The organism is Alteromonas sp. ABE4_545, from assembly GCF_056161325.1.
In genome coordinates this window covers 57,672-115,342 of sequence record NZ_JBSWYY010000003.1, presented here as the reverse complement: position 1 = coordinate 115,342, position 57,671 = coordinate 57,672, and the positions used below count along the sequence as shown (strand labels likewise).

Annotated in this window: 60 protein-coding genes (2 of these 60 cut by a window edge); 48 read left to right on the top strand and 12 right to left on the bottom strand. The window is 47.0% G+C overall.

The genetic code is table 11. The features are described 5' to 3' along the window. Positions 1 to 1,249 carry the 5' portion of an amidase gene (locus ACXAH6_RS04450; protein WP_474875431.1) on the bottom strand. 425 nt of this gene lie to the left of the window's left edge, so only the first 1,249 of its 1,674 coding nucleotides appear in the window; the start codon lies at positions 1,247 to 1,249; its stop codon lies off the left edge, out of view. A gap of 161 nt (positions 1,250 to 1,410) precedes the next feature. Next, a complete protein-coding gene (locus ACXAH6_RS04445) occupies positions 1,411 to 2,184 on the bottom strand; it encodes a substrate-binding periplasmic protein (protein ID WP_474875430.1) in 774 nt (257 codons plus the stop codon). A gap of 170 nt (positions 2,185 to 2,354) precedes the next feature. On the opposite strand from ACXAH6_RS04445, the gene prmA reads away from it, so the two are divergent. The 25 genes from prmA to ACXAH6_RS04320 all read left to right on the top strand — a co-directional run bounded on the left by prmA (position 2,355) and on the right by ACXAH6_RS04320 (position 25,072). Continuing rightward, positions 2,355 to 3,233: a 50S ribosomal protein L11 methyltransferase gene (prmA, locus tag ACXAH6_RS04440; RefSeq protein ID WP_474875429.1), complete on the top strand. Its 879-nt coding sequence runs from the start codon at positions 2,355 to 2,357 to the stop codon at positions 3,231 to 3,233. Between the two features lie 259 nt (positions 3,234 to 3,492). Continuing rightward, complete coding sequence (gene dusB, locus ACXAH6_RS04435; RefSeq protein WP_474875428.1) at positions 3,493 to 4,491, top strand: tRNA dihydrouridine synthase DusB; 999 nt, start codon at positions 3,493 to 3,495, stop codon at positions 4,489 to 4,491. Between the two features lie 30 nt (positions 4,492 to 4,521). Beyond that, on the top strand, positions 4,522 to 4,815 hold the full coding sequence (gene fis, locus ACXAH6_RS04430) for a DNA-binding transcriptional regulator Fis (protein WP_073317897.1): 294 nt from the start codon (positions 4,522 to 4,524) through the stop codon (positions 4,813 to 4,815). Positions 4,816 to 4,910: 95 nt separating this feature from the next. Beyond that, positions 4,911 to 6,509, top strand: a complete 1,599-nt coding sequence (gene purH, locus ACXAH6_RS04425) for a bifunctional phosphoribosylaminoimidazolecarboxamide formyltransferase/IMP cyclohydrolase (protein WP_474875571.1) — start codon at positions 4,911 to 4,913, stop codon at positions 6,507 to 6,509. Between the two features lie 99 nt (positions 6,510 to 6,608). After that, positions 6,609 to 7,418: a class I SAM-dependent methyltransferase gene (locus ACXAH6_RS04420; RefSeq protein WP_474875427.1), complete on the top strand. Its 810-nt coding sequence runs from the start codon at positions 6,609 to 6,611 to the stop codon at positions 7,416 to 7,418. Between the two features lie 16 nt (positions 7,419 to 7,434). Continuing rightward, on the top strand, positions 7,435 to 8,721 hold the full coding sequence (purD, locus tag ACXAH6_RS04415) for a phosphoribosylamine--glycine ligase (protein WP_474875426.1): 1,287 nt from the start codon (positions 7,435 to 7,437) through the stop codon (positions 8,719 to 8,721). Positions 8,722 to 9,019: 298 nt separating this feature from the next. Then, complete coding sequence (locus ACXAH6_RS04410) at positions 9,020 to 9,742, top strand: beta-ketoacyl synthase chain length factor (RefSeq protein ID WP_474875425.1); 723 nt, start codon at positions 9,020 to 9,022, stop codon at positions 9,740 to 9,742. Then, positions 9,739 to 10,506, top strand: coding sequence for a lysophospholipid acyltransferase family protein (locus ACXAH6_RS04405; RefSeq protein ID WP_474875424.1), 768 nt, complete (start codon positions 9,739 to 9,741; stop codon positions 10,504 to 10,506). Before ACXAH6_RS04410 ends, ACXAH6_RS04405 begins: the two co-directional genes overlap by 4 nt. Next, positions 10,499 to 10,756 (top strand): phosphopantetheine-binding protein, encoded by a 258-nt coding sequence (locus ACXAH6_RS04400; protein ID WP_474875423.1) that lies wholly within the window; start codon positions 10,499 to 10,501, stop codon positions 10,754 to 10,756. The genes ACXAH6_RS04405 and ACXAH6_RS04400 overlap by 8 nt, the downstream gene beginning before the upstream one ends. A gap of 3 nt (positions 10,757 to 10,759) precedes the next feature. Further along, on the top strand, positions 10,760 to 11,008 hold the full coding sequence (locus tag ACXAH6_RS04395; RefSeq protein WP_474875422.1) for an acyl carrier protein: 249 nt from the start codon (positions 10,760 to 10,762) through the stop codon (positions 11,006 to 11,008). Next, on the top strand, positions 11,008 to 11,565 hold the full coding sequence (locus ACXAH6_RS04390) for a COG4648 family protein (RefSeq protein WP_474875421.1): 558 nt from the start codon (positions 11,008 to 11,010) through the stop codon (positions 11,563 to 11,565). The genes ACXAH6_RS04395 and ACXAH6_RS04390 overlap by 1 nt, the downstream gene beginning before the upstream one ends. 1 nt (position 11,566) lies before the next feature. After that, on the top strand, positions 11,567 to 12,913 hold the full coding sequence (locus tag ACXAH6_RS04385; RefSeq protein WP_474875420.1) for an AMP-binding protein: 1,347 nt from the start codon (positions 11,567 to 11,569) through the stop codon (positions 12,911 to 12,913). Beyond that, entirely contained in the window at positions 12,910 to 13,266 is a 357-nt protein-coding gene (locus ACXAH6_RS04380; RefSeq protein WP_474875419.1) for an ApeI family dehydratase, read from the top strand. The genes ACXAH6_RS04385 and ACXAH6_RS04380 overlap by 4 nt, the downstream gene beginning before the upstream one ends. Then, positions 13,259 to 14,002, top strand: a complete 744-nt coding sequence (locus tag ACXAH6_RS04375) for a glycosyltransferase family 2 protein (protein WP_474875418.1) — start codon at positions 13,259 to 13,261, stop codon at positions 14,000 to 14,002. Before ACXAH6_RS04380 ends, ACXAH6_RS04375 begins: the two co-directional genes overlap by 8 nt. Beyond that, positions 13,999 to 14,955 (top strand): acyltransferase, encoded by a 957-nt coding sequence (locus ACXAH6_RS04370; RefSeq protein WP_474875417.1) that lies wholly within the window; start codon positions 13,999 to 14,001, stop codon positions 14,953 to 14,955. The genes ACXAH6_RS04375 and ACXAH6_RS04370 overlap by 4 nt, the downstream gene beginning before the upstream one ends. Beyond that, the gene (locus ACXAH6_RS04365; RefSeq protein WP_474875416.1) at positions 14,955 to 16,499 is read left to right on the top strand and encodes an HAL/PAL/TAL family ammonia-lyase; all 1,545 of its coding nucleotides are present in this window, start codon (positions 14,955 to 14,957) and stop codon (positions 16,497 to 16,499) included. The genes ACXAH6_RS04370 and ACXAH6_RS04365 overlap by 1 nt, the downstream gene beginning before the upstream one ends. Then, the gene (locus ACXAH6_RS04360; RefSeq protein WP_474875415.1) at positions 16,492 to 16,917 is read left to right on the top strand and encodes an acyl-CoA thioesterase; all 426 of its coding nucleotides are present in this window, start codon (positions 16,492 to 16,494) and stop codon (positions 16,915 to 16,917) included. The genes ACXAH6_RS04365 and ACXAH6_RS04360 overlap by 8 nt, the downstream gene beginning before the upstream one ends. Beyond that, on the top strand, positions 16,917 to 17,453 hold the full coding sequence (locus ACXAH6_RS04355; protein WP_474875414.1) for an outer membrane lipoprotein carrier protein LolA: 537 nt from the start codon (positions 16,917 to 16,919) through the stop codon (positions 17,451 to 17,453). The genes ACXAH6_RS04360 and ACXAH6_RS04355 overlap by 1 nt, the downstream gene beginning before the upstream one ends. Before the next feature lie 10 nt (positions 17,454 to 17,463). Continuing rightward, positions 17,464 to 19,692 (top strand): MMPL family transporter, encoded by a 2,229-nt coding sequence (locus ACXAH6_RS04350; protein WP_474875413.1) that lies wholly within the window; start codon positions 17,464 to 17,466, stop codon positions 19,690 to 19,692. Next, a complete protein-coding gene (locus ACXAH6_RS04345; RefSeq protein ID WP_474875570.1) occupies positions 19,686 to 20,942 on the top strand; it encodes an NAD(P)/FAD-dependent oxidoreductase in 1,257 nt (418 codons plus the stop codon). The genes ACXAH6_RS04350 and ACXAH6_RS04345 overlap by 7 nt, the downstream gene beginning before the upstream one ends. Then, complete coding sequence (locus tag ACXAH6_RS04340) at positions 20,942 to 21,496, top strand: DUF3261 domain-containing protein (protein WP_474875412.1); 555 nt, start codon at positions 20,942 to 20,944, stop codon at positions 21,494 to 21,496. Before ACXAH6_RS04345 ends, ACXAH6_RS04340 begins: the two co-directional genes overlap by 1 nt. Before the next feature lie 10 nt (positions 21,497 to 21,506). After that, the gene (locus tag ACXAH6_RS04335; RefSeq protein WP_474875411.1) at positions 21,507 to 22,685 is read left to right on the top strand and encodes a beta-ketoacyl-ACP synthase; all 1,179 of its coding nucleotides are present in this window, start codon (positions 21,507 to 21,509) and stop codon (positions 22,683 to 22,685) included. Beyond that, the gene (locus ACXAH6_RS04330) at positions 22,685 to 23,134 is read left to right on the top strand and encodes a hotdog family protein (protein WP_474875410.1); all 450 of its coding nucleotides are present in this window, start codon (positions 22,685 to 22,687) and stop codon (positions 23,132 to 23,134) included. The genes ACXAH6_RS04335 and ACXAH6_RS04330 overlap by 1 nt, the downstream gene beginning before the upstream one ends. Further along, positions 23,127 to 23,849: a 3-oxoacyl-ACP reductase FabG gene (fabG, locus tag ACXAH6_RS04325; protein WP_474875409.1), complete on the top strand. Its 723-nt coding sequence runs from the start codon at positions 23,127 to 23,129 to the stop codon at positions 23,847 to 23,849. Before ACXAH6_RS04330 ends, fabG begins: the two co-directional genes overlap by 8 nt. After that, entirely contained in the window at positions 23,849 to 25,072 is a 1,224-nt protein-coding gene (locus ACXAH6_RS04320; protein ID WP_474875408.1) for a beta-ketoacyl-ACP synthase, read from the top strand. The genes fabG and ACXAH6_RS04320 overlap by 1 nt, the downstream gene beginning before the upstream one ends. Positions 25,073 to 25,119: 47 nt before the next feature. Here ACXAH6_RS04320 and ACXAH6_RS04315 read toward each other — a convergent pair whose 3' ends face one another. Next, positions 25,120 to 25,506 carry a hypothetical protein gene (locus ACXAH6_RS04315; protein WP_474875407.1) on the bottom strand — a complete coding sequence of 129 codons (387 nt, stop codon included), beginning with the start codon at positions 25,504 to 25,506 and terminating at the stop codon, positions 25,120 to 25,122. Between the two features lie 73 nt (positions 25,507 to 25,579). Here ACXAH6_RS04315 and ACXAH6_RS04310 point away from each other — a divergent pair, with 73 nt between their 5' ends. Both ACXAH6_RS04310 and ACXAH6_RS04305 read left to right on the top strand, forming a co-directional pair. Further along, the gene (locus ACXAH6_RS04310; protein WP_474875406.1) at positions 25,580 to 26,281 is read left to right on the top strand and encodes a 4'-phosphopantetheinyl transferase family protein; all 702 of its coding nucleotides are present in this window, start codon (positions 25,580 to 25,582) and stop codon (positions 26,279 to 26,281) included. A gap of 173 nt (positions 26,282 to 26,454) precedes the next feature. Continuing rightward, a complete protein-coding gene (locus ACXAH6_RS04305) occupies positions 26,455 to 27,906 on the top strand; it encodes a TrkH family potassium uptake protein (protein WP_474875405.1) in 1,452 nt (483 codons plus the stop codon). Here ACXAH6_RS04305 and ACXAH6_RS04300 read toward each other — a convergent pair. Further along, positions 27,903 to 28,505: a 3'-5' exonuclease gene (locus ACXAH6_RS04300; RefSeq protein WP_474875404.1), complete on the bottom strand. Its 603-nt coding sequence runs from the start codon at positions 28,503 to 28,505 to the stop codon at positions 27,903 to 27,905. The two genes, ACXAH6_RS04305 and ACXAH6_RS04300, sit on opposite strands and share 4 nt — an antisense overlap. Before the next feature lie 117 nt (positions 28,506 to 28,622). Here ACXAH6_RS04300 and ACXAH6_RS04295 point away from each other — a divergent pair, with 117 nt between their 5' ends. From ACXAH6_RS04295 to envZ, 5 genes are all read left to right on the top strand, one after another. Continuing rightward, the gene (locus ACXAH6_RS04295) at positions 28,623 to 29,639 is read left to right on the top strand and encodes an ion transporter (RefSeq protein ID WP_474875403.1); all 1,017 of its coding nucleotides are present in this window, start codon (positions 28,623 to 28,625) and stop codon (positions 29,637 to 29,639) included. 102 nt (positions 29,640 to 29,741) lie between these two features. Next, positions 29,742 to 30,644 (top strand): phosphoribulokinase, encoded by a 903-nt coding sequence (locus ACXAH6_RS04290; RefSeq protein WP_474875402.1) that lies wholly within the window; start codon positions 29,742 to 29,744, stop codon positions 30,642 to 30,644. A 153-nt stretch (positions 30,645 to 30,797) separates the two neighbouring features. Continuing rightward, entirely contained in the window at positions 30,798 to 32,051 is a 1,254-nt protein-coding gene (gene nhaD / locus ACXAH6_RS04285; RefSeq protein ID WP_474875401.1) for a sodium:proton antiporter NhaD, read from the top strand. A gap of 156 nt (positions 32,052 to 32,207) precedes the next feature. Then, positions 32,208 to 32,933 (top strand): osmolarity response regulator transcription factor OmpR, encoded by a 726-nt coding sequence (ompR, locus tag ACXAH6_RS04280; RefSeq protein ID WP_474875400.1) that lies wholly within the window; start codon positions 32,208 to 32,210, stop codon positions 32,931 to 32,933. Between the two features lie 28 nt (positions 32,934 to 32,961). Continuing rightward, positions 32,962 to 34,278 carry a two-component system sensor histidine kinase EnvZ gene (gene envZ, locus ACXAH6_RS04275; protein ID WP_474875399.1) on the top strand — a complete coding sequence of 439 codons (1,317 nt, stop codon included), beginning with the start codon at positions 32,962 to 32,964 and terminating at the stop codon, positions 34,276 to 34,278. Here envZ and ACXAH6_RS04270 read toward each other — a convergent pair. The 4 genes from ACXAH6_RS04270 to hslR form a co-directional block, all read right to left on the bottom strand. Then, entirely contained in the window at positions 34,270 to 35,454 is a 1,185-nt protein-coding gene (locus tag ACXAH6_RS04270) for an MFS transporter (protein ID WP_474875398.1), read from the bottom strand. The two genes, envZ and ACXAH6_RS04270, sit on opposite strands and share 9 nt — an antisense overlap. A gap of 175 nt (positions 35,455 to 35,629) precedes the next feature. Then, positions 35,630 to 37,195, bottom strand: coding sequence for a phosphoenolpyruvate carboxykinase (locus tag ACXAH6_RS04265; RefSeq protein WP_474875397.1), 1,566 nt, complete (start codon positions 37,193 to 37,195; stop codon positions 35,630 to 35,632). Positions 37,196 to 37,617: 422 nt separating this feature from the next. Further along, entirely contained in the window at positions 37,618 to 38,511 is an 894-nt protein-coding gene (gene hslO, locus ACXAH6_RS04260) for an Hsp33 family molecular chaperone HslO (protein ID WP_474875396.1), read from the bottom strand. Positions 38,512 to 38,537: 26 nt separating this feature from the next. Further along, complete coding sequence (hslR, locus tag ACXAH6_RS04255; protein WP_474875395.1) at positions 38,538 to 38,933, bottom strand: ribosome-associated heat shock protein Hsp15; 396 nt, start codon at positions 38,931 to 38,933, stop codon at positions 38,538 to 38,540. Positions 38,934 to 39,050: 117 nt separating this feature from the next. Between hslR and gspC the strand changes: the two genes are divergently transcribed. From gspC to ACXAH6_RS04195, 12 genes are read left to right on the top strand one after another with little or no spacing between them, the layout of a single operon-like run. Beyond that, the gene (gene gspC / locus ACXAH6_RS04250; protein ID WP_474875394.1) at positions 39,051 to 39,986 is read left to right on the top strand and encodes a type II secretion system protein GspC; all 936 of its coding nucleotides are present in this window, start codon (positions 39,051 to 39,053) and stop codon (positions 39,984 to 39,986) included. 43 nt (positions 39,987 to 40,029) lie between these two features. After that, positions 40,030 to 42,069 (top strand): type II secretion system secretin GspD, encoded by a 2,040-nt coding sequence (gene gspD, locus ACXAH6_RS04245; protein ID WP_474875569.1) that lies wholly within the window; start codon positions 40,030 to 40,032, stop codon positions 42,067 to 42,069. Next, a complete protein-coding gene (gspE, locus tag ACXAH6_RS04240) occupies positions 42,069 to 43,619 on the top strand; it encodes a type II secretion system ATPase GspE (protein WP_474875393.1) in 1,551 nt (516 codons plus the stop codon). Before gspD ends, gspE begins: the two co-directional genes overlap by 1 nt. Next, positions 43,619 to 44,839: a type II secretion system inner membrane protein GspF gene (gene gspF / locus ACXAH6_RS04235; RefSeq protein ID WP_474875392.1), complete on the top strand. Its 1,221-nt coding sequence runs from the start codon at positions 43,619 to 43,621 to the stop codon at positions 44,837 to 44,839. Before gspE ends, gspF begins: the two co-directional genes overlap by 1 nt. Continuing rightward, a complete protein-coding gene (gspG, locus tag ACXAH6_RS04230; protein ID WP_474875391.1) occupies positions 44,839 to 45,273 on the top strand; it encodes a type II secretion system major pseudopilin GspG in 435 nt (144 codons plus the stop codon). The genes gspF and gspG overlap by 1 nt, the downstream gene beginning before the upstream one ends. A gap of 13 nt (positions 45,274 to 45,286) precedes the next feature. After that, entirely contained in the window at positions 45,287 to 45,922 is a 636-nt protein-coding gene (gspH, locus tag ACXAH6_RS04225; protein ID WP_474875390.1) for a type II secretion system minor pseudopilin GspH, read from the top strand. Next, complete coding sequence (gene gspI / locus ACXAH6_RS04220) at positions 45,919 to 46,314, top strand: type II secretion system minor pseudopilin GspI (protein ID WP_474875389.1); 396 nt, start codon at positions 45,919 to 45,921, stop codon at positions 46,312 to 46,314. Before gspH ends, gspI begins: the two co-directional genes overlap by 4 nt. Continuing rightward, positions 46,314 to 46,934: a type II secretion system minor pseudopilin GspJ gene (gspJ, locus tag ACXAH6_RS04215; RefSeq protein ID WP_474875388.1), complete on the top strand. Its 621-nt coding sequence runs from the start codon at positions 46,314 to 46,316 to the stop codon at positions 46,932 to 46,934. The genes gspI and gspJ overlap by 1 nt, the downstream gene beginning before the upstream one ends. Continuing rightward, positions 46,931 to 47,917: a type II secretion system minor pseudopilin GspK gene (gene gspK / locus ACXAH6_RS04210; RefSeq protein ID WP_474875387.1), complete on the top strand. Its 987-nt coding sequence runs from the start codon at positions 46,931 to 46,933 to the stop codon at positions 47,915 to 47,917. The genes gspJ and gspK overlap by 4 nt, the downstream gene beginning before the upstream one ends. Next, a complete protein-coding gene (gene gspL, locus ACXAH6_RS04205; protein WP_474875386.1) occupies positions 47,917 to 49,116 on the top strand; it encodes a type II secretion system protein GspL in 1,200 nt (399 codons plus the stop codon). The genes gspK and gspL overlap by 1 nt, the downstream gene beginning before the upstream one ends. Then, complete coding sequence (gene gspM / locus ACXAH6_RS04200; RefSeq protein ID WP_474875385.1) at positions 49,113 to 49,592, top strand: type II secretion system protein GspM; 480 nt, start codon at positions 49,113 to 49,115, stop codon at positions 49,590 to 49,592. Before gspL ends, gspM begins: the two co-directional genes overlap by 4 nt. After that, positions 49,589 to 50,344, top strand: coding sequence for a type II secretion system protein N (locus tag ACXAH6_RS04195; RefSeq protein ID WP_474875384.1), 756 nt, complete (start codon positions 49,589 to 49,591; stop codon positions 50,342 to 50,344). Before gspM ends, ACXAH6_RS04195 begins: the two co-directional genes overlap by 4 nt. A gap of 16 nt (positions 50,345 to 50,360) precedes the next feature. On the opposite strand, the gene yjjX is transcribed toward ACXAH6_RS04195, so the two are convergent. Next, complete coding sequence (gene yjjX / locus ACXAH6_RS04190; RefSeq protein WP_474875383.1) at positions 50,361 to 50,897, bottom strand: inosine/xanthosine triphosphatase; 537 nt, start codon at positions 50,895 to 50,897, stop codon at positions 50,361 to 50,363. Beyond that, entirely contained in the window at positions 50,894 to 51,586 is a 693-nt protein-coding gene (gene yrfG, locus ACXAH6_RS04185) for a GMP/IMP nucleotidase (RefSeq protein WP_474875382.1), read from the bottom strand. Before yrfG ends, yjjX begins: the two co-directional genes overlap by 4 nt. 69 nt (positions 51,587 to 51,655) lie before the next feature. Here yrfG and nudE point away from each other — a divergent pair, with 69 nt between their 5' ends. The 4 genes from nudE (at position 51,656) to ACXAH6_RS04165 (ending at position 54,183) form a co-directional block, all read left to right on the top strand. Further along, complete coding sequence (gene nudE / locus ACXAH6_RS04180) at positions 51,656 to 52,219, top strand: ADP compounds hydrolase NudE (RefSeq protein WP_474875381.1); 564 nt, start codon at positions 51,656 to 51,658, stop codon at positions 52,217 to 52,219. A gap of 3 nt (positions 52,220 to 52,222) precedes the next feature. Next, positions 52,223 to 53,059, top strand: a complete 837-nt coding sequence (gene cysQ, locus ACXAH6_RS04175) for a 3'(2'),5'-bisphosphate nucleotidase CysQ (protein WP_474875380.1) — start codon at positions 52,223 to 52,225, stop codon at positions 53,057 to 53,059. Further along, on the top strand, positions 53,060 to 53,632 hold the full coding sequence (locus tag ACXAH6_RS04170) for a YceI family protein (RefSeq protein WP_474875379.1): 573 nt from the start codon (positions 53,060 to 53,062) through the stop codon (positions 53,630 to 53,632). It begins immediately after the preceding gene. Positions 53,633 to 53,835: 203 nt separating this feature from the next. Next, a complete protein-coding gene (locus ACXAH6_RS04165) occupies positions 53,836 to 54,183 on the top strand; it encodes a DUF805 domain-containing protein (protein WP_474875378.1) in 348 nt (115 codons plus the stop codon). 67 nt (positions 54,184 to 54,250) lie between these two features. On the opposite strand, the gene mdoH is transcribed toward ACXAH6_RS04165, so the two are convergent. Both mdoH and ACXAH6_RS04155 read right to left on the bottom strand, forming a co-directional pair. Then, positions 54,251 to 56,206: a glucans biosynthesis glucosyltransferase MdoH gene (gene mdoH, locus ACXAH6_RS04160; RefSeq protein ID WP_474875377.1), complete on the bottom strand. Its 1,956-nt coding sequence runs from the start codon at positions 56,204 to 56,206 to the stop codon at positions 54,251 to 54,253. Beyond that, positions 56,187 to 57,671 carry the 3' portion of an OpgD/OpgG family glucan biosynthesis protein gene (locus tag ACXAH6_RS04155; protein WP_474875376.1) on the bottom strand. It continues 165 nt past the right edge of the window, so the window shows 1,485 of its 1,650 coding nt (coding positions 166-1,650); its start codon lies beyond the right edge, outside the window — the gene reads right to left on this strand; its stop codon occupies positions 56,187 to 56,189. The genes mdoH and ACXAH6_RS04155 overlap by 20 nt, the downstream gene beginning before the upstream one ends.

Sequence of the window (57,671 nt, the reverse complement as noted above, 5' to 3'; positions counted from 1 at the left end):
CCTTTTCAAAAATTGACACATCAAACAGGCTTAGTTCACGTTCACTTTGCTTGTGAAGCGCGATTAAGCTCGCTAAATCTCGGGCAGGAATATCGGCTGGGCTACTGTGTAAGTAGTCGGCAATGGTGTCTTTAAACTCAGCAAGTAACACGTGATAGGAATGGCCCCAGAACTCGCTCTCCAACGAAAACGCCTCAATATCGACCAAGGTAGCGCCTTGTTGCTCAAGATAGGCCAAGCTTGCATTAAATGCCGCCACAATATCAGGGTTATCACCTTGGGCAAAACGCGCAACACCGATGGTCATCCCGTTTAAATCGGCAGAGGTCGGTATCAAAGACATCGTGGGCCGCGCATCAGACTGTGTAGCGACATCATTTGGGTCAACCGAAGCCATTACGTCTGCCATTAATGCTGCGTCTACTACGGTTTGCACCATAGGTCCGGCGGTATCTTGTGTACTTGAAATCGGCACAATGTGTGTGCGAGACAATAACCCTACCGTGGGTTTAAAACCCACAACGCCGTTCATAGCGCTTGGGCAAATAATAGAGCCATTGGTTTCTGAGCCAATGGCCAGTGAACTCAAGCGCGCCGCCATGGCAGCACCAGAGCCTGATGACGAACCACAAGCAGATCGATTCAGCATATGAGGGTTGCGAGTTAGCCCACCGACGGCACTCCAACCACTAATAGACGACTCAGAACGAAAATTTGCCCATTCAGAGAGGTTGGTCTTGCCTAGAATAATGGCGCCAGCAGCGCGCAATTGCGCGATAATGGGGGCGTCGCGGTGCGTGTTATTATTAAGTAACGCAATAGAGCCTGCGGTGGTGGGTAACTCTTTGGTTTCAATGTTGTCTTTCACCAAAACGGGGATGCCGTGGAGCGGCCCGAGAATGTCGCCCTTATCACGAAGCGCGTCTAACTTTTTCGCTTCATCGAGAGCATGAGGATTAAGACGCAAAATACTGTTTATCTTGCCATCCACCTGTTCAATACGAGTAAGATAACCCTGTACTAAATCTGCGGAGTTGAGTTGGCTGTTAGCGATGGCTTGAGCCTGTGCTTGTGCTGAGGCATCAAGCCAAGCGAGTGTAGCTTGGGATGTGGTTAGCGCTGCTTGTACCTGTTGTTCAGCGGAGTGAGTGGTGGGATCACCACAACCAGACAACGAGAGGAGTGAAGCTAAAGTCAACGCGATAGCAGTGCCAGGCTTTGCTCTCCCCAAAGCGGTGTGAGTTAACATGGTGCCGTCCTTATTATCATTACGTCACATCAAGTAACATAAGTTTATTATGTCAAAATTCACCATGACACAGCCCACTCACTTGTACAAGTTTCCAGCAGCGCTTTCTTTTTTTAAGTGTAAAACCACGGCGCATTAGGCCATAACGCAATTACAGCCGGTTATTGCGACGCCAACGGTTGTTGTGAGACTGGGTCTAGCTTATTGAACAAATTAGTCAGCGCGTACTTGTCGAGCAACGCTTGATAACGACCGTCTTTGATCATTTCCGTCAATACGCGGTTAAAACCCTCACGCAACGTCGGGTCGAGAATACCAGCCCGATACGCACTCACAGGAAACAAGGGATGTATATCGGTTTCACTTTGAAACGCTTTCGGCATTTGATGCTTTAAATAGCCGAAAATATGCCGGTCCATTATGGCCACATCGACACTTCCATGGAGTAATAAGCTCGCTTGACGCGCTTGCTGAGGCATTTCCAGATAGGCGCCATGCTGTTCAATCAAACGTCCAAATTCAGGCCCCAGAACAACGTGAGCGGTTTGAAAAGCCACAATACTGTATGGGCTTAGATCACCGATAGCGTCGAGCTGAATATGCCTACGGTGCAAGGTAATAGCAGCATTTTGATACACCACATAAACACGACTAAACACCGCTGGGTCAATATCATGCCTTTCGTTCATGGTGAGGCCAATGTCAGCGCTGTGGCTTTTCAGTAGCGCAGCAGTGCGGCCAAATGGTACGAAAATAGGCGTCATTTCGTGCCCAAGCTCTTTTAAAATTGCGTTGACCAAATCCAATTCAAAGCCACTTTGTGTGTCTGCGACAATGTAGGGAGGCTTAGTCCACCCCGCCAGTACCTCTACCTCTCTGGCCGAAGCATGGCCCACAATCATCAAAGAAAGTGTCAATATCGCGATTAATCGCATGATTCACCCAACACAGAAAGCCACCCATAGCATTTTGAAACACAAAGACTTTTTCAAACAAAAAAAGGAAGCCGTTGCATAATTTAGACACCGCAAAACCAGCATCTGATTTTGCCTATTCCTAATCCTTGCTACACTAGCGGCAAAGATCAACGTTTAGGTAGCAAGAAATGCCTTGGTTACAACTAAAGATTAATACGGAAGCAGAAAAAGCCGAACAAATTGGTGAAATGTTGTCCGCCAATGGGGCGCAGGCCGTGACGTTCGTCGACGCCAAAGACACGCCCATGTATGAACCAAAACCTGGCGAAGTCATGCTCTGGCCAGATACCCAAGTAGTGGGGTTATACGAAGCCACCGACGATATGGCAGCTATTGTAAAACGCCTTGAACAAGCCAAAATTCTGGGTAAAAACTTTAACCACAAAATTGACCCACTCGAAGATAAAGACTGGGAGCGCGAATGGATGGATAACTTTCATCCAATGCAATTTGGCGAACGTTTGTGGATCTGCCCAAGCTGGCGTGACATTCCCGATCCCGATGCGGTGAATGTGATGCTTGACCCGGGCCTAGCATTTGGTACTGGTACTCACCCAACAACCGCATTGTGTTTACGTTGGCTCGACAGCCAAGACCTTGAAGGTAAAACCGTTGTCGATTTCGGCTGTGGCTCTGGCATTTTGGCCCTTGCCGCACTGAAATTAGGAGCCAAACGCGTGATTGGTATCGATATCGACCCTCAAGCACTGCTGGCTTCCACCGAAAATGCCAAACGCAATGGTGTTGATGACCGACTCGAAGTGTATCTACCTGAACACCAACCAACGCTCGAAGCCGATATGGTGATGGCCAATATTTTGTCTGGCCCGTTACTAGACCTTCAACCAGTGATTACGGGTTATTGCCGCTCAGGCGGTAAAATTGTGTTGTCTGGCATACTCGCCGAACAGGTTCAACGCATCGAAACCGCCTATCAGACCGATTTAACCCTTGAAAAGAGTGCGATTGAGGGCGAATGGGCACGGGTTTCAGGGGTGAAAATCTAACCATTCGTCTCAAATTTATGCAGACTAGTCATTGAGCTATGTCTGCATAGTCTTTCATCAAACATCACCAAGCTCATTGATTTCACTACACTATTCCTGTCATAGAAGTGTAACTTGGTCAACGGAAGCCCATTTTGTCAAGCCCTCCGAGCGAAATTTTGTGTGATTTTTAGCCTTTTCAAGGCTTGCGAAAACACGTACACTTAGCGCCCCGTTTTAGCCATGCGGTTATTTTTCGCGCAATTATTGTTTGTTTATTATGCGGATTGGTAGTTACACGCTTGAAAACAATTTGATGCTTGCGCCTATGGCGGGCGTCACGGATCGTCCATTCAGACAGCTCTGCAAACGCATGGGCGCAGGGTTAGTTGTATCTGAAATGTTGTCGAGTAATCCACGTGTGTGGAACACTGCCAAATCGATGCAGCGAATGGACCACAGTGGCGAAGAAGGTATTCGCTCTGTGCAAATTGCGGGTGCGGACCCAGAGCTAATGGCAGAAGCCGCGCGCTTCAACGTCAGTAATGGTGCTCAGATTATTGATATTAATATGGGCTGTCCGGCGAAAAAGGTAAACAAAAAGCTCGCGGGCTCTGCCTTGTTGCAGTACCCCGAGTTGGTTGAGTCAATTGTGAAGGCCGTTGTTAACGCAGTTGATGTACCTGTGACCTTAAAAATACGCACTGGCTGGAACACAGAAAATCGCAATGGTGTCGATATTGCCACCATTGCTGAGCAAAACGGCATACAGTCGCTTGCGGTTCATGGGCGAACCCGAGCTTGTATGTACAAGGGTGAAGCTGAATACGACACCATTCGCGCAATCAAAGCGGCGGTTTCGATTCCTGTCATCGCGAATGGCGATATCACTTCACCGCAAAAAGCCAAGGAAGTGCTGACATACACTGGTGTAGACGGCGTTATGGTTGGGCGAGGCGCTCAAGGTAACCCTTGGATATTCCGAGAAATTCGCCATTACCTGGAAACTGGCGAATTACTCGCAAGTCCAACTCTGGATGAGCAACATCAGGTATTGCAAGAGCATATAACCAACGTGCAAGCGTTTTACGGTGGTGTGAACGGCGTTCGCATTGCTCGTAAACACGTAGGCTGGTATTTGTCGGAACACGATACGGATCGCAACTTCCGCAAACAATTCAATGCAATCGAGCAGGCAGATGCCCAGCTAATGGCTATTGACACTTATTTTAACGCGCTGCGTCGCGGTGAAACCCGACAGATTTCACCCGCAGCTTAGTACTGACTAACAAAAGAGCAAAATTGTATTATGTTCGATCAAAACGTGACATCTCCTTTTACGACTACTGTAACAACGCCTTCTCAAACTCAAGCGCAAAAGCCATTGCGCGACTCAGTTAAGCAAGCAGTTAACAAGTATCTTAAGCAGCTGGACAACACAAACATCGACAACCTGTACGAATTGGTACTGGCTGAAGTTGAAGCGCCGCTACTAGAAGAAGTCATGACCTTCACCCGCGGCAACCAAACACGCGCTGCCATCATGATGGGTATCAACCGTGGCACACTTCGCAAGAAGCTTAAGCAATACGGCATGAACTAAGAATTCCGGGCTTTGCCCACTCCAAGAGCACCAATAGGTGCTCTTTTTTGTTCTACTCTTTATTAACTCAAGTTAGCCTACAGCAAGAAACCACTATGCAAACGCCAAAACCCATTAAACGTGCTTTATTAAGTGTCTCTGATAAAACCGGTATTGTAGATCTTGCCCAAGCTCTGCATAACGCCGGCGTTGAACTGCTTTCTACAGGCGGTACGGCCAAGTTGCTCGCCGAGCAAGGTCTACCTGTCATTGAAGTGTCAGACCATACTGGTCACCCTGAAATTATGGACGGTCGTGTAAAAACCCTTCATCCAAAAATCCACGGCGGTATCTTAGGTCGTCGCGGTAAAGATGAAGGTGTGATGGAAGAGAACAACATTTCGGTCATCGACCTAGTTGTAGTTAACCTATATCCGTTCGCCGCAACCGTAGCAAAAGACGATTGCACACTTGAAGACGCAATTGAGAACATCGATATTGGCGGCCCTACCATGGTGCGCGCTGCTGCGAAAAACCACAAAGATGTCACGATTGTGGTAAATGCGAACGACTATACTCGTGTGCTTGCTGAAATGGGTGAGAACAACGGCTCATTAACGTACGCTACGCGTTTCGATTTGGCGATTAAAGCATTCGAGCACACGGCTGAATACGACGGCATGATTGCTAACTATTTCGGCGCGCGATTGGAAAGCACTGAGTGTGAAGAAGATTGCGATCACGAACACAGTGAATTCCCACGTACTTACAACGTACAAATGACCAAGAAGCAAGACTTACGCTACGGTGAAAACAGCCACCAGAGCGCAGCATTTTACGTTGAGAACCAGATTCAAGAAGCATCTGTGGCGACTGCTACTCAGCTTCAAGGTAAAGAGTTGTCGTTCAACAACATCGCTGACACTGACGCTGCACTTGAGTGTGTAAAAGAGTTTGAAGAACCGGCTTGTGTTATCGTAAAACACGCAAACCCTTGTGGTGTTGCGCTGGGTGATACGATCCTCGAAGCCTATGACCGCGCCTACAAAACCGACCCAACGTCTGCGTTTGGTGGCATCATTGCGTTCAACCGCGAATTAGATGCAGATACAGCCAAAGCAATTATCGACCGTCAGTTTGTAGAAGTGATCATTGCCCCCACTATTTCTGATGCAGCGGTTGAAGTAGTAGCCGCGAAGAAGAACGTGCGCCTACTTGCTTGCGGCAGCTGGGCAGGCCAATTGACCGACGGTTATGACTTCAAACGCGTTAACGGTGGTTTGCTGGTTCAAGAACGCGACTTCGGCATGGTTGAACAAGAAGACCTTCAAGTAGTGAGCAAACGCCAACCTACTGAAGCTGAACTCAAAGACCTATTGTTCTGCTGGAAAGTAGCGAAATACGTGAAATCAAACGCCATTGTGTACTGCAAAGACAGCATGACTATTGGTGTGGGCGCAGGCCAGATGAGCCGTGTTTATTCGGCCAAAATAGCCGGTATTAAAGCCGCTGACGAAAACCTAGAAGTTGCAGGCTCGGTAATGGCATCTGATGCCTTCTTCCCATTCCGTGATGGAATCGACGCGGCGGCTGCTGCAGGCATTAAAGCCGTTATCCAGCCAGGCGGTTCAATGCGTGATGAAGAAGTCATCGCAGCTGCTGACGAACACGATATTGCTATGGTGTTCACTGGCATGCGTCACTTCAGACACTAAGCTCATACCGTCACAACCATGACGTAAAAGTAACACAATCCTATTCGTTGGGATTGTGTTACGCTGGTTGCTGAATCAATCATCAATCGAGGATAAGTGATGTCTACATTTAGCCGTTGGATGTTAGCTACAGTATTAAGTACCAGTGCGTTGCAGGTGTCTGCTGATGCGATTACCGATGCGGTTGCATCTAGTGATCGCCCAGCACAAGCCAAGGTGCGCGATGAATATCGTCACCCACAACAAACCTTGCGCTTTTTTGGCATTGAGCCCAACATGACCGTGGTTGAGATTTGGCCCGGTGGTGGATGGTATACCGATATTCTAGCGCCGCTACTGGCTGAAAATGGTGAGTTAATCGCCGCTCACTTTTATGTTGAGAGTGACGAAGGCTACTATGCTCGCTCTTTAAAGAGCTTTAAAGAGAAGCTCGCTAACTACCCACCGTATAAAAACATCACGCTCAGTGCGTTCCACCCTCAAAAAGCCACAGACATTGCCCCCGCTGGCTCAGTTGATGCTGTGCTTACCTTCCGCAATGTTCACAACTGGTATATGGGTGAGAAAGAAAAAAGCATTGAAGCCGCGTTTGCATCTTTCTACAAAGCCTTAAAGCCAGGTGGTGTATTAGGTGTAGTGGATCACCGTTTGCCAGAATCGGCCGACGACAGCGCTCAAGAGCGCAGTGGTTACATGAAAGCATCAGTAGTCATTGCCGCTGCGGAAAAAGCGGGCTTTACCTTAGCAGCAAGTAGCGAAGTGAATGCTAACCCACTGGACACCACAGACCACCCTCGCGGCGTGTGGACATTACCACCAAGTTTGCGTTTAGGTGAAGAAAACCAAGCCCACTATTTGGCGATTGGTGAAAGCGACCGAATGACCCTTAAATTTGTAAAACCCGAATAGGTTACGGACAAAATTAATGAAAGTATTGGTAATTGGCGGCGGTGGCCGCGAACATGCGCTGGCTTGGAAAGCAGCACAATCTCAACAAGTAACAGAGGTGTTTGTTGCGCCGGGCAATGCGGGGACAGCAATTGAACCCAAACTGACCAATGTGGACATTTCAGCCACAGACGTTGCAGGTTTACTCGCGTTTGCAAAAGCGCAAGCCGTTGAACTGACCATTGTTGGTCCAGAAGCGCCACTGGTAATTGGTGTTGTTGACGCGTTCCAAGCTGAAGGGTTAACTATCTTTGGCCCAACCGAAGGTGCGGCACAACTAGAGGGCTCTAAAGCCTTTACCAAAGACTTTTTAGCACGCCACAATATCCCAACTGCAGACTATCAAAACTTTACTGAAATCGACCCAGCTATTGCTTATGTGCGAGAAAAGGGTGCGCCGATTGTAGTTAAAGCCGATGGCTTAGCGGCAGGTAAAGGCGTGATTGTGGCCATGACGCTGGAAGAAGCCGAAGAGGCCATTCGCGATATGTTGGCGGGGAATGCGTTTGGTGATGCCGGCAGCCGTGTCGTTATCGAAGAATTCCTTGATGGCGAAGAAGCCTCGTTCATCGTGATGGTCGATGGTAAAAATGTGGCGCCTTTTGCCACCAGCCAAGACCACAAACGCATGGGTGACGGCGACTCTGGCCCGAATACAGGCGGTATGGGTGCATACTCTCCTGCACCGGTTGTTACACCAGACATCCACCAGCGCATTATGGATGAAGTCATTAACCCAACCGTTGCGGGTATGGCCGAAGAGGGTTATCCCTACGTTGGCTTTTTGTATGCGGGCTTGATGATCATGGCCGATGGCACGCCAAAAGTGATTGAATACAACTGTCGTTTTGGTGATCCAGAAACACAGCCAATCATGTTGCGTTTGCAAAGCGACATTGTTGAGCTTTGCATAGACGCATGTAAAGGCGAACTAGCAGGCAAAACCATCAACTTTGACCCCCGTGCTGCGGTAGGTGTGGTGTTAGCGGCGGGTGGTTACCCGGCTGACTACAACAAAGGCGATGTAATTTCCGGCTTAGACGCCGCTGCAGAACTCGACGGTAAAGTCTTCCATGCTGGCACATCTTTGAAAGACGGCAAAGTCGTGACTAACGGCGGCCGTGTACTTTGTGCAACCGCACTAGGTAACACCGTGACCGAAGCTCAAGCTCAAGCGTATAAGCTCACCAAAGCCATTAGCTGGCAAGATGTGTACTATCGCAACGACATTGCGTACCGCGCTATTGCTCGTGAGAACGGCTAACCAAACCTGACTATATAGACAAGGCGGTGATAACACCGCCTTTTTTCTATTCCTCATGAATTACTCGTGAATGCGTAGCCACTCAGCACACTGAGTGAAAAACCATAAAAATGAGCCTTTATGTTGCGAAACAAAGGGTAAAATACTCTAACTCACCTAAAAAACCGTAAAACATGATACGTCGAGCTGTATAGACTCAATTCACCGCAAATGCTATTATCCCGAGCCTAAGAAAGCGCCAGAGATGTGCGCCACGTCGTGATATAGATAAAAGATCAGCGGGAAGATAATTGTCAAAATGGATGTGTGTTTTACTATTAGTGATATTGCCTCCTGGCAATTTGGTAAAAGCAGCGCTGAATCGCCCACATCTGCATTACCAGCATTAGATGCAAAAGGGTGGCCGAAGTTAGAATGGGTTCCTCCTATGCAACGCCGTCGCCTCTCGCCTTTTATGAAAATGGCACTTCATTGTGCTCATGAAGTCACAAATAATCTCGACACGCCATTACAGTCTGTTTTTGCTTCTCGTCATGGCGATCTAACGAAGACATCACGCTTACTCACTGATCTTGCTCGCAAAGAGGCGCTGTCGCCTACAGAGTTTAGTTTATCGGTACACAATGCCGTGTCAGGGCTGTTCTCAATACTAAGCAAAAACGAACAACCTAGTACAACCATAGCGGCTGGCGAGAATACCTTCATTATGGGGCTTATCGAGGCGAGTGTGCGGTCAGCAGCGCACAACGAGCCAGTTTTATTTGTTTTAGTAGACCAAGCCATGCCCGTACCTTTTGATACATTTGCCGGTGAGTCTCAAGAAAGCTACGCAATAGCGATGGTGATAAATACCCACCCAACAGACAACAGTACGTACCGTTTAACGCGCAAAACAGCAGGTGCAAAAACTTCGCCTCAAGCACCATTCGCTATACAATTTATGGCACAACACTCTGCCCATCATCAATGTATTACGCTTAGTAGCGAGACAACTGCCTGGCAATTGGAGGTGGTACAATGATGAAATCACTGAATTACCTCTGGCGAGTATTTGCTACTGGAGTGTGCTTTTCAACATTTGGTTTGGGCGGCCTGTTGTTGTCTATCACGGTTATTCCTATTTTAAACCTGACGATTAGAGAAAAAGAAAAACGCCAACGAATTTCACGTCATTTGGTTCAACGTACCTTTGGCTTTTTTCTCGCCATTATGGCCGCGTTAGGGGTAGCAAAATTTACCATCAAAGACCGTGAGTACTTGGCTTCATTGAAAGGCAAGTTGGTGATGGCAAATCACCCGTCTTTGATCGACGTAGTGGTGCTTATTTCGTTGATCCCCAATGCCGATTGTGTGATCAAATCAGCATTGTTACGAAACCCATTTATGCGCCAAATCATCAAGGCTACGGGCTATATAAGTAACGGCGATCCCGAAGCTGTTTTACTCGCCTGTGAGCAAACACTCAACAAAGGCAACAATCTCATTATTTTTCCTGAGGGCACACGAACCACCCCTGGGCATCCACCCAAATTACAACGCGGAGCGGCCAGCGTAGCCCTGCGATGTCAGGCCGACGTAGTCATCCTCAATATTCGCGTATTCCCAACCACACTCACAAAAGATAAACAGTGGTATCAGGTGCCAGAAAAACGATTTACCTTTAGTGTGGCAGTGAGTAACAATGCCCCTCGACCCCAAACAACAACAACAATAAGTAAAGACACGCGTCATTACACGCGTGTGCTTGAAGAATTTTTAACTAAGGAAGTACAGCAATATGAGTGAGTTAAAGCTCGAACTAAAAACACTCATCATCGAAACGCTCGATTTAGAAGACATCACGCCGGAAGACATTGTCGATGAAGAACCCCTGTTTATTGACGGATTAGGGCTCGATAGCATTGATGCTTTGGAATTAGGCCTTGCATTGAAAAAACACTTTGATGTGAAAATAGACGCGAATTCAGCAGAAACCAAAGCTCACTTCGCTACGATCAACAGCTTGGCCGCCTTTATAGAAACACAAAAGCAATAAATTATGAAAACACAAGACGAAATTTTCCAAATGCTCTCGGACGTGCTTGTTGAAGACTTTGAAATTGAAGCAGACGACATTCACGCTGAAGCGAACTTATATCAGGACCTAGATCTAGACAGCATTGATGCGATTGACTTGGTTGTAAAACTACGCGAAATCACTGGCAAGAAAATTGAAGCCGAAGCCTTCAAAAAAGTACGCACAGTGCAAGACGTTATCAACGAAGTTGATAAACTCATTAATTCATAATGATGAAACGAGCGCTACTGTGGGCGTCTATGCTTATCGCCATATTTTACCCTGTGGTGGTATATTTTGGCATCCAGCTTTTTGATGCCCGTTGGTTGGCGCTAGTGTTATTTTCGATACTCGTTGCTAGGCTCGTGTTACAAACATCACCGTTTCCCAAAGCGATGAAGCTTGTACTTGGCGCAAGTTGCTTAATTCTGCTGACGAGTGTTACCCACAACACCTCGTTTGGTATTAAAGCCTATCCCATCCTTATCAACCTCGGATTGCTGGCAATATTTGCACTGTCATTGAGGCAAAAGCAATCCATGATAGAACGGTTGGCGCGATTGAAAGAGCCCGACCTGCCCGAGCGCGGTGTGCACTATACCCGGAAGGTTACTAAAGTATGGTGCGTATTCTTTGCTGTTAATGCAACTATCAGTGCCTACACCGCGGCTTTCCTGACATGGGAAGCGTGGACATTTTACAATGGGTTTATTGCGTATATCGCAATCGGTTGCCTTTTTGCCGGTGAATGGCTAGTTAGACAAATTATAAAGATCAAAGAGGCGTAACGTGTTCTCTCAAGTTAACAAGGCAGTATTGTTTCTGCTGAATGAACACTCGATTTCATTTTCGCAATGGCAACAGGCTGTCAACTTATACAGAGCCAAGGTGAAAGCTTGGCTGGCACAAAACAACGCGCCAACCTCAGTGTTGCTATTCAGCCCTTGTCCATATGAGTTTTCAGTCCGTCTTTTTGCCCTTGCACAAGAAAATGTCAACGTGGTGCTCCCCCCCAATCCACAGCCCGATACATTGGCGCAATTGAGTCAGTTCGCCAGCGGGTTTTCGGGTACGGTTGAGTGCCCTGACAGCTTGTTCAATATTGAATCCTTGGTTACTGACAACCAAGATGCACTTCACCTAGATGATGAAATTCACTGGCCAGAAACATCGACGTTAACATTTTTTACGTCTGGCTCCAGTGGCATGGCAAAGCCAATTGAGAAACATTGGTGGCAGATAAACCGAGAAGTCGACAACCTGCTTGAGCATTTTGACATGGCTGCATCGCACTTTATCAGTACGGTGTCACACCAGCATATCTATGGGTTGTTGTTTAAGCTGCTCGTTCCTCTCAAACAGGGCGCGTGCATTCTGCCCCAATGTTTGTTTCCAGAAGATATCTTGGCGCAGTGTCAAAAGGCTAACGTACAACGTGCTATTTTGGTATGTAGCCCAGCTTTTTTGCAACGCCTTTGTCTCGATAATGTGCTCATCGATTACCAACAAAAAATAGCGATGCTGCTGTCTTCCGGTGCGCCATTAGCCGACGCCTGTGCAAAAATGATCATGCAGCAACTCAATGTGCCCGTAACCCAAATATACGGCAGCACCGAAACGGGTGGGATTGCACATCGACAAGTGATAAACGGCAATGAATATTGGCAGCCTTTTGCAGGCATTACACTGAGTCACCACGCCCATGACCAACGACTCATACTGCAATCCATTTATCTGTCAGAGCCTTCACGTACACTTGATGACAAAGGTGCATTAAATGAAAAAGGGGAGTTTACTTTATTGGGGCGGGCCGACCGTACCGTGAAAGTAGAAGACAAACGGGTAGATCTAGAACATATGGAGTCGTGTTTACGCGACAATGCATGGATTCAAGAATGTCGACTACTTATGCTCAACGGCCAAAGAGCGCAATTAGCGGTGGTTGTTACATTAACCACTTCTGGTGTACAAGCATTGGAAGAACAGGGTAAACGACACCTCACCCAAACTCTTAAAACCCATTTATTGCAGCAGTTTGAACTCGTTTGTTTGCCCAAAAAGTGGCGTGTAGTGACTGCACTACCGTATAACTCTCAGGGCAAATTGATCGCGTCAGAATTGGAGGCTTTATTTTGACAACCCTTCACCATATTACGCCTCAAGTACGCTCAGTTGAGCACACAGAAGCCGGCGCGAATCTTCAAATATTCGCCGATGAGTCGCTCGACTATTTTGCTGGTCACTTTCCACAACAGCCTATTCTCGCGGGCGTTGTGCAGTTGCATTGGGCGGTACAATACGCATTCGAACATCTGTCGTTGACTTCACATGTTGTAGAGAGTGTAGAGGTACTTAAATTTCAGGTTGTGATTCCACCTAATACTGAGTTGACCTTGTCACTGACAAAAAAAGCGGCGAATAAATTCACGTTTAGTTATTCATCTGCATTAGGCGTACATGCCTCAGGAAGGGTTAAAGTCTGTGAGTAAGTATTGCTTTATCATTCCCAATTACAATCATCACCAACATATTGAACACGTTATCGAGCAACTCAGCGAGTTCAATTTACCCGTACTGTTGATTGATGATGGCAGTGCAGAGGAAACCCAACACGTATTACAAGCGGTGGCTGCAAGCCATCAACATGTAACCCTACTTCGCCATGAACACAACCAAGGGAAGGGCGGCGCGGTGCAAACCGGTTTATTGGCCGCTTTTAAACAAGGCTTTGACTACGCAATACAAGTCGACGCAGATGGCCAGCATTGTATCAGTGACATTAGTGCCATGTTGGCTATCAGCCAACAGCATCCTCAAGCGGTGGTAAGCGGCAAGCCATTGTTTGATGACAGCATTCCCAAGCACCGTTTTATCAGTCGGTATATTACGCATTTTTGGGTTTGTATCGAAACCCTTTCAACCTCGCTGGCCGATACCATGTGTGGTTTTAGAGTGTATCCATTAAAAGCCTGTATCCAGTTAATGGATAAAACCTCGCTCGGAAAAAGAATGGATTTCGACATCGAAATCTTAGTTCGACTGTATTGGCAAGGGGAAAGGGTGATTTTCCATCCCACTAAGGTGATATACCCAGAAGACGGAGCTTCTCACTTTAAACTAGTTAAAGACAATGTGTTGATTTCTTGGATGCATACACGCTTGTTTTTTGGCATGTTACCGCGCATCCCCAAGTTATTAGCGCGTAAGTGGACACGGCACGAATGACGCACTCAACCCATTGGTCCAATATACAAGAACGAGGCAGTGTGTTTGGTATGCGCCTGTTGTTGGCTATCTACAAATTAGCCGGGCGTCGCGTGTTGTTATTGGTACTGTCTCCCGTTGTTTTTTATTTTTACGTTACCGGCACCCACGCTCGTCAGGCTTCTGCCTCCTTTTTACAACGCGTAAAAGCCGTTAAGCCTGCCACACCCACTGGCTTTTGGGTTGGTTATCAACACTTCTTATCGTTTGCTAATTCCGCATTTGATAAAGTTGATGCATGGCTGGGAAAAATCACCTCAGAAGACATTCATTATACTAACCCAGAGCTATTCCAAGCGCTGAACCAGGATAAACGCGGCGCCATTTTTATTGGCTCGCATTTGGGCAACCTTGAGGTATGCCGAGCGCTGAATGCGAGCAAATACAACACGCCGATCAATGTGTTGGTATTCACTCAACACGCTATTAAATTCAATGCTTTACTGCAAAAAGTAAACCCTGATGTGGGAATAAATATGATTGAGGTCAGTGAACTCGGCCCCGATTTGATGATCTTGCTGAAGGAGAAAATAGACGCGGGCGAATCGCTTGTTATTGTTGGTGATAGAACAAGTACATCAGTAGCGGGTAGGGTAAGTTACGCCCCCTTCTTAGGCCAAGACGCCCCGTTTTCGCAAGGCCCCTTTATTCTTGCGGCATTACTAGAATGCCCTGTGTACTTGCTATTCTGTTTCAAGCAGCAAGCGCGCTATCATGTTATTTTTGAGCGTTTCAGTGACCAGTTGTCGCTACCGAGAAAAACCCGTAAACAAACACTCGCTAATGTCATTAATACCTATGCTGCGCGACTTGAACATCACGCGCTCGCTTATCCTTTGCAATGGTTTAATTTTTATGACTTTTGGCAACAAGATGAACACGTTGCAAGACAAGCAACACCCAAGGAGAGATAATGACAAGCCGTAATATTGTCTTTGGAAATAGTCAATTATCGATAGAAGATATTGTGTCTATCGCCACTAATCATGCCGATGTATCACTGAGCAACGATGAGCAGTTCACACGTAAAATAGATACCGCGGTGGCATTTTTAGATCGGCTATTAGAAGAAGATGGCGTTATCTATGGGGTGACAACTGGTTACGGTGATTCGGTCACACGTGGTGTGCCACTGCACCTCGTCAACGCATTACCCCTTCACCTTTCTCGTTTCCACGGCTGTGGTTTAGGTGATTTTTTCACTGAAACTCAAGGCAAAGCAATATTAGCTGCGCGCTTAGCGTCATTAGCGAAGGGCTACTCTGGTGTAAGTTGGGACCTACTCCATTTGTTAGTTGCCATGGTTAACAACAATATTATTCCCGTTATCCCCCAAGAAGGCTCTGTCGGGGCAAGTGGAGATTTAACCCCGCTCTCTTATGTGGCAGGTGCGCTAGCCGGAGAGCGCGATGTTTATTGTGCAAATGGCCAAATACTTCGCTCTGATCAAGCTTTAGCGTTAGCAGGGCTATCCCCTATTACCTTGCGCCCCAAAGAAGGCCTCGCAATAATGAACGGCACCGCAGTAATGACTGCAATCGCTTGTTTAGCCTTTGACCGAGCCAATTATCTGCAACAAATGTGCAGCCGGGTAACGGCTTTATGTAGCTTAGCCCTCAAAGGCAACAGCAATCACTTTGACGACATCTTATTCTCACTGAAACCGCACAGAGGCCAACAACAAATTGCCTCTTGGATCAGGCAAGATATTAATCATCACAAGCACCCGAAAAATTCGTCGCGACTTCAAGATCGCTACTCTATTCGTTGCGCACCGCATGTTATCGGTGTGCTCGCAGACGCATTACCTTGGCTAAGAACCCTGATCGAAAATGAGCTCAATTCAGCCAACGACAACCCGTTAATCGACGGTGAAGGCGAACACGTGCTGCACGGCGGCCATTTTTACGGTGGTCATATTGCAATGGCAATGGATACACTGAAAACCGCGGTTGCTAACCTCGCAGACTTGGCAGATCGCCAGCTCGCCTCCTTGGTAGATACTCGCTATAACAATGGTTTGCCGTCGAATCTGAGCGGCGCCGACGAAGCAACACGCTTCATCAACCACGGCTTTAAAGCGGTCCAGATTGGCGCGTCAGCTTACACAGCAGAAGCGCTTAAACTCACCATGCCAGCCAGTGTCTTTTCCCGTTCAACAGAGTGCCATAATCAAGATAAAGTGAGCATGGGGACTATTGCGGCACGTGATGCATTACGTGTATTACAGCTCACAGAGCAAGTCATTGCCAGTACCTTACTGGCCGCAGTACAAGGGTTGAGACTGCGCATTGAGAATGATGAAATCGCGAAAGACGCGTTAACATCTGGTGTTGTAGAAATGTACGACGATATTACTGGCTTTTTCGATAAGCTTGTCGATGATCGTCCGCTAGACAATCTACTGCGCTTCACCGTTGATGCCATTCAACAAAAACGCTGGAACATTTATGAATAGCCGAAAGAGTTTACTAAGCGCACACGCTGTCATTGAAATCCCATTCCATGATTGCGACCCTATGAACGTGGTTTGGCATGGTAATTACCCGCGCTACTTAGAAGTGGCGCGCTGTGAACTGCTGCGAAAGTTTAACTATGACTACCCACAAATGGTCGAATCTGGCTATATGTGGCCTATTGTCGACATGCAAATTAAGTATGTCGCCTCAGCCAAGTTTACACAGAAAATTGTCGCCACTGCCTATTTGAAAGAGTATGAGAACCGAATAAAAATTGATTATCTTATCACTGATGAGGCGTCAGGCAAAGTCATTACCAAGGCCTATACCGTTCAAGTGGCCGTTGACATCCAATCTCAAGAACTTCAGTTTGTCAGCCCTGACGCTCTGTTAACACGGTTAAAAGAGGTATTGTAATGCGAGCTTTTGCCTGCCTTATTGCTGGCTTATTTAGCGTACTGTGCGCGGCCGCAACTCAAAACACAAGCGACGAACTCACGCTCCCTAATTTCGTTGTAAAAATGGGTGAGAAAGGCAGGTTTACACAACAAAAGTACTTTGCAAAATTGTCCAAACCCTTTGAGTCAAAAGGGTACTTTGTGCTGGCCCAAGACGAGCTGGAATGGGTAACCGAAACACCAGTAAAACAACGCTTAGTGTTCAGAAACGGTCAAGTGAACATGACAAACGCGGCCGGTGTGTTAGAACCGGTACAAGGCGCGCAACCTTTTGTTGCCGTGCTTGCGGCCATGCTTTCGAGTGATATTGCCGCACTGCGCTCACATTTCAGCATCTCTGCAACGAGTGATACGTGTGCTCAACTGCTTCCCAAACAAGGAGCGTTAGCATCGGTGTTCAGTCAAATTGAGATGTGCACTGACAATCTTTCATCGTCGATAACTTTGCACGACAGTGGCGGTAATCGCACTGTGATCACGCTCGCGCCCCAATAAAGGAAACCACATGCGCAAAGGAACGCTCGTCTTTATTACGGTTTTCAGTTTTGTGGTCATCGCGGCGTTGGTCAAAGCGTTGACGACGCCAATTTCCTTTTCTGCCAACATATTAGCCACGCTACCTTCGCAAAACCAAGGAATAGTCGCAGAAGCTGACAATGCGTTTTCTACTTTACTCACAGAAAAAGTGATATTTTCGGTATCCGGCAAAAATGCTGAGCCAGTGTATGATGCACTTTCTTCTATCCTAACTAACGCCAATTTGGTTTTAACGCAGCCCTCGAATGAGGCCTTGCCAGAAATTGCGTCAATTTATACCGACCACCCGCATTCTTTAATGACACCCGAATTTGAGCTGGCGCTGCGCTCTTCAGACGACATGCTTGCGTATTTTTCTCACTTTCTTTCGCAAGCTTCATCACCCTTTGTATCAGAGACAATCAATGCCGATCCCAGCTTTAACACCGCGGGCTTTATCCAAGATTTATTACGAAAAAATCAGAACTTCACATTGTTAGACAATCGTCTGTTGCTGTCTCATCAGTCGGAGAACATCTATTTTATTATTGCCCAACTGCCCAAAGGGCAAGCACAAGAGCCTGTTGAATTAATCAATTATTTAGTTGAACAAGTTCACGCGCTACAAACTGCATATCCAGGCGTTCACTTACGCTATTCTGGCGCTCCTTTTCACAATGCCGAAAATACACTGCTGGCAAAGCGCGAAACTACGACTTTTGGTCTGTTGAGTCTGCTGATGGTAGCACTGCTACTCTTTGGCGCATTGAGAACATGGAAGGCATTTTTATTAGCACATTTGTCTATCGTCACTGCGGTGATAGGGGGAGGCTGTGCCGTTGTATTAGTGTTCAATGATATCCACGTTTTAAGCTTAGTATTTGGTGTAACCCTCATCGGTATTGCGATCGATTATTGTCTACACCGGCTGGTTCATGAAAGTGCTGACAATGAAGCCAGAACTCAATTAAACGGCGCTATTACTTTTGGTTTTTTCACCACGGCTCTGGGCTATGTGAGTTTTTGTTTTACATCGGTTGCACTACTAAGCCAAGTTGCCATTTTTGTTATCGCGGGCCTGACCTTTGCGTGGTTATTTACTCTGTTAGTGATACCCAATTGGATCACGCCAACTTCCGTTGTACTCAATCAAACGTTTTTACAATGCTGCCAATCAATAGGCAGACAATTTAAACAGGGTCAGCGGTATTCGCGCTCAATTGGCATAAGCCTGCTGCTGTTACTTGTGCTGGGCTGGGCATTGTTAATGCCCCAGTTTAGCGCTGATGTACGCCAGCTCAATGCCAGTAGTGCATTGTTAAAGCAGAACGAGCAATACCATTTCTCTTTGCTCAACGGCGATGAAAAACGGTTTCTGATTGTCGCTAATTCATTAGAAAAAGCATTACAAACCGAAGAGGCGATTGCCCAAAGACCTGAACTTCAACATGCCGACATTCACATTCAAGGGTTAAGTCAATGGCTCTCGTCACAGTACAAGCAACGCAATAATTACACCCAAATAGCAAAGGCTGCGCAACAAGGCGTTTTTACCGAGGTCGACAATTATCTAGCTGAACCTATTACTTTGTCGCAATTTAACCCAATGACGTTGGAAGACTTTGACGGCACGACCCTGTCATCAGTGGTGCATATGTATGTGTACCAAACCGAAGGCCACGTGGTCACATGGGTGGGAGTAAAAGGGCTGTCTAAGGAATTAGAGCAACAACTACTCAACGATTTTGACGGCACGCTATTACGTTACAACAAAGTGGATATGTTAAATCAAGCAATGGCCCACTTGCTGTCACAACTACAGTGGATAGCCCTACTCGCTATGATTATTATCTGCGTGCTAATGGGGGTAGTAAAAGGCCTCGTTTATGGTGTGAAAAGCGCTCTTTTATTGATTCTGATCTGTGGTTTTTCGCTGCTATTCAGTTACCTTATTGACCAATACTTAAGTATTTTCAGTTTACTCGGCGTGATGTTGATTCTCGCACTCTCTGCCGACTATTTTATTTTTTATTCCACTCATAAATACAAAGCGCAAACCCAATATGCAGTCAGCCTATCGGCGTTAACATCGTTATTCGTCTTCGGCATTTTAGTCTTTAGCCAAACCCCGGCGATTCACAGTCTGGGGTTAGTCGTTATGTTTGGCATCATTTTGGTTTCATTATGCGCACCAATGATCGTTAGGGAGAAATCGTGAATTCACAAGCGTTTGATGTAGTCATTATTGGCGCGGGCCCCGCCGGCTCAGTCGCAGGGAGTATGTTAGCCAACAAGGGCTGGAATATTCTCGTTGTTGAAAAAGAACACTTCCCCCGATTCAGTATTGGAGAAAGCTTATTGCCCCAGTGCATGGCATATTTAGACGATGCAGGCCTGTCCGATGTGCTTCATCACTACGCTGATTCATGTGGTTTTCAATTTAAAAATGGCGCCGCCTTCTCAAAACAAGGCGCGGCGACAGCGTTCAATTTCACCGACAAATTCTCTGCTGGCCCAGGTACAACCTATCAGGTCAAGCGCGCAGCTTTCGACCAACTACTAGCCGAAGGCGCCGCACAAAAAGGGGTCACTGTGCGCTTTGGACATCAAGTGGTTTCGGTATCACCTGACGCGATGGAACCTAGCTTGCAAATACTCGACGAACAAGGCGAAACCTATCAAGTTAGTTGTCGATTTATTCTCGACGCCAGTGGGTTTGGACGTGTGTTGCCTCGGTTTCTACAGTTAGACAAAGTCAGCTCCCAACCCACGCGAAAAGCGGTTTTTACCCATATCAAAGATGCCATTGTTGATGAGACTTTCGACCGTAACAAAATACTCATCACCGTACACCCACAGTTTGAAGACATCTGGTATTGGCTGATTCCGTTTTCAGATGGCACGTGTAGCTTAGGGGTTGTGGGGCTACCTGAACAAATTCAATCCGAGGCTGGGCTGCTCACCTGCTTACAGCAACGCGTTGCTGAAACGCCAGAATTGGCGACACTCCTTGCGAACGCAGAGTGGCATCAAGAGGCTCGTGTTATTCAAGGCTACAGTGCCAGCGTTGAAAAGATGCACGGAGAAGGCTTCGCCCTGCTTGGTAATGCGGGTGAATTTCTCGACCCCGTATTTTCCTCTGGGGTAACAATTGCGATTCATTCTGCTTGGTTGATTAGCCCACTGTTAGATCAATATCTCAGAGGTGAACACGTTGACTTTGACGCCCAGTTTGCTCACCCTTTACAACAAGGGATCAACTGCTTTAGAACCTATGTAAACGCATGGTACACCGGACAGTTTCAAACCGTAATATTTGCGGCTAATCAAGACCCGAAAATTCGTGCCATGATCAGCTCAATACTAGCGGGTTATGCTTGGGACACAGACAACCCTTATGTGGCCCAAAGTGATCGCCGCTTTAATGTATTGCACGAATTGTGCGCAGAACAATCACTGCAGTCATAATGAAGCGTTTTATTGTTCTTTTATTACCATTGTTGCTCATTGGCTGCAGTGTTAATCGTTCTCAGAATAATGGTGCAGAACAGGTTGTACTGTCTGAGGCTGTAACGTTTGCCTTGTCTCCTCCCCCTGAGCACTTGTGGGGGAGGCAACTGTCTCAACTCCTATCGATCACATATGGAACAGAAACCAAACAGGTAGTGGTCAATACCGAGTTTTCTGCATCTACAATAGAAATGGTCGCCATGACCCCGATGGGTATTCCGGTAGTCGAGTTGAGTTATGTAGCGGGCGAAAAACTCAGCGCAAAACGTTTTATCTCTGTGAAAAACCTTGAGCCTTCCTATATTATAGCCGACCTGCAATTGGCACTTTGGCCAGTGGCGATACTACAAACGCATTTAACAGGCGATGACGTAAGGTTAACTGCGGAGCATGAGACGAGAAAACTACTACAAGGGAAGACCGTAGTCATGACGGTTCACTATCACCAGAGCAGCATAGAAATAGAACATCATCTACGTGGATATTCTCTCACGTTGACAGAGTTAAACTGAGGCAAGCACAGTGAGTTTTTTAAACGATGTCGGGGTTATTTGCGCATTAGGGCATGACAAGCAATCTGTGTTGAGTCAACTTTTATCAGACTCACAACAAAGCCCGTTAACGCAAGTGTGTCTTTCTACCCAAGGGCAAAGTATGTACGCCGGAGTGGTAGATACTCCGTTACCATCTGTGGCGCAGTTTGCTCGCCGCTTTCAAACGCGCAATAACCAGCTAGCACTGGCCGCTTTTGCTCAGATAGAGTCCAACTTTCTCAAACTCACACAAGATGTCAGCCCAACCCGCGTCGGGGTGGTTATTGGTACCAGTACGTCCGGCGTAAAAGAAGGCGAAGCCGCGCTCGTCAGCTACGAGTCAAACAAAACGTGGCCAGACACCTACGAATACGCACAACAAGAAATGGCAGCCCCTGCTGAATTTATTGCGCATATTACTGGCGCACAGGGGCCTAGCTACACAGTATCAACGGCATGTACGTCTGGCGCTAAAGCGCTCAAAAGTGCACAACTGTTACTACAGCAAAATATCGTAGATGTGGTGATATGTGGTGGTGTAGATACGCTTAGTCAGTTGCCAAGCAATGGGTTTGAGTCATTAGAATCCACATCAAAAGACGTATGTAGCCCTTTTTCAGCCCAGCGCGATGGAATTAATTTAGGTGAGGCAGCCGCACTGTTTTTGATGACTAAAACGACCAGCGACGTGGCGCTGCTTGGCATAGGTGAGTCGAGTGATGCTTATCATATATCTAGCCCAGATCCCTCAGGAAAGGGCGCGATAACCGCCATAATCTTTGCACTACGTGACGCCAACATTGATGCTAACTGTATTGATTATATTAACCTTCATGGCACCGCCACGATTTTGAATGACCAAATGGAATCGACTGCGGTCAATACCGTTTTTGGCCAGCACACATATTGTAGTTCGACTAAACACCTAACAGGCCATACTCTCGGTGCAGCGGGCGCTTTGGAGGCCGCATTCTGTTGGTTGCTGTTAACGCCTTCACTCAATACAAAGCGAAAAATCCCCGCGAATTGTAGTGCGTCAATGGACTCCAGTTTGCCTGCACTACAACTGGCAAACGGAGAGTATCTTCAAACCTTGAAATACTGCTTGTCGAACTCCTTTGCCTTCGGCGGCAACAACATTAGTATCGTTTTAGGGAGAGAGCAGTAATGTATAGCATCGAGCGTGTATTGGCTCACGAAGCCCCCATGATATTAATTGATAAGTTAGTCGCTTATTCCGAAGACAGCGCACAATGTGAAGTGACAATCACGCAACAGAGCGCATGTTATGATGCCAGCCTGAATGGCGTTCCCGCATATGTGGGAATTGAGTACATGGCACAAAGTATCGCGGCGTTTGCCGGGGCGAATGATATTGACGCGGGGCGACAAAAGCGCGTTGGCTTTTTATTAGGGACGCGTAAACTAACATTAAACACGTCCCAATTTACACTGAACGACACACTCACCATCACGGTTCAACGCATTTATCAGGAAGACACTGGCTTGGGTGTTTTTGACTGCAAAATAACAAAAAACGATGACAGTCTTGCCGAAGCCAGAGTCAATGTGTTTCAACCTGGAGAACAACACGAGGACACCACCCACAATGAATAAAAGGATTCTTGTAACTGGCTCAAGTAGAGGCATAGGCAAAGCCATCGCTTTGCGTCTCGCCAACAGTGGATTCGATATTGCCTTACACTGTCGCAGTCGTATTGATGACGCGATAGCCGTTCAAAAAAGTATTGAGGCAGCAGGTCGCCACGCGAGCATATTGCAATTTGATGTCTGTGACCGCGATGCGAGCCAAGCGCAAATTACCGCCGACATCGAACAACACGGCGCCTATTTTGGAGTGGTGTGTAATGCCGGCGTAACGCGGGATATGGCTTTCCCTGCAATGGAAGGCGAAGACTGGGATACCGTTATTCGCACTGGGTTGGAAGGATTTTACAATGTCGTTCACCCGACCATAATGCCTATGGTTAGAGGCAAAAAAGGCGGCCGAATTGTGACATTGTCTTCAGTATCGGGGATTGCTGGTAACCGTGGGCAAGTAAACTATAGTGCAGCCAAAGCGGGGATCATAGGTGCAACCAAAGCCTTGTCTTTAGAGCTAGCGAAACGAAAAATCACTGTAAACTGCGTAGCCCCCGGGCTAATAGAAACAGACATGACCGCAGAATTACCAGACGATGTGGTCAATATGGTCCCCCTACGCCGAATGGGGACGGTAGAGGAGGTAGCAGGTACTGTGAACTTTTTAATGTCTGACGATGCCGCCTACATCACCCGACAGGTAATTTCGGTAAATGGTGGGTTGATATAATGAAACGTGTAGTCATCACAGGTATGTCAGCCATTACTGCGTTAGGGCATGATTGGGAAACATTCAGCCAATCGCTCAAAGCCGAAAAAAACGCGGTACAAACTATGCCTGAATGGGCGTTCATCGATGGAATGCAAACTCGTTTAGGGGCGCCAGTGACCGACTTTGTCACACCCTCTCATTACAAGCGTAAAAAGATCCGTTCGATGGGGCGAGTCTCCATTATGTCCACACGCGCCACAGAAGTTGCCTTATCACAAGCTGGCCTGCTTGATGACCCAGCGTTGACCGATGGCAGCACAGGGGTTGCCTATGGCTCGTCAACAGGGTCAACAGCACCGTTGCAAGCGTTTGGCAACATGATGAACACTGGTAACATGAGTGGTGTGACAGCAACAAGTTATATCCAAATGATGGCCCATACCGCGCCTGTTAATATTGGCGTGTTTTTCTCTCTTAAAGGGCGAGTGATTACCACTAGCTCAGCCTGTACTTCTGGCTCGCAAGGTATTGGTTACGCTTACGAAGCCATAAAATTCGGGCAACAAAAAATCATGGTTGCCGGTGGCGCGGAAGAACTATGTGCAACCGAAGCCGCTGTTTTCGACACCTTATTTGCCACCAGCCTGAAGAGTGATACGCCGTCGCAAACCCCTCGCCCATTTGATAGAGACCGCGATGGCCTAGTAATTGGCGAAGGCGCATGCTCATTTATTCTTGAGGAACTTGAGCATGCACAAGCAAGGGGCGCAAAAATCTATGCAGAAATTGTTGGCTTTTCTTGTAACTCAGACGGCGACCATATTACCCAGCCTCGCTCAGAGATGATGCAAAAAGTCATTCAGCAGTCACTTCAACAAGCCAATGTTGATGCGTCGGCAATCGGTTACGTGAATGCACATGGTACCGCGACAGAAATTGGCGACATTGCTGAATCTACGGCCACCGCAAATGCACTCGGCTACAAACCCATTAGTTCTTTAAAAAGCTACCTTGGGCACACGCTAGGCGCTTGTGGTGCTATTGAATCTTGGGCCAGTGTAAATATGATGAACGAAGGCTGGTTTGCCCCCACAATCAATCTTGATAATATCGACGAGCGATGTGGTGAACTCGACTATATCCGGTCGGGTGGTAAGACAATAGACACCGAATTTGTGATGTCTAACAACTTTGCCTTTGGCGGAATTAATACGTCGTTAATATTTAAACGTTGGCCTTAACCAACAGCGCGAGCCCAATACTTTCATGTACTGGGCTCGTACCCTATTTATAATGCAACTAGCGCCGCATTATTAACAATTTCGTTTTCTAACAAGCTGATCCACTTGTTGTAGTTGCGATGAATTTTAGGCGGTGTTGACTTGTAGTCCAAGTTGTTACTATCAACATAGCGTATAGAAAATGTGGTTGTCGTATAATCGATTTCGATTTTCGCAAAGTGACTACGCACATGAATCTCAGCAAAAACTTTGTCTTTTGTTACATCAGTTACGCGCCAGCGTTTGTATTTAAGCGCGGCAACAATCGCATTTTCAGCCTGTTCTTGCGTCAATGTTTGAGTAAAGGATATCCCTTCCGCATTGTAGAGAGGTTTAGTGGTTGCACATGCAGTAAGCGTGAACACCGCAACAACGAGTAGGATTTTCCGTAACATGATTAGCCCTCGTATTTTAAAAGGCTGCATGATAAAACATAACACAACAGTTAGAAAGTACGCGCCGTAATACATGGCTTTTCACATTTCACTATTGGTTATCAATCATGCCGATTTCTCTCTCCCTGAAGAGTTAAATTGGTTAAGCCAGAAAGAAACCGCCCAATTAAACACCCGGCGTCACGCAACGAAAAAACGTGAGTTTTTAGTTAGCCGTTTTGCCATGAAGGCCTGGCTAGAAGCCAATGGGTACGGCACGTTAGATAAGCATTCTCTCACGCTCTGCGAACAAACCGGCTTACTGATTGTCGAGAATGAAGACAACACTTTGCCTCGCTTCTCTCTTTCTCACAGCCGCAATTACATCGCTATCGGATGCGTTAACCAGCCCGAGGCCGCGGGTAATTTCAGTATCGATATTGAATGTCCGAAACCACATCGAGATATCATGGCAATTGCAGAGGCGAGTTTTTCAACTGAAGAACTGGATAACGCTATATCTGAAGCCTCGTTTTACTCGCTTTGGACACAAAAAGAAGCCTTGTGTAAGTTAAGTCAACGCCCGCTTACCGACATACTTGGTCAGCCCGTGAGCAAACTGACAGAGCAACTCAATGCTCGGTTAAAAACACTACATCTTGCACACAATCTGTATCTTGCTGTGGCGACGTCACCAGCTCACGCCAACATGCGTGTTGATGTGTCATATATTCAATCGATCGCCGATTTATTTTCCGCTTCGTTGCAAAAGTCAGACTTCTCGGCGCAAACCTAGCGCATAGAATCGCGTTTCGACATACTATCTCAATGCATATTGTATCGCACCCACACATAGGTGTACCTCAACACCATCGCACTAACGTCGAGGCAACCTCGTCATTGAGAATGTGCCATACTCACGATAATTGCCGACCACTTGATGTCGATGTGTACGCTATAAGGAAGTGAATGAGGGCAAAAGCCATTCAATTAAAACTACTCGCTATGCCTGTCTTATGGATGGGCACGGTGCAATGTAGTTTCGGATTACTGGCGTTTTTCTTATTTCATGAGCCGGTGATTTCTGCTTTTTTGTTGCCCGGTACACTCATGTTGATCACCGCCCTGTCTTTGCTGTCGATTTTCAGACACTTAGATATTAATCATGCAAGCCTGCGAGACGCACTGATTTATGCCTCGGCGACTTGGGTTGTTACCGGCGCGCTAGGCGCAATTCCAATAGAAATCATCACCGATGTATCAATGGCCGATGCGTTTTTTGAATCAGTCAGCGCGCTCACCACAACGGGAGCAACTGTGCTCAGTGGGTTGGACGATATGCCAAAAACCTTTCTGCTTTATCGGCAATTTTTGCAGTGGATGGGTGGCCTAGGAATAGTAATTTTTGTTGTCGCCGTACTTCCCATGCTGAATGTGGGCGGGATGAAGCTATTAATGGCAGAAACGCCGGGGCCGATTAAAAACGATAAGCTCGCTCCGCGGATCAGTAACTCAGTGCGTCATCTCTGGCTGGTGTATATATTACTCACTGTATTTTGCGCCATCGCTTATTTCCTTGGGGGCATGAGTTTTTACGACGCCATAGCACATAGTTTTACCACGGTTTCAACTGGTGGCTTTTCCACTCACGACGCTAGTATGGGCTATTTTGATAGCCATTTACTGCTCGCTATTTCAGATGTGTTTATGCTTGCGGGAGCCATTAATTTCGCGTTGCATTATCGCGCGGTTTACACACGGGAATACAAGCAGTATTGGCAAGATGAAGAATGCCGTACGTTTTTGTGCATTGTATTTGTGCTCACCCTGATTTTAACCGCCTTTATCGCGTCTGGCGTAAACAGTGATTTACCCGGCGCTTTTAGCCTTGCGTTGTTTCACATTATTTCATTTATCACCAGTACCGGCTTTGGTGCGGCAGACTTATCCATGTGGCCAGCCGCAACAGGTTTTTTGTTAATTTTCACTGGATATTTAGGTGGCTGTTCCGGCTCTACCGCTGGCGGGAATAAAATTATTCGCAATATCATCAGTTTCAAAATTATCGTGCGCGCCATGCGAACACTCACATATCCCTACGGCACATTTACGCTTATGTATCAGAAGCGCAAAGTCGAAGATGACGTTATTCAAGCCGTCATGGCTTTTATGTCGTTGGCGGCACTCACCACATTTATCTTTACTATTTTATTGATGATGACAGGGCTAAGCTTTTGGTCTTCGTTGAGTGCGGTAGCGGCGTGTATTAATGTATTGGGGCCGGGGTTTGGTGAGGTGAGCAGTAACTTTGAGCCTGTGTCCGACGTGGGTATTTCACTGCTTAGTCTCGTGATGATTTTGGGCCGATTAGAATACTTCACTCTGTTGTCACTATTGTTACCAAGCTTTTGGCAACGTTAACGCGAAAGCGATGAAGACCACCACTGCGTAAGATCTGGGAGGCTAATGGCGTCCTTCTCAAGCCAGTAATGTAAGGCTGCGGCTACGCTTTTCACATCAAATAAGGCGTTGTGCTCATGCCCATGTAGCGTCACACCAATAGATTTAGCAACCTGACCGCTATTGAGCGACGCTTCTTCAATATCGTGCTTTTTTAACCACGCCTGTACGTTAAACATGCCGCCGCGAAAAAGCGGGAAAGGCAGGTTCACCAGTACGCAGTTGTCATGTATTACCTTGTTGTCATTGCCCCAGCTTAACACGGGTAATTGTCCGTCTTGGCAAAAGCGATGAAACGCCCTGACAGCTGAGCCCAAGTCTACGCCCAACTCGTCGATCATGGTTTGTGTGATCCCCGTCAACGCTGTGATGTACTCGCTTAAACACGGATTAATGCGAGGTTGAACCAGAGTGTTGAATTGGTCTTCTACACTGACGCCATTAGCGTCAAGGCGCAATAACACCGCCGCAATTTGTATAATTTCACGATGCTCATCCGGCCCTGACCAACAGCGACCTTGAGACCCTTCCCATGCGGTAAATTCAGTATCTAATAGCACACAATGCCAATGCGGAATGACGTCACTCCTTTGATATGGATTCAGAACTTCGTAGTTAATGTTTGAAGTATCAACTACCTATCATCTAGTATAGGAGTATAGTCTCAAGGACAAATAATGAGCAACCAGTACTACAGGAAACGCCTCCACCGCATTTTACAACCGGCTCGTCACGGTGACAGGTTAAGCCGGTGGTTCGATCGCGCGTTAATCTTGCTAATTATCACCAACGTTGCTGCGGTAATGCTAGAAACCGTACATTCCTTCAAAGAGCAATGGCACAACGCATTACTGATTTTTGAAATTATTTCAGTTTTTATCTTTACACTTGAGTATATGGCCCGTGTATGGACAGCCATCGACGCGCCCGCCTTTAGCTCACCAGATCAACCTAAATGGGTTCGCCGATTACGCTACATGCGCTCGCCGATGGCCATTATCGACCTGTTAGCCGTTTTGCCGTGTTATTTGCAGTTTTTCTTTGCACTTGACCTGCGTATATTGCGGCTGTTCCGTTTACTACGCATTATTAAGATTGGGCGCTATTCACGCTCTGTGCATATGTTAGTCACCGTCTTGCGAAAAGAAGCAAGAGTATTGATTGCCGCCATGTCGGTGTTGATGATCATTATGATTATTGCTGCAACAGGTATTCACTATATCGAGCAAGACGTGCAACCTGAGGCCTTCGGCAGTATTCCAATGGCAATGTGGTGGGCCTTGAATACACTGACTACGGTTGGTTATGGCGACGTTACTCCAATTACTCCTTTAGGAAAGGTATTTAGCGGTGTGATCACATTGCTTGGTGTGGCTATTTTCGCGATGCCAGCAGGTATTTTAGCATCCAGCCTGACCGAACAATTACGCATACGCCGAGATACATTTCGCAAGTATGTACTCGAAGCAATAAACGACGGAGATCTCACACCACAAGAAATTACCAAATTGCAAAAACTACGAGACACACTCGACTTGGATGATAAACAAGCAAGTTTGGTAATAAGTTTAATGCGTGACCAAATGGTGAAAAAAAATCCCCAGCAAGGGCAGAGCGCTGCAACGCCCACTGTATGCCCTCATTGCAAAAAATCACTCATCTCTGGCACAATTGACGAACATCAAGCCACTTGATTCTTATTTCCTCTAGGCTTATAACTAGTGCTCACAGGGCGAAAAATGATGATTTTTCATTCACTCCGCCAATCCCATTAGCCTCTTTTTAAAGAGTTTTTTATGTCTGTTAAACATCCTATTATTGCGATTACGGGTTCATCTGGTGCGGGAACAACCACCACCACCAATGCCATCAGACATATCTTCAGAAACCTCAGCGTCGACGCCGCTGTTGTAGGGGGTGACAGCTTTCATCGCTTTACGCGTCCAGAGATGGAAGTGGAAATTAGAAAGGCGCAAGAACAAGGGCGTCACATCAGCTATTTTGGTCCTCGCGCCAATGACTTCGAGTTATTAGAGTCGTTGTTTCAAGAATACGGCGCTTCAGGTAAAGGTCGATATCGCCAGTACCTACATACCTTCGACGAGGCTGTTCCCTTCAATCAAATGCCTGGTACTTTTACGCCATGGCAAGATTTGCCAGAAAATACCGACTTGCTGTTTTACGAGGGGTTACACGGCGGTGTGAAAACCGAAGACAATAACGTTGCCCAACACGTTGACTTACTGGTAGGCATGGTGCCCATTGTTAACTTGGAATGGATCCAAAAGATTGTCCGTGATACTACAGACCGCGGCCATTCACGCGAAGCTGTGATGAGCAGTATTGTTCGTGGCCTTGATGACTATTTTCACTATATCACGCCGCAATTTTCACGTACCCACGTTAATTTCCAACGCGTGCCGACAGTCGATACCTCTAACCCTTTCAGCGCTCGGGAAATTCCAACACAAGACGAAAGTTTTGTTGTGGTGCGATTCCGCCGCGAAATGAAGAACGTGAACTACCCCTATTTACTTCAAATGATAGACGGCGCGTTTATGTCTCGTATCAACACCCTTGTTGTGCCTGGCGGAAAAATGGGCTTGGCAATGGAATTAATTTTAACGCCATTGATTGAAGAGTTACTGGATAAAAAACGTCGTGCCGGCCAACAAATGGATTGGGTTACCGAAGAGTAACCGTTTCTTTGCTAACAACAAGCGGGTTAGTGCCTACTATTCATACTGACTATGATGTTTATTAGGGTAACCGGCTAATATTCGAGTCAAATATCATTTAAATTTGCCTCGACAACCTTTAAAATTCGGGCACTTCATTTGGTTGAGACTCCCATGCTCGATATTGCCCTTATCCTTATGGCCGCAGCAGCTTTGCTCGGCGTTATTTTCGAAGAAGTTATTCATATCAACAAAGCGAAGATTACCCTCTTTTTTGGGACGCTCGCTTGGATCACCTTGTTTATGTCAGCCCAAAGTGCGGAACATACGCAATTGGTCAATGAAGGACTGATCCACAACATCACAGAAATATCCACGTTGTGGCTATTTTTGGTTGCCGCCATGACGTTTGTGGCTTACCTCAACCGCAAAGGCCTGATCGAAACGCTGTTGAATCTCATCATGCCTCAGAAGATCACGATCAAAAAGCTTCTGTTCTTCTGCGCCATTTTCAGTTTTTGCTTTTCTTCGCTCGCAGACAACATTACCGCCACCTTGGTGTCTATTGCGCTAGTTTTGTCGCTAGGTTTACCGCTCAACCAAACCATACGATTCGCCGTCTTGGTGGTGTTTTCGGTAAACTCTGGCGGGGTGTCGTTAATAACCGGCGACGTCACAACCTTGATGATTTTCATGCAAGGTAAAGTAACGATTACGCAACTCTTCTATCTGATTTTCCCATCGTTTTTAGCCGTTTTACTGTTGGCGTCTATTCTGTCTATTGGCTTAAAAGGCGAAGTGAAAATCAAGAAAACCAAACAACCCGTTTCTACCATCGACTACATTATCGCGGGTATTTTTCTAGCTACTATCATCCTCACGCTAGTTGGTAATGTGCTGTTTGCCATCCCCCCTATGTTGAGCTTCTTGGCGGGTATGTCGATCATGTTCTTGGTCGCTAACCATCTTGGCGAAGACGACGATCAAGACCCCATCATGGACTACATCCGTTATATCGAGTTTGACACTTTATTGTTCTTCCTCGGCATTTTACTGTTAGTCGGCATGCTTGAGCACATCCACGCTCTTGAAGGACTATTACATCTGTATACCGTCATGCCACCCGTATTGGCTAACTTCTGCATGGGCATGCTGTCTTCGCTCATTGATAACGTGCCGCTAACCGCCGCCTTATTAAAAGCCAATATAAATATGGACGTTCAAGAATGGTTGGCACTTACTTACGCAGTGGGTGTGGGCGGTTCTTTGCTAATTATTGGGTCGGCTGCAGGAATCGTGGCAATGAGCAAAGTTCAGGGCTTAACGTTTGCCAAATACGGTAAATTTGTCCTTTTACTATTGTTTGTTTACTCAGTTGGCTATGGTTTGGTACTCACAATGGCAAACTATGTGATCCCGTACCTCTGACATTATTTGTAACATTCAATCTGGCCCAGCAACATTTAACTGCTTTTGCTTATGCCTCGGAATGGTTATAGTTTGTGATGGATCACAAATGGTCATTTCGTTCACTACACCAATAAGTTAGCGAACGAGACAGTCACATTACTTTCGAGGCATAAGATGGGTCAGGAAACCTCCAAAATACTTGTAGTCGACGACGATATGCGTTTGCGCAGTTTGCTTGAGCGCTATTTGGTTGAACAAGGTTTTCAAGTACGTAGTGCAGCTAATGCTGAGCAAATGGACCGACTACTTGAACGTGAAAATTTTCACTTGATGGTACTCGACTTGATGTTGCCCGGCGAAGACGGCCTATCAATTTGCCGCAGACTGCGTCAAAAAGGCAGTGACATGCCCATTATTATGCTCACCGCAAAAGGCGACGAAGTAGACCGAATTATTGGCCTTGAAATGGGCGCTGACGATTACCTCCCCAAACCCTTTAACCCGAGAGAGTTGCTAGCACGAGCCAAAGCTGTGTTGCGCCGTCAAACCAGCGAAGCGCCTGGCGCGCCATCAATGGAAGAACAAGTCGTAGAATTTGGTACATATCGCCTTAATCTTGCCACGCGTGAAATGAGTAACAACGGCGAGCCGATGACACTCACCAGCGGTGAGTTTGCGGTACTGAAATCCCTGGTCACTCACCCTCGTGAGCCACTGTCGCGTGACAAGCTGATGAATCTGGCTCGGGGTAGAGATTACAGCGCGCTAGAACGCAGCATCGATGTACAAGTTTCTCGCTTGCGCAGAATGCTCGAAAAAGACCCTGCCAGCCCCCGTTACATTCAAACGGTTTGGGGTTTGGGCTATGTGTTTGTGCCCGATGGCGAGCATCACGGCTAACATACGAACCTCGGAGTAAACGCAGCCTGTGAGACTGCTTCCCAAAAGTGTATTCGGACAAACAGTTTTGATGATTGGTGTTTTGCTACTCATCAATCAGGTGGTGTCGTATTTGTCGGTCACCTATTACTTTATACGCCCCGCCTATGAACAAATTAATAGCCTGTTAGCCACACAAGTCCAAGCCATTAAAGTGTCGGAACTCAGTCATGCAACGCCTGAAGACCGTGTAGACTTTGAACGTGAAACAGGCATTCACTTCTACGACTACCAAAGTGCCATGCAAGCCGGCCTGCGGAACGCCGTTTACTACGAATTGATGTCGGGGCAAATCAGCCACCTGATTGGCGAAGGAGCCTCGGTACAAATCAGCACCTCAGATTCTGTGAAAAGTACGTCACCCTACATTGTGTGGGTAAATACCGCATCAGCGCCAAAAACATGGATCGCCATTCCTGTTTCAGGCATGACAGAAACTAATATTTTCCCGCCAACCATGTACTTAATGGTTATTGGTATACTCAGTGTGGTGGGGGGCTGGTTATTCGTAAGACGACTAAACCGGCCATTGCAATCATTACAAAAAGCCGCCTTACAGGTGGGGCGAGGACGATTCCCACCGCCATTAGAGGAACAAGGCAGTAGCGAGATTATTGCTGTAACACAGGCTTTCAACCGCATGAATCAAGGGATTCAGCAATTGGAGCACGACCGTACCCTAATGACTGCGGGTATCTCACATGACTTGCGCACCCCATTAACGCGTATTCGCCTTGCCTCCGAAATGCTGCCTGATGAACAAGGCTGGATCAAAGACGGCATTGTGAACGACATCGAAGACATGAACGCCATTATCGACCAATTTATCGATTATGCGCGGTTAGACCAGCAGGAAAAACGCGACCGTACCAATTTGAACCAACTCGTTGAAGAGTTAGTGCAAGTACGTCAATTTGATGAAAGCCATCAGATTTGCCTCAATCTCCAGTCTCTTCCGGAAATCGCATTGAGTCGAGTGGCGGTTAAACGAGTTATTGAAAACCTGATCGAAAATGCCTTTCGTTATGGCAGCAACAACATTGAAGTACAATCTGAATATCACGCTCGGCAGAAGCAAGTGATCTTGCGTGTTCGCGACTACGGACCAGGCGTACCAGAGAATGAACTCAACGACATGTTCATGCCTTTCACCCAAGGTGACAAGGCCCGTGGCAGTGGTGGCTCAGGGCTGGGCTTAGCAATTACCAAACGCATTATTGAAATGCACGGAGGCCAAATTCGTTTACGCAATCATGAACAAAAGGGCTTGGTTGCTGAGTTTTGGTTACCAACAGTATTAAAGTAACCCACTTCGCGCTTTTATCTTACGGCTGTAGAGCCAAGTCATTACCCACAACCACACCGCAGCAATGGGGATCACCCAAAACGCAATTTGTAAGGGAGCAAATTGCGCCCACAATCCAGTACCAAAAGACGCCACCTGTACACCGACAGAATTTCCGATAACACACACGCCCGATAAGACCGGCCCTTTATCTGCGTCGATATTCATCGCCGCCGACAAGATCAATGGGAACAAACCGCCTAATCCTAAGCCCAGTACAAAGTTCCCTGCCCCCATCGCAACGGGGTTGTGCATCAACTTAATCAAAAGCGCGCCACACAAGGTCATACTGGCGAGGACCACGGCTAAACGATGCACCGTTAACCAACGCAAAAAGAAAGCAAAACACAGTCGGCTCAACACCATCCCCGCCGTAAAAAACGCAAACACGTAACGGGCGGTATCTCCGTCAAACCCATGACCGTTTTGGGCATAACTCACAAACCAATTGGCAGTACCGAATTCTACGGCACCGTAACCAAAACCAGACAGCGCAAGCAGCAAAAACACCGGCTGCTTTAATACGCTTGTGTAACTTAACGACGCCGACTTTTCTTTTACGACATTGGCTTGCTTTCTCGCTCGCGTATCAGCTCGCGCGACAAGATAGGTATAAAGGCTAAGCAACACAGCGTACCCAGCTAAGAAGCGGGTAGCCCAACGCCAATCAAAATCAAAAAAATACAGTAGCGAAATATACAATGGCGCGGCTAACGTACCAGAGCTAAACATAAAATCCATTAAGCCCATCATGGCAAAGCGGCGTTGTTCGTACATTTGTGCTATCAGAGTATGGCCAATAGTGACCATGCAGGAACTAAACACGCCCAGTACTGCCATCAAAACCATAAGATAAGGCCACCACGTTACGCTACTGATCAGCAGCAATAACACCCCATCGATAAGGGTTAACACCGAAAAAAGAGTCAGAAAATCAAAGTTTCGCACATACTTACCACCCAGTATGGCACCAGCAATCATCCCCATAGAAAAGAGTGTAAATAAAGTACCGGCAGCTAATTCAGACAACCCTAAGTCTCGGATCAGGTCGGGTAGAATAATGCCCCACAAGATGAACACCATTCCAAGAAAGAAAAAGCCAACGAAAATAATGGTCGTCGCTGCACGCGTATTCATGTATGCCCTTTATCAAACTGCCAGCCCTATATGGCTGATATGCAGGCATACTGACACAGCGTAAAAAAGACGCAAGCTATTCAATAAAAATCGTAAGGCATAAAAAAACCCACTTCGTTTCCGAAGCGGGCGAACTTACTCACATGAGGATGCGAAGTAATGTTGGGAAGTGGCGTTACCGGTAGCCAGGGCCAGCTTGAACGATGGCATCTGATACCTCGTATTTTTCAAAATTAGCTTGGAATTCTGTTACCAGTTTTTGTACGTAGTGCTCATATTGAGCAGGGTCTGCCCACGTTTTTTGAGGCTGCAGCAAGGCGTCATCCACACCGGGTACCGCAACAGGCACATCTAGGTTCAGACCATCAATGTGAACGGTTTCAACGCTCGCCAATTCTCCTGACACAATCGCGTCGACCACAGCACGTGTTGTGGGTATGTCAAAACGCTTGCCAACGCCATAGGGGCCTCCGGTCCAGCCTGTGTTGACCAAATACACTTTAGCGCCAAAACTCTTCACTCGTTTAATCAGTAATTCGGCATACACTCCCGCAGGACGAGGGAAGAAAGGCGCGCCAAAACACGTAGAAAACGTTGATTCAATGTCTGCGGTAGAGCCAATTTCGGTCGACCCCACTTTTGCGGTATAGCCACTGAGGAAGTGATAGGCGGCAGCCTCTTCCGATAGCACTGAAACCGGTGGTAACACACCACTCACGTCACAGGTTAAGAAAATCACCGAGCGAGGTTCACCCGCTTGGTTTTCTGGCACGCGCTTATCAATATGCTGAAGCGGGTACGCTGCACGGGAATTTTGGGTTAACGACACATCTGCGTAATCTGGCGTCCGCTTATCATCCAGTACAACATTTTCTAAAATAGTGCCGAAGCTGATCGCATCCCAAATCACCGGCTCATTTTTTTGTGAAAGGTCGATACACTTGGCGTAGCAGCCTCCTTCCAAGTTAAACACCGAGCCTGGCGCCCAACCGTGTTCGTCATCGCCAATTAAGAAGCGTTTAGGGTCGGCAGACAGAGTTGTCTTGCCAGTGCCTGACAGCCCAAAGAACAAGGTCACATCACCTTCCTCTCCCACGTTGGCAGAGCAATGCATAGGCAGCACTTCATCAGCAGGCAACAGGAAGTTTTGTACCGAAAACATGGCCTTTTTCATTTCGCCTGCATAGCGCATACCGGCGAGCAGCACTTTTTTCTCTGCGAAGTTAATAATCACAACGCCATCGCTGTTAGTGCCATCTCGCTCAGGCTCACAGGTAAACCCGGGAACATTAAGCACTTGCCATGGCTCATCTCCCTTTGGGTTCCATTGCTCTGGAACAATAAAAAGATTGCGAGCGAATAAATGCTGCCACGCTGTTTCTGTGCGCACAACAATTGGAATTGCGTGGTCTGCGTCAGCACCAACTTGCAGCTCAGAGACGTAGTATTCAGGGAGCGATAACAAATGGGCCTCAACGCGATCCCATAGTTTGTCAAACTTGTCTTGGTTAAATGGCTTATTTACGCCACCCCAATCGATATATTGGGCCGTACCTGATTCTTCAACAATAAACCGGTCTGCGGGCGAACGGCCCGTGCGCTTGCCGGTTTCCACCACCAAAGCGCCATTATCAGCCAGTTGCCCTTCCCCTTTTTTAAGCGCATGCTCAACCAATACAGAAGGCGCAAGATTCCGATACGCTTTTGCTTGAGACGTTTGAATTGCTGTTAGCACTGTCATCACGTTCACCTGAAAATTTTCAATTAGACTTACAAAACACCAAACCACTCATAAACCATATCAAATCCTTGAACATACGCACATCACCACGGCGAATTCCGATCATTTACCTGGCTTAAACTTTCACAAAAAATGAAATTACATTACAAAGATAAGATTGAGAAATAAGTTTTGTTAACAAGATCATAAGAAAAGCGAATGTAATACAATATGAAAATGAGAAATGCGTATTACACCTTCTTCTGTAAGTACAGTGTAGTGTGTTTATTTTTTGTTCAAATTGATCTACATCTAGGTTGGCTAAAGTAGTCGCAACTTTTCACACTTTCGCACTTTAGGAAAACGATAACTGGAGAGTCAAAACCACTGAAAGTGGCAATATGTCGCGCCAGTTGTGTACTGACGCGACTTCGAGGAAGTATTTACTGAGGGTTATGAGGTGCTGCTACGTTGCCGCTATGGATGGCTTCCACATCAATACCATCAAATTGGTACTCTGCATGGCAGTACTGGCAGCTCATTTTAATTGCGCCTTCTTCTTCTACAATGCTCAACAACTCGGCTTTATCAACGTTTTTCAACGCTTCTGCACTGCGCTCTTTAGAGCATGTACACGAGAAAGTCACGGCCTGAGCGGGGTACAACTCAACCTCTTCCTGATGAAACAAACGATACAAAATGTCTTCAGCAGGCAGCGAAAACATTTCTTCCGTGGTGATGGTTTGTGCTAACTGGCAAATATGTTCAAAATCAGTGTCTTCAGCACGTGTTGATTCTGCACTGGTTGGCAAAATTTGAATCAACATGCCGGCAGCCTTAGGTTCGTCGCCCGCAATGTCTGATAACAACACCACTTTTGTCGCCAACTGTTCTGATTGTAAAAAGTACGCTTCAATACACTCAGCGAGTGTGGGTTTGTCTAGCGCCACTATGCCCTGATAACGCTCACCTTCGGCCGGCGTAATAGTGATCGCAAGTACCGCTTTTTTCACCAACTCTGCAAAGTCGCTCGGCAATTCTGTTACTGATTCATCCCAACGCGCCACTCCGCGAATTTTTTGCTCATTCGTTGCACTCACAACAGCGTATTTAAGCACACCTTCACTTTGAATCTGCATGCTCACTTCGCCTTCAATTTTTAACGTTGCCGTTAATAAACTGATCACTGACGTCATATCAGCAAGTAACTGCTGAACGGGTTGTGGGTACTCAGTACTATGAATGATAGATTTTAATGCGGCATTCACACGCACCATTTCACCACGCACATGAGCTTGGTTGAACAAAAAGCGGTGTAACTGATCTAACTGGGTCATAACGGGTCCTGCTTATAAAGTCGCGGCTATTGCTGCTTAAATTTAATAATGTCTCGGCGTTGTTTTTTATCTGGCCGCCCCTCGGGCCGAGGGCTATGAAAGCTATTGAGCTTGCGTGCAGCGTGATTTTCTTCACGCTTGGCCTCACTTTCAGCGGTTTCTTGATAGAGGGTTTGGGCAATCACTGCACCTTGTCGCTTGTCACTGATCCCCAATACTTTCAGCTCTTTTACATCCCAACCAGCAGGTACCTTTATCATGGCGCCTACTTCAACGGCCTTACCGGGCTTGGTTCTTTGACCATTATAATGAACTTTTCCCGACTGGATCATGTCTCTAGCCACGGCACGTGTTTTAAATAAACGCGCAGCCCATAGCCATTTGTCGAGTCTAACTTCAGATATCTGGTTGTTTTGATTCACATTGGACCTGTAATATAAATGTAACTCATCAGTATTAGTGTTGTGACCCCGCGGTCGACTAAGCTATCATGGGCAAATTGTGTTGCCCTTAATTTCAACTATTTGCAGTATCACTACATGACACGTGAAAATTTAAATCCACAAGTACTTCTGCAGTTTTACAACCAGCATCAAAGCAGGTTGCGTCTTGTGGTTGTAGTTTTGCTGAGTTTATATCTGATTGCCTTTGCTGCCGAACTCACTTGGCGAATTATACCTCAACCTAACGTAACAGGCACTCTAACCAATGTCGCGAGCCAACCTGTGCGTGTGTCGAGTTCACAAAATGGTGTCGATATCACCCAAATTCAACGCCTACATTTATTTGGCAATCCTGAAGCCGCCCCGAAAGTTGACACCCCAGTTATTACTGACGCGCCAGAAACCCGCCTAAACTTAACGCTGACCGGTGTGGTGTCGAGCAATGACAAAGCTCAAGGAACAGCAATTATCGAAAATAGAGGCAAGCAGGCCGTCTATGGGCTGGGCGAAAAAATTGAGGGTACCAATGCCATTCTCGATCAGGTGCAGGCTGACCGCGTGATTATACGCAATGGCGGTCGCCACGAAACACTAATGCTAGATGGCTTAGATTACGACGAAGCGAATCGTCAACGGGTAGCGCGTAAAGTCACTAGCCCGCGCAGAGCGCCACCAGAAGAGACGCAAGAAGAACGCAGAGAATTAAGTGAAGCAGCCGTAGAAGCAACAGAACAGCTGCGCCGTCAACCCGCCAATTTCACAGACTACATTGCAGTTAGCCCTGCAACTGAGGGGGGCCAGTTAATTGGTTACCAAGTGAAGCCGGGGAAAGACCCTGCACTCTTTAAAGCAGCGGGATTACAAAACGGCGATGTCGTTATTCAAATCAATGGCTTAGATCTAACCGATATGCAACAGGCTGGCGAAGCTATGTCTGAATTGCGCAGTGCACAGTCGATCGAGCTAACGATCACACGAGACGGCGAGTATCAAACGCTGTACCTCGATATGCCTGAGCCAGAAGCAAATTAAATAACAGGAAGAATAGATTATGAGGCTAGTTGGCCGTTCAATAATGACTCGCATTGGCGCAACCTTATGCGCAGCAATGATGTGCGCGGGGTCGTATGCCGCTGAGTACATGCCCAACTTCAAGGACACGGATATCAACGAGTTTATCAATATCGTTGGTAAAAACCTTCAGCGTACGATTATTGTCGACCCCAATGTACGCGGCAAAATCAGTGTGCGTAGTTATGATTTGCTCAACGAAGAGCAATACTATCAGTTCTTCTTAAATGTGCTGCAAGTTTACGATTTCGCTGTGGTAGAAATGCCAAGTGGCGTGTTGAAAGTAGTGCGCTCGAAAGACGCGAAAATGTCCAATATTCCGGTGGTTGAGGGCAGCTTGATGGACGGGGATGAAATGATCACCCGAGTCATGCCTGTCTACAACGTACCTGTACGCGAACTCGCTCCCATTTTACGCCAACTTAACGATCAAGCAGGTGGTGGTAACGTAGTAGCACACGACCCCTCAAACGTAATGATGATCACAGGTCGCGCCGCCGTAGTAAATCGCTTAGTTGAAATCATTGAGCGCGTGGACCGCGCGGGCGATGAAGAAGTGGATATTGTGAAGCTGAACTTCGCGTCAGCATCAGAAATGGTCCGTATTATTGAAAGCATCAACAAGTCTCAAGGCAAACAAAACACGGGCGTAAAATCAGAGCCGCGTTTAGTCGCCGACGACCGCACTAACAGCGTAATTGTGAGCGGTGACATTAAAGCACGTCAGCGTTTAATTAACCTCATCAAGCGCATGGACCAAGAGCTAGAAGCGAACGGCAATACGCAAGTTATCTTCTTGAAGTACGCCAAAGCAGAAGATTTAGTGAAGGTACTGCAAGGGGTTAGCGCGAGTATTAGTGCTGACTCATCAGCAGGTAGCACGGGTAATACCACTCGCCGCAATACAAACCGTGATGTGAGCATTGACTCCCATGAAGATTCAAACGCCCTTGTTATCACCGCAGAGCCAGACATGATGCGCTCGCTGAAAGAAGTCATTCAACAACTCGATGTGCGCCGCGCCCAAGTTCAAGTAGAGGCGATTATTGTTGAACTGTACGAAGGCGATGGCACCACCCTTGGCGTTCAATTGGTGTCTGAAGACGGTGGCGGTACGCAATTTACCAATGGCGTCATCGGTGTAGGCTCACTTGCAGTCGCCGCTGAAGAAGCACAAGACACCGAGGTCAATAACACCTACGTAACGTCAAACGGTGAAGTGGTCACCACCACAGAAACCAGTGAAGGGGATTATTCTTCATTGGCTAGCTTGCTAGGTGGCGCAAACGGCTTAATCGCCGGTGTAATCCAAAACGGTTGGGGGGCTGTTGTACAAGCCGTGAGTACCGATACCAATTCAAACGTATTGGCCACACCCCACCTGACTACCATGGACAATGAAGAGGCTTATTTCATTGTGGGTCAGGAAGTGCCCATTATTACCGGTACAACAACTGGCTCGAATAACTCAAACCCTTTCCAGACGGTTGATCGTCAAGAAGTGGGTATTAAGTTAAAAGTGACACCACAAATCAACGAAGGTAATGCAGTTCAGTTACTTATCGAGCAAGAAGTCTCGAGTGTGAGCGGTGCCACCAGCGTGGATATTTCGATTAACAAACGTGAAATCAAAACGTCCGTAATTGTAGATGATGGCGGCACAATCGTATTAGGTGGATTGATCGACGAAGACGTGCAAGAAAGTGTATCGAAAGTTCCTTTATTGGGTGACATCCCGATTATTGGTAACTTGTTCAAGAGCACATCGACAAGCAAGACGAAACGCAACCTGATGATTTTCTTACGCCCTAAAATCGTTCGCGATGGGGTTACCATGAATGAAATTAGTCAGCGTAAATACAATTATATCCGCGCAGAACAATTGAAACGTCAGTCTGAAGGCGTAGCTTTGATGCCGAATTCTCAAACTCCTGCATTGCCAGAGTGGGATGAAAGCTTGACCTTGCCACCTTCTTTCGGCAAATATCTGGAAGACAAAGAAAAAGAAAATTCAGCCACGCAAACTCAGGATGAGAACGAGTAATGCAACAGGAACAGGCATTAGCGGATATCGAACAAGCTGCACAAGACGAGTTGCAGCTTGACGATGCAACACCAGAACCAACAGAAGAACGTCAACTGAGCTTTGGTTTTGCCAAGCGTTTTCGCGTGCTGTTAGAAGCCAATGAAGAGCCGGCGGTGTTGTATTACACCGACGAAACGCCCCTTGAAGTGTTTGCCGAAGTACGTCGTTTTTACGGTGAAACATTCACACTCAAAGAAATTGAAAATGATCAGTTTGAACATTTTCTAACCCATGCCTTTCAGCGCGATACGTCTGCTGCTAAGCAGCTTATGGAAGACTTGGGTAACGAGAGTGATTTGTTTGCCCTTGCTGACGAACTTCCCGATACCGAAGACCTACTCGACAGTGAAGATGACGCGCCCATTATTAAATTGATCAACGCCATGCTGGGTGAAGCGATCAAAGAAGGGGCGTCCGATATTCATATCGAGACCTTTGAAAACCAGCTGGTAGTGCGCTTTCGAGTAGATGGCGTGCTACGCGAGATATTGCGTCCAAACCGCAAAATGTCTTCCATGCTGGTATCGCGTATTAAGGTCATGGCGAAGCTAGACATTGCAGAAAAACGCGTGCCTCAAGATGGTCGTATTACCTTGCGTATTGCTGGTCGTGCTGTAGATGTGCGTGTTTCAACCATGCCATCGAGCCACGGTGAGCGTGTGGTTTTGCGTTTGTTAGACAAAAACAACGCTCGCCTTAACCTCGAAGATTTGGGCATGACCAAAATCAATCGCGACCACTTTTCTTCCTTAATCCGCAAACCTCACGGGATCATCTTGGTGACCGGCCCCACAGGTTCAGGTAAAAGTACCACCTTGTATGCGGGTTTAACTGAGATTAACTCTAAAGACCGTAACATTCTCACGGTAGAAGACCCGATTGAGTTCGACTTACAAGGTATTGGCCAAACTCAAGTCAACCCACGCGTAGACATGACCTTCGCTAGAGGGTTGCGTGCAATTCTTCGTCAAGACCCTGATGTGGTGATGGTAGGTGAGATTCGCGACATCGAAACCGCTCAAATTGCCGTACAAGCGAGTTTAACTGGTCACTTGGTATTGTCGACACTACACACCAATACCGCTGCTGGTGCAATTACCCGTCTTGAAGACATGGGGATAGAGCCATTTCTATTGTCATCAAGCCTGTTGGCAGTATTGTCTCAACGGCTTGTGCGTACGCTATGCCCAGACTGCAAAGTCCCCCATGCAATCAATCCTCAAGAGGCCGAAATCCTTGGTGTTACACCACAGGATCACGTACAAGCTTATGGCCCCCGTGGATGCGCGGCGTGTAACCAAACCGGTTATCGCGGCCGTACCGGTATTCACGAGTTATTGATTGTCGATGAGAGCATTCGCGGAATGATGCACGAAGGCAAAGGTGAGCAAGCGATTGAAAAACACATTCGCCAGTTTACCCCAAGTATTCGAGAAGATGGCTGTAGAAAGGTCCTTGCGGGTGTTACGTCTCTTGAAGAAGTATTGCGAGTAACCCGAGAAGACTAATGGCAGCGTTTGCATATAAAGCGATTAACGCCAAGGGGCGAAATGTCAGCGGAGTACTCGAAGGGGACAACGCCAGACAGGTACGTGCACAACTGCGCGAGAAAAGCCTAGTTCCCCTTGAAGTTGAACAAGTTGCAGAGAAGAACAAAGGTTCTTCTACCGGATTTACGCTATTCAAGCCCCGTATTTCTGCTAGCGATCTGGCATTATTGACTCGCCAGCTCGCCACGCTCATTGAGTCGGCTTTGCCGATTGAAGAAGCCTTACTCGCGGTTGCTGAACAATGCGAAAAACCGCGCCAGAAAAACATGATGATGGCCGTGCGCAGTAAAGTTGTAGAAGGCCATGGCTTAGCTCATGCCATGAGCGACTTCCCCAGTGTATTCGACGAATTGTTCCTCGCAATGGTCGCCGCAGGCGAAAAGTCAGGCCACTTAGATACTGTATTGAACCGTTTGGCCGACTACACTGAGCGCCGCCAGCAAACACGTAGCCAAATCATTCAGGCCATGGTTTACCCCAGTTTAATGATGTTTTTTGCCGTTGGCATTGTGGTACTTTTGTTGACAGTGGTGGTACCGAAAATTGTTGGACAGTTTGAACACATGGGCCAAACATTGCCAATGATGACGCAAATTCTCATTGCCACCAGCGACTGGATGCGCGCCTATGGTGTGTTTTTATTCCTCGCGATATTGCTGCTCATTGCTGGGTTTCAGCGTTTGGTACAGCAACCTGCATTTAAGCTTAAGTATCATCGGTTTATTCTCAAATTACCGCTCATCGGCAAGGTAGCTAAAGGGCTAAACACAGCGCGTTTTGCCCGTACCTTAAGTATATTAACCGCCAGTGCAGTACCTTTGTTAGAAGCCATGCGTATAGCTGCCGATGTATTGCAAAACCAACATATCAAAAATGCCGTTGCCGACGCGGCGGTTAACGTTAAAGAGGGCAGTAGCTTGCGCGCTGCACTCGACAACACCCGCATGTTCCCGCCTATGATGATGCACATGATTGCGTCAGGTGAAAAGTCAGGTGAACTGCAACAAATGCTCGCGCGAGCAGCAGATAACCAAGATAGGGAATTTGAAGCCCTAATTGGTGTCTCACTAAAAGTATTTGAACCATTGCTGATCATCACCATGGCTGCGGTCGTGTTGTTTATAGTAATGGCAATCCTTCAACCCATACTTGCATTGAATAATATGGTGAATATTTAATGAAAACTCTACCTCGTTCCTCTGGATTCAGCTTAATTGAAGTCATGGTTGTACTAGTTATTATCGGTATTATGGCTGCCATGGTGGCACCGTCTATCATGGGTAACCAAGAAAAAGCGCAACTGAAAAAAGCCGCAGTCGATATCAATAATCTCGAAGGCGCTTTGCAAATGTACAAACTCGATAACAACATGTTCCCTACATCAGAACAAGGCCTAGAAGCTTTGGTCAACGCGCCCACTATCGAGCCTTTACCACGCAACTATTCGTCAGATGGTTATATTCAGCGTCTACCCGATGATCCTTGGGGCAACCCGTATGTGTTGATCAGCCCAGGAGAAGTAGGTCGCATCGATATTTTCTCTTACGGCCCAGACCGTCAACCAGGCACCGAAGATGACATCGGTAACTGGAATTTAAACGACTATCTGTAATTGATGAGCGGGTATGCGTAAATCACTTTCACAATCTGTGTCGGCAAGACGAGGATTTACGCTGCTCGAATTGTTACTTGTACTCATGCTGGTGGGCTTGGCATCGGCCTATGTCGTTTACAATGCATTCGGTGTGAGCCAAGCTAAGTTGCTTGAAAAACAAGTAAACCGCTTTAACGTTGTGCTCAATCTCGCCAGCGATTTTGCCGTGATGAATCAACGGCAACTCGGTATTCGCATTGATGAGAACAAGCGCCAATACCTTTTTTTGGCGTTGGATGACGAAGATAAATGGCAGGTTATCGAAGACGATCAGGCATTAGCGACATACACGCTCCCCGAGCCATTTACCCTCTCTCTTTCACTTGATGAACTCCCGTGGCAAGAAGACGACAGCTTTTTCGACACCAACTTATTTGACGAAGAGCTGAGTGTGCAAGAAGACGGTGTGAGCATTGGTGAGAAAGAGCCGCCACCGCCTCCTCCGCCACAAATTTTTGTGATGTCGAGTGGTGAAATCACGCCTTTTAGTTTGGTATTCGCGTATGAGCCAGATTTTGGTGATGACCTACCGGCTTACTTTCAGCTCAATAATCGCGATGTTCCCCCGTTTGAGGTGCTGGGCCCTTTGGAGCAGTACCCTGAATGATTAGCGCGAAAAAATACAAACAACAGGGGATGACCTTAATTGAGGTCATGGTTGCGCTGGTGATTTTTAGTCTTGCGGGCGCAGCCGTCGTCAAAGCCACATCTGATCACATTAACAGCGTAAGTCGAATTCAAGACGTGACAATGGCCACATGGGTAGCGAACAACCACATCAATCAGTTATTGATGACCGAGCGCTGGCCCATAAAAAACAACCAAAAAGGCAGTGTCGAGATGGCAAACCGCACTTGGTATTGGCAACAACAAGTTGCCGCCACCAATGACGACACCCTAAAACAAGTCACCATTCAGATAAGCCTAACTGAAGACTACAAGTCTAATGTCACTTCAGTAACCACGTTTATCGCCAAACCAAGCTCGGCGGGCAGCTAATGCAGCAACGGGGCTTTACACTACTAGAAATCATTATCGCTATGGCCATCTTCACCATGTTAGGCCTAGCGGCAACAGGTGTGTTAAATACGGTCACAACAGCGGACCAACGCTCTTCCGATCACGTAACACAATTACAAACCTTGCAGCGCGTGATGTTGATCATTGAGCGAGATATGGAACAAGTAGTCGCGCGCCCTGTCCGCAGTTACGATTATGAAGATAATAATCTTGTGATGGTGGGCGGCGATCTCGATGACAGCGATGCCGATGGCATTATTTTTGTTCGCACCGGGTGGGAAAACCCACAATTGATATTACCTCGCAGCACATTGCAATTTGTGAGCTATCGCTTACGCGACAATAAACTCGAACGTTTATACGGTAATTATGTCGATAACGTTATCGGCTTCGAGCCTAAAGTTCGCACTTTGTTAGAAGGCGTTGACGATCTACAAGTGGAATTTTTTACCGCCAGAGACGAAAACAATAGCGACCAACTCGAATGGAATGATAGCTATTCAGGAGAATCCTTACCTAAAGGGGTCGCTATCGAAATTACAACCACCGCATTTGGTAAAGTGCGCCGTGAGTTTGCATTGTTAGGGGCCAGCCAATGAAGCCCGTAAAGTCTCAAGCAGGTGTTGCTTTACTCATTGTGCTTATGGTTGTGGCATTGGTGGCGATTATCGCGACAGAAATGGGTGGCCGATTGCAAATTAACGTTCAGCGTGCCATCAACATTAAAGAAAATAACCAAGCCTATTGGTATGCCATGGCAGCAGAGCAATATGCGAGCCGCGCCCTGAAAACCCTAATAGAAGAAGCTGACGACACCATTCATTTAAACCAGCCTTGGTCACAAGAGTTCACGTATCCCGTCGACGGCGGGCAAATCACTGCGCAATTAGAAGATATGCAAAGCTGTTTTAATCTAAACGCATTGCCCGGTGACAGCAGCACTACATCTGGGACCACGAACAGCTCAGAAACCATGGAAGCATTTAAAAACCTGTTACTCACGGCAGAGTTGGAGATTGATAGCTACACCGCAGATACCATCAGAGATTCGCTCGCGGATTACATCGACGAAGACACACAGATGCGCTCTTACGGTGCTGAAGATAGTGAGTATGAAGCCTTAGCCGCACCTTATCTAGCCGCCAACCGTTTGCTCACGGTGCAATCGGAGCTGCGCTTGATAAAGGGTGTAGAACCCACGTGGCTGGCGAAATTATTGCCGTATGTTTGTGTTATTCCCGACAACACAACACTGGCGATCAATGTGAATACCCTGGACGAAGACGACGGCCCTCTGCTTGCAGGCATTGTGGGTATATCGGTTGGCGAAGCGTCCGCTGTCATTGCTAGCCGCCCAGAAGACGGCTGGGATGACATTGCCGATTTTTTGGCTAACTCTACCATCCAGGGCGCGAATTTAACCGACACAGAACAAGATTGGTTTGTGGTTACCACAGAGCATTTTATTTTACATACCAAAGCCAGCTACAATAGCGCAACGTTTGCAATGACTTCGGTGTTTAAAGCAAGCAGCGACGACGGCATATCGTTATTGCGACGAGAGTTTGGAGTGATCAAGTAATGGAACAATTAATTATCAGACTGGGTTCAAGGCAACATGACCCTGTGCACTGGCTAGTCTGGTCAACGGACGAAGCGGAAATTATCGCATCGGGAGAATTACCCGACGCAGACCAATTAACGACGCTGTCTGAGCGAGCAGGCCGTCGTGCAGTCATCGCCTTGGTCCCAACGTCTGATGTGCTGATGAAGCAGGTCACTCTGCCACCTAAAGCTGGGCACAAAGTACTGGCCGCCATTCCTTTTATGGTTGAAGACGAGTTAGCGGCGGATATCACCACCCAGTTTTTTGCTTATGGCCCTAAACACAATGACCAACAAGCGGTTGCCATTGTCGACCATGACAAAATGCAACAGTGGAAAGCCATGTTAAGCGCGGCAGATTTGCATTGTGACCGTATGCTACCTGATATCCTCGCCGTGCCAGAAAATACAGAAGGGTGGTCAACGCTGACATTAGGGAACGACTGGCTAATCAGACAAAACCATTGGCAAGGAATGCAAGGTGAAGCGGAATGGCTATTGCCAATTATCGAACACCATGCCAAACGCCAAGAAGCGCCGTTAATTATTCATAATTATAGCGATCAGCCGATTAACCATCTCGCTCATGTAGATACGACTACCGCCGATCTAGAACCCGCCATGCAAGTGCTTGCGAAAACTGCGCTAGCAACCAAATTCAATTTATTGCAAGGCGAGTACAAAAGCCGCAAACAAGGCAATGCTGTTTGGCGCCAGTGGCGCGTAGCAGCCGTGTTAGCGATATTAGTCCTCGGCTCAACCTTAGTTGACAACTTCGTGCAACTACAACAACTCAGTAGCAAGAATGACGCGATGGCAGCCCAAATTACCGATACGGTAAAACAAGGCTTCCCGAATATTGGTGCATACCGTGACGTCAAAGCAAAACTAAAAGCAGAAATGCAAAAACTGGAGTCGGGTGGAAATGGCGCGTCGATGACGGTCATGCTGGTGCAATTGTCTGAGGCCTTCGCGCGTTCGCAAATCAAACCACAAACAATCCGGTTTGACGGTAAACGCACTGAAATACGACTACAAGCCGAAGGCAATAATTTTGAGGCGCTGGAAACCTTTAAAAAAGGCGCAGAATCGGCCGGTTTTACGGTAGAGCAGGGTGCGATCAATAACAGAGACGACAAAGTGATTGGCACCATGATCATTAGGAGCCCATCATGAACGAGTTAATGAAACGCTTTCACGGTTTAAGTGAGCGCGAACAAAAGCTGGTAGTGCTCACGGGCATTGTGATTATCATCGCCCTTTTTTATTGGCTAATTTGGCAACCCATCGCCAACGGCTTGGTGAATGAGCAAACCCGTTATACGTCGCAGCAATCAACGCTGACATGGGTACAAGAACAAAGCACTCGCGCCCAACAACTGCGCCGTAGTGTGGGCAAAAGCGCACAATTTAGAGGTTCGTTACCGCAAGCTGTCAATCAAACTAGCGGCCAATTTAATGTGCCTATTAGCCGCATGCAGCCACAAGGTGACGAACTATTAGTGTGGGTAGACCAAGCGCCATTTGATCAAGTGGTGGCATGGTTAAACGCACTGGAAGAGAAGGGCATTATTATACTTCAAGCCGATATGGCTGAAGCAGACCTAACCGGTCACGTTAAAATCCGCCGATTACAGTTAGGAAAACCATGAAAATTCGTTGGGGTTGGTTAGCGGCTGGCATCGCCGCATTCATTATCTTTCTTATCGCTTACCTACCGGCCGCACAAATTATTGGCCGTATTACACTACCCAAAGGCGTGGTCATCAATGGTGTCTCTGGTACTGTGTGGTCAGGCAAAATTAATCAGCTTGGTGTAAATGGTTTACCCGTTAATCAGCTCACCTGGGACGTACATCCGTGGTCTTTGTTCACAGGTAAACTAAGCGTTACACTCAAAGCAGGTAATATTCGCAACGCTGATGATATTGCTTTTTCTGGGCCGGTGCAGGTTTCACTGTTTAATCCAGAACATGTTGCGGCGCAAAAATTCTCGCTTTATTTGCCGACAAATCGCGTTATTGCGCAAGTGCCTTTGCCGCTTCCGGTTGATGCAGGAGGCCGTTTTAGAGTGCAAATTACCGAACTCGACTTTGCTAACCGTTGTGCGGCATTAAATGCAACCGGAGATTGGTTAAATGCGAGTGTGGCTGGCACACAAGGGCCAATTGAGTTAGGCACCTTTAGCGCCGACTTAGCCTGCCAAGGTGATGACATTGCAATTTTAGTGGCAGAGCCCAACAGCTTCGGGCTGAATATCAACGCCATTGTGTCAGCTAACTTTAAAGATATTAGCGTAACAGGCAAGTTCAAACCCGACGACTCCTTGCCTGACGAAGTGCATCAAGCGGCTCGCTTTTTCGGCCAGCCTGGCGCAGACGGTTACATCCCCGTTAAGCTTTAAAGCACTGACCGAGCACTCAATCAGTAAACCGGGCGGGGTGTAAAAACTTCGCCATCGCTAGCAACATTGCCAATTCATAAACACTTTGGCGGGTCGCAAGATTATTAGTCAATAAACTGATCGCGCCGCCTTTCTGCTTTATATTGTCGGTGTCGAACAACTTGTCCATTAAAGGCCCAAGCTCTGCGCCTTGTTGCAACGCCTGATAAACAGAAGCTGGTAAAGGCAAGTGCGCACTGCGGCCTACAGACCACTGCTCATCGTGGCAAATAGCAATATAGGCAAACGTCGCAGGGCCATCGTCAAAGCAGTCTACGCCGCCCTCAATGGCTACGTACCAATCAGCGTGCGCCTTGGCTTTCACCGCATTCACCCGATTCACGGCTCCTTCGCGAGTGGCGGCATCGGTTAATGGTTGCTCGGCGACACCACTGGGTACAGACATCCCTTCAACCTGCCAATTCACATCAGGAAAACAGAGAGACAATGTGCGGTTAACAGCCCCCACTTTAACAGGGTTCAGCGACCCAACGATGCATGATGCGGTTTTCATGGCTCACTCCGTTGAACCGGATTTGCCAAAACAGAAGCTAACAAGTCGCGATAGTCAGACACGGCTGGAAACTCTGTAATCTCCCTATGCGGTTGCTGACTATCGGGGTTCGACACCGCCAGAAGGTGGGCAATACCAAAGGTTTGTGCAGCCGCCAAAATAACTAGGCTATCATCCACAAACAAGGTACGTGCAGGATTGAATTCCAATCGTTGTTGCAATTGTTGCCATAATGACTGCGACTCTTTGGTTACACCAAATTCGTGAGTTGAAATCAAGGTGTCGATGTGGTCGTCGAGTTGGGTGTGTTCAACTTTGAGCGACAAACTATCAGGGTGGGCATTGGTGACTAAAACCACTTCGCGGCCAGAAGTTTTCAATGCATCGAGGAAGGGGAGTGTGTCGGGCCGAAGCGCAATCAAATGCTCTATCTCGCGTTTGGCGGCCATGATATCGATGTTTAACTTATCAGCCCAATAGTCAAGACAATACCATTCAATTTGCCCACTCACTTGAGAGTAAGCCTCATGCATGCGCTCTCTGCATGACGATTCCGGCTCACCCGTCAGCGCTGCAATTTTGGCAGGTAAGTGATTCATCCAGAACTGATTATCAAAATGCAGGTCTAACAAAGTACCGTCCATATCTAAAAGTACGGTATCGATTTGATCCCAAGGCAGAAATGGCAAGCGCTTTTCCTTATAATGCGTTAATCTTAATCAAAGGCAGTATGATAACGAAAGTCCGACCCGATAGACATGAGTAAAATCGACCCAGACAAAACACTACCCACTATCCACGATAGAGCAATCGTAGCAGAGAGCCGGTTCTTCCGCGTAGAGCGCCTTGATTTGGAGTTTTCCAATGGCGCAACACGTCAATTTGAACGCATGGCCGGTTATAACCGCGGCGCCGTAATGATTGTACCTATCATAAATAATGACACCCTTGTGTTGGTGCGTGAGTATGCCGCTGGGACGCACTCTTATCAGTTAGGTTTTCCAAAGGGCCTAATCGACCCCGGAGAGACGCCCCTGCAAGCTGCAAACCGCGAGCTGCAAGAAGAGGCCAATCTCGCTGCCAAAGAACTCCACGTGATCCATCGCGTACACATGGCTCCTACGTTTTTTGACGCGCAAATGACAATTGTTGTAGCGCGCAACCTCTACCCTCAGTCACTAACAGGTGACGAACCAGAACCTCTTGAAGTCATTCATTGGCCACTTGCCAAAGCCGATGAACTGCTAGCCAGAGAGGACTTTGTAGAAGCCCGTTGTGTAGCCGCCCTATTTTTAGCTCAGAAGTGGTTGAAGGAGCAATAAACTATGCCGGAAGACGCCGCCCCCATAGAGTCATTACTCGAACTTGCAAAATCCGCCGCCGTTGAAGCCGGTGAAGCGGTGATGACCCTCTACGATGAGGGTGATTTCAAAAGCTTTCAGAAAGATGATGATTCGCCCGTTACCACCGCGGATTACAAGGCCAATGAAATTATCATGGAGCGATTGCAAGCCGCATCCCCCGATATACCGATTTTGTCAGAAGAAACCAAACACGCCTCATTAGCCGAGCGTAGCCAATGGAAGCGTTATTGGTTAATCGACCCAATCGACGGCACACAGGAATTTATCGCACGCAGTGGCGATTTCGCCGTTAACATCGCCTTGATTGAAGATAACGTCCCTATTATAGGTGTTATCTTCTGGCCGCCAGGACAAAGTCTGTATTACGCCAGTAAAGGCCAAGGTGCTTTTAAAGAAAGCCCTGAATTTACTGGGAAAATTCACGTGCGTAAATTGGATGATCCAGACAACAGCGTCATCATTATGGCAATTAGTCGTCGTCAGGCCAGAGATAAAGTCATGTCTCGCATGTGTGCAAGACGTATGTATCAAACCCTGCCTCTAGGCAGTTGTTCGTTAAAAGCCTGCTTTATCGCTGAAGGTAAAGCTGACGCCTTTATGCGTATAGGCGTTACAGGTGAATGGGATGCAGGTGCATCTCAATGTATCGTAAGCGAAGCCGGTGGTAGTATCTTAGCCGCCACACTAGAACCATTGACGTACAACCAACGCAACACATTGGAAAATCCCGACTTTGTCGTCCTTGGCGACCAGCGAGTCCCGTGGGAGCAAGTCGTCCAATACGAAAGGAGTGAATAAATGTTATCTCGAACTTTACTGGCTATCTCTGCACTCGTTGCCCTACCGGCAATGGCTCAGTGGCAAGTTGCCCCTGATGAATCATCGTTAAACTTTTTAACCACTAAGAATGCCCAGATAACCGAAGTTCATGCTTTTGAAAAAGTGTCCGGCACTATCAACAACAGCAATATGGCCGAAATTGATGTGGCACTGGATTCTGTGAATACCAAAATTGAGCTCAGAGACACTCGAATGAAAGATATTTTATTCGAAACGGGCACGTATCCAAAAGCGACGTTTTCTGCCAATATCGCGAAGGAATTACTCAATTTGCCCGCCGGCTCAAGTAAACAAGCCTCAGTAAAAGGCACAATTTCACTGCATGGTATGAAAGCACCCACTACCTTTGACGTATTGGTGACTAAAGTGAACGACAACACGTTAACGGTAACTACCGTTGCGCCAACAGTATTATCAGCTGCTAACTTTGGTTTAAATGGCGGAGTGCAAACTCTGCAAACCTTGGCAGGTTTAAGCAGCATTACCACAAGTGTTCCCGTGACATTTTCTGTCACTTTCACCCAGAAATAATACGATTTCTCTTCTGAGGCAGTTACATTAACTGCCTCACATCCCGCCTCAAATACTAACTATTACAGCCTATTAGTACAAAATAAATGGTTATCTTTGTGATTTTCAGTATAGTCGCTTGGCTTGATGGAAAGCAGTCGCTTATTCAAAGAATAAGCAGGAATAATATTGGTCTTTCGACCCCATATAAATAAGGAAATACCATGCAGTATTTTATTGAAGCAATGCAAAAGTATGCGGAATTCACTGGCCGCGCTCGTCGTAAGCAATTTTGGATGTTTTATCTTTTCGTGGTTATTTTTTCAATCGCGTGCGGTATCGTAGATCTCATCATTGGTGCGAGTATTCTTGGCATGCTTTTCTCTCTGGCTATGCTAATCCCAACCTTGTCTATCGGTGCTCGTCGTCTGCACGACACTGGTCGTAGTGGTTGGTGGCAGTTGCTCTATCTTCTTCCTCTTATCGGTGCCATTGTCCTATTGGTATTCTTCGTATTAGACAGCCATGATGACAACCAATTTGGCGCGAATCCAAAAGCAAGTGCCGCTTAATTATCTTTTGTAATAAAAACGGGCATCTCGTTAAAAGATACCCGTTTTTTTTTACGCTAGAAGCTTGCTATGCCGCACTTTGTACGGGCAATTGAGCCGGTAATGGAGCTTTATTGAAAGCCTGAATCACCATTGGTTGCCAATTCACTTCAGGTAACACTGGCAATTCTGCAGCAGCGTTGCTGAAATCAAAGTTTGCCATACCAACACGTACACGTTTCAAAGCTTGTCCTTCTTTACGCTCAGGAGAGATGACAAAAATACCATTGCGAAATGCGCTGTGACCCAACTTCAAACTACTAGAGAAGCGTATGATAGGCGCACTCAGTGCAAGACCAATTAACACCGGCATTAACCAAACGAATAGAGACGGTGTGAAATACCATGTTGTCACACCCCAAGCGATAGCAAGTGAACTTGCTACCTGGGTGCGTTTAAATGCGTCAGCCCAAGGTACCATTTTGCCTTCGCGGTCCTGTGCTTCCCATCTTACAGAGTGGCCAACAAATACGCTCAATACAAAGTAACTATGGTAGAACATCATTAATGGAGCCAATAACATCGCCATGATAATTTCTACCACGGCCCCTTTTAATAGGGTAAATGCACCACCAAATTCCTCTCGACGTTGGATCAATGCCAAAATAATTCCCAACACTTTAGGCATCAGCAACAATGACGTAGTGCCCCACAGTGTCCACATCATCATATCTTGACGCGCAACTTGCCACGTAGGGAACAACTGATATTCATTGCCAAAAAACTCTGGAATAGTCAGTGCTTTATCTAGGGCGTCAGCTGTACCAAGCGCCAACATTAGCATTAGCACTAACGAAGACATATAAGCAAACGCGCCAAAGATGAAGTGCATGCGGTTTGTCATGGTTAGACCTTTTACCTTCAACAGCCCTAGGTGTTGAATATTGCCTTGAACCCAACGACGGTCACGCGTTGCGTATTCCAGAATGTGGGCGGGTACTTCCTCATAACTGCCATCAGTATCTGTTAGCAAGTAGGCTTCCCAACCTGCACGGCGCAAAAGCGCTGCTTCTACGAAGTCGTGACTTAAAATATCTCCGCCGAATGGCTCTCTACCGGGTAATGACGGCAAGCCACAGTGCTGCATAAAGGGAGCGATACGAATAACGGCGTTATGCCCCCAGTAGTTGGCACTGTCGGTCTGCCAAAATGACAACCCAGTTGCTAGCATTGGGCTGTACAAGTGTGCCGCAAACTGCACAAAACGTCCGAAAAAGGTAGTAGAACGCACAGGCATAGGAATGGTTTGTACCAGCGCCACTTTGTCGTTGGCCTCAATACGCTGAGCTAGCTCAACCATTCTTTCACCGGTCATAATGCTGTCGGCATCCAATACAATCATACTTTCATAGTGGCTGCCCCAACGTTGACAAAAATCGGCAACGTTACCCACCTTACGCCCTTCGTTTTTCTCACGACGACGGTAGAACACTTGGTCTGCATAAGCACCTAAACGCTGCTTAAGATGTTGAAAACCTTTAAGTTCAGCTTCAGCCATGTCTGGCTTTTGTGTATCGCTTAACATGTAAAAGTCGAAGTCTTTGCCGTGTTCAGTACCAGCTAGCTCACGTACACACGCCTCAAAACCAACCATGATCCGACGCGTATCTTCGTTGTATACAGGCATGATCACCGCATGACGCTTCGTTAATGCCGTGCTCGAATCAGGCTTAGGCTGTGCTTTTTTCAAGCTTAAAGGGTCGATGTTCGCTAAACGCAGTACAAAGCCAATTACACCTGTCCAAAACGCCATACTTAACCAAGCGAACAGAACCAAGCTTAACCCTAACTGAGCAATTTCGATTCCGGTTAAACCATTTGGCAAAAAGATTTCGTAAAGACTCCAACCAGCTAACGCCATTGTGGGTACGACGAGTATTGCCAGTAACATCAAGCGCATCGCCTCACCACGTACTGCGAGTGTAAAGTTTGATTCTGTTTTCATGGGCTTGTGTTGAGCTGATTTATTTTGCTTGATAAACATAATTCCACACCTCGCTGACTCGTTGATTGTCTTTGGCGATATACAAACGCATATCCGCCGTTGCTTGTTGCGCTGCTTGAAGTAAGAAAGTGGCGCGCAACTCAGTGCCATCATTCACAGGGTAAAGGCGAGCTTGAGATACTTGGCCATTGGCAGCACTCAACTGCACGCTCAAGTTTTGAATCTCACCGCTTAGCGATTCAGGTAAGGTAAAGTCCACAACAAAACGACGAGACTTCACGGTTTTCGCTTTTTCAGACTCTTCTTCGCCTGGCTGAATACCAGAACCTTGGCGAGTACGAAGCACCGTCATTAATGGCGTAGTGGTTTGTTGTTCAACGTTACCGTCTACGGTGCGAATGGTGTAGCTGAAATAGCGGCTATCGCCCTGATTAAACGGTGTTTTAGGCACCCAATAAGCCACAATATTGTCGTTTACTTCTGAACGCGTGGGTATTTCAACGACTTCCACTCTTCCTTCGTCAAAGCCTTCTTCCGGAGTTACCCACAGACCTGGACGCTTGTGATAAGCGGCTTCTTGGTCCAAGTAGTGATCAAAGTCAGTATCGCGTTGCAACATCCCAAAGCCCTGAGGTTTAGTATCAACCAAAGACGTAATCTGAAGATGAGCGGGGTTGGTCAAAGGGCGCCAAATTTGTTCTCCGGCATTGGTCACCATTAATACGCCATCGCTGTCATGCACTTCTGGACGATAGTCATCAGGCTTGCTTTGACTGTGCTCGCCATACAAAAACATACTGGTAAACGGCGCTACGCCAAGTTTCTTCACGTCTTCGCGTGCGAACAACCAAGATTTCACCTTCATTTCTGTATCTTTGCCAGGCGTCAATTCAAAACGATAAGCACCGGCAACAGAAGGGCTTTCCAAGCGCGCGTAAATCACGATAGGGCCGTTTTCTTTGGGTTCAATCAACCAAAACTTCGTGAAATAAGGGAACTCTTCACCCTCTGTTTCAGCAGTATCGATAGCTAAGCCACGCGCTGAAATACCGTACACATTGTCTCCACCAATCAAGCGAAAGTATGACGCACCTTGAAATACGGCGAACTCATCTTTGTATTCGCTGTTCTTAATTGGGTAGTGCACGCGAAACCCTGCAAAGCCTGCATTCTCATTGGTCAAGCCAGACAGATTCGACGCTTGTTGGTCATAACTAAACGCATCTTTATTAAAGGGAACAGGGTGTTCTTGGTTTTGGTTGTCAACAGTAATGACACTCACTGGCTGCTTGAACAAAAAACCAGGATGAAAGAACTGCACTTCGTAGTCATTTTCACCATGCCACAAGCTGTGATCTGCTTTATAACGAATGGCACGGTAGGTTTGATAATCCATATTTTTAAGAGAAGCATCTAAACCATGATCATCAACGGTAAAGCTCTCTTGCGCAGAAAGGCGCGCTTCTTCTATCACTTTATTTAAAATAACGACGCTATCAGCAGG

Excerpts from the sequence above, each read along its gene's own strand:
- ACXAH6_RS04445 (WP_474875430.1), bottom strand. The coding sequence starts at position 2,184 with ATGCGATTAATCGCGATATTGACACTTTCTTTGATGATTGTGGGCCAT.
- prmA (WP_474875429.1), top strand. The coding sequence starts at position 2,355 with ATGCCTTGGTTACAACTAAAGATTAATACGGAAGCAGAAAAAGCCGAA.
- dusB (WP_474875428.1), top strand. The coding sequence starts at position 3,493 with ATGCGGATTGGTAGTTACACGCTTGAAAACAATTTGATGCTTGCGCCT.
- fis (WP_073317897.1), top strand. The coding sequence starts at position 4,522 with ATGTTCGATCAAAACGTGACATCTCCTTTTACGACTACTGTAACAACG.
- purH (WP_474875571.1), top strand. The coding sequence starts at position 4,911 with ATGCAAACGCCAAAACCCATTAAACGTGCTTTATTAAGTGTCTCTGAT.
- ACXAH6_RS04420 (WP_474875427.1), top strand. The coding sequence starts at position 6,609 with ATGTCTACATTTAGCCGTTGGATGTTAGCTACAGTATTAAGTACCAGT.
- purD (WP_474875426.1), top strand. The coding sequence starts at position 7,435 with ATGAAAGTATTGGTAATTGGCGGCGGTGGCCGCGAACATGCGCTGGCT.
- ACXAH6_RS04410 (WP_474875425.1), top strand. The coding sequence starts at position 9,020 with ATGGATGTGTGTTTTACTATTAGTGATATTGCCTCCTGGCAATTTGGT.
- ACXAH6_RS04405 (WP_474875424.1), top strand. The coding sequence starts at position 9,739 with ATGATGAAATCACTGAATTACCTCTGGCGAGTATTTGCTACTGGAGTG.
- ACXAH6_RS04400 (WP_474875423.1), top strand. The coding sequence starts at position 10,499 with ATGAGTGAGTTAAAGCTCGAACTAAAAACACTCATCATCGAAACGCTC.
- ACXAH6_RS04395 (WP_474875422.1), top strand. The coding sequence starts at position 10,760 with ATGAAAACACAAGACGAAATTTTCCAAATGCTCTCGGACGTGCTTGTT.
- ACXAH6_RS04390 (WP_474875421.1), top strand. The coding sequence starts at position 11,008 with ATGATGAAACGAGCGCTACTGTGGGCGTCTATGCTTATCGCCATATTT.
- ACXAH6_RS04370 (WP_474875417.1), top strand. The coding sequence starts at position 13,999 with ATGACGCACTCAACCCATTGGTCCAATATACAAGAACGAGGCAGTGTG.
- ACXAH6_RS04365 (WP_474875416.1), top strand. The coding sequence starts at position 14,955 with ATGACAAGCCGTAATATTGTCTTTGGAAATAGTCAATTATCGATAGAA.
- ACXAH6_RS04360 (WP_474875415.1), top strand. The coding sequence starts at position 16,492 with ATGAATAGCCGAAAGAGTTTACTAAGCGCACACGCTGTCATTGAAATC.
- ACXAH6_RS04355 (WP_474875414.1), top strand. The coding sequence starts at position 16,917 with ATGCGAGCTTTTGCCTGCCTTATTGCTGGCTTATTTAGCGTACTGTGC.
- ACXAH6_RS04350 (WP_474875413.1), top strand. The coding sequence starts at position 17,464 with ATGCGCAAAGGAACGCTCGTCTTTATTACGGTTTTCAGTTTTGTGGTC.
- ACXAH6_RS04340 (WP_474875412.1), top strand. The coding sequence starts at position 20,942 with ATGAAGCGTTTTATTGTTCTTTTATTACCATTGTTGCTCATTGGCTGC.
- ACXAH6_RS04330 (WP_474875410.1), top strand. The coding sequence starts at position 22,685 with ATGTATAGCATCGAGCGTGTATTGGCTCACGAAGCCCCCATGATATTA.
- fabG (WP_474875409.1), top strand. The coding sequence starts at position 23,127 with ATGAATAAAAGGATTCTTGTAACTGGCTCAAGTAGAGGCATAGGCAAA.
- ACXAH6_RS04320 (WP_474875408.1), top strand. The coding sequence starts at position 23,849 with ATGAAACGTGTAGTCATCACAGGTATGTCAGCCATTACTGCGTTAGGG.
- ACXAH6_RS04315 (WP_474875407.1), bottom strand. The coding sequence starts at position 25,506 with ATGTTACGGAAAATCCTACTCGTTGTTGCGGTGTTCACGCTTACTGCA.
- ACXAH6_RS04310 (WP_474875406.1), top strand. The coding sequence starts at position 25,580 with ATGGCTTTTCACATTTCACTATTGGTTATCAATCATGCCGATTTCTCT.
- ACXAH6_RS04305 (WP_474875405.1), top strand. The coding sequence starts at position 26,455 with ATGAGGGCAAAAGCCATTCAATTAAAACTACTCGCTATGCCTGTCTTA.
- ACXAH6_RS04295 (WP_474875403.1), top strand. The coding sequence starts at position 28,623 with ATGAGCAACCAGTACTACAGGAAACGCCTCCACCGCATTTTACAACCG.
- ACXAH6_RS04290 (WP_474875402.1), top strand. The coding sequence starts at position 29,742 with ATGTCTGTTAAACATCCTATTATTGCGATTACGGGTTCATCTGGTGCG.
- nhaD (WP_474875401.1), top strand. The coding sequence starts at position 30,798 with ATGCTCGATATTGCCCTTATCCTTATGGCCGCAGCAGCTTTGCTCGGC.
- ompR (WP_474875400.1), top strand. The coding sequence starts at position 32,208 with ATGGGTCAGGAAACCTCCAAAATACTTGTAGTCGACGACGATATGCGT.
- ACXAH6_RS04270 (WP_474875398.1), bottom strand. The coding sequence starts at position 35,454 with ATGAATACGCGTGCAGCGACGACCATTATTTTCGTTGGCTTTTTCTTT.
- ACXAH6_RS04265 (WP_474875397.1), bottom strand. The coding sequence starts at position 37,195 with ATGACAGTGCTAACAGCAATTCAAACGTCTCAAGCAAAAGCGTATCGG.
- hslO (WP_474875396.1), bottom strand. The coding sequence starts at position 38,511 with ATGACCCAGTTAGATCAGTTACACCGCTTTTTGTTCAACCAAGCTCAT.
- gspC (WP_474875394.1), top strand. The coding sequence starts at position 39,051 with ATGACACGTGAAAATTTAAATCCACAAGTACTTCTGCAGTTTTACAAC.
- gspD (WP_474875569.1), top strand. The coding sequence starts at position 40,030 with ATGACTCGCATTGGCGCAACCTTATGCGCAGCAATGATGTGCGCGGGG.
- gspE (WP_474875393.1), top strand. The coding sequence starts at position 42,069 with ATGCAACAGGAACAGGCATTAGCGGATATCGAACAAGCTGCACAAGAC.
- gspF (WP_474875392.1), top strand. The coding sequence starts at position 43,619 with ATGGCAGCGTTTGCATATAAAGCGATTAACGCCAAGGGGCGAAATGTC.
- gspG (WP_474875391.1), top strand. The coding sequence starts at position 44,839 with ATGAAAACTCTACCTCGTTCCTCTGGATTCAGCTTAATTGAAGTCATG.
- gspH (WP_474875390.1), top strand. The coding sequence starts at position 45,287 with ATGCGTAAATCACTTTCACAATCTGTGTCGGCAAGACGAGGATTTACG.
- gspI (WP_474875389.1), top strand. The coding sequence starts at position 45,919 with ATGATTAGCGCGAAAAAATACAAACAACAGGGGATGACCTTAATTGAG.
- gspJ (WP_474875388.1), top strand. The coding sequence starts at position 46,314 with ATGCAGCAACGGGGCTTTACACTACTAGAAATCATTATCGCTATGGCC.
- gspK (WP_474875387.1), top strand. The coding sequence starts at position 46,931 with ATGAAGCCCGTAAAGTCTCAAGCAGGTGTTGCTTTACTCATTGTGCTT.
- gspL (WP_474875386.1), top strand. The coding sequence starts at position 47,917 with ATGGAACAATTAATTATCAGACTGGGTTCAAGGCAACATGACCCTGTG.
- gspM (WP_474875385.1), top strand. The coding sequence starts at position 49,113 with ATGAACGAGTTAATGAAACGCTTTCACGGTTTAAGTGAGCGCGAACAA.
- ACXAH6_RS04195 (WP_474875384.1), top strand. The coding sequence starts at position 49,589 with ATGAAAATTCGTTGGGGTTGGTTAGCGGCTGGCATCGCCGCATTCATT.
- yjjX (WP_474875383.1), bottom strand. The coding sequence starts at position 50,897 with ATGAAAACCGCATCATGCATCGTTGGGTCGCTGAACCCTGTTAAAGTG.
- nudE (WP_474875381.1), top strand. The coding sequence starts at position 51,656 with ATGAGTAAAATCGACCCAGACAAAACACTACCCACTATCCACGATAGA.
- cysQ (WP_474875380.1), top strand. The coding sequence starts at position 52,223 with ATGCCGGAAGACGCCGCCCCCATAGAGTCATTACTCGAACTTGCAAAA.
- ACXAH6_RS04170 (WP_474875379.1), top strand. The coding sequence starts at position 53,060 with ATGTTATCTCGAACTTTACTGGCTATCTCTGCACTCGTTGCCCTACCG.
- ACXAH6_RS04165 (WP_474875378.1), top strand. The coding sequence starts at position 53,836 with ATGCAGTATTTTATTGAAGCAATGCAAAAGTATGCGGAATTCACTGGC.
- mdoH (WP_474875377.1), bottom strand. The coding sequence starts at position 56,206 with ATGTTTATCAAGCAAAATAAATCAGCTCAACACAAGCCCATGAAAACA.